Annotated in this window: 68 protein-coding genes, 1 tRNA gene, 4 pseudogenes and 1 riboswitch (1 of these 74 only partly in view); of the genes and pseudogenes, 19 read left to right on the top strand and 54 right to left on the bottom strand. The window is 31.4% G+C overall.

Features of this window, described 5'->3' with window-relative positions:
* Positions 1–746 precede the first annotated feature (746 nt).
* On the bottom strand, positions 747–1,001 hold the full coding sequence (locus CPG45_RS17635; protein WP_231968746.1) for a hypothetical protein: 255 nt from the start codon (positions 999–1,001) through the stop codon (positions 747–749).
* Positions 1,002–1,478: 477 nt separating this feature from the next.
* Between CPG45_RS17635 and CPG45_RS17940 the strand changes: the two genes are divergently transcribed.
* From CPG45_RS17940 to CPG45_RS12190, 3 genes are all read left to right on the top strand, one after another.
* Positions 1,479–1,604: a hypothetical protein gene (locus CPG45_RS17940; protein WP_255405060.1), complete on the top strand. Its 126-nt coding sequence runs from the start codon at positions 1,479–1,481 to the stop codon at positions 1,602–1,604.
* 229 nt (positions 1,605–1,833) lie between these two features.
* A complete protein-coding gene (locus CPG45_RS12195; RefSeq protein WP_096232188.1) occupies positions 1,834–2,538 on the top strand; it encodes a SurA N-terminal domain-containing protein in 705 nt (234 codons plus the stop codon).
* Between the two features lie 107 nt (positions 2,539–2,645).
* Entirely contained in the window at positions 2,646–2,960 is a 315-nt protein-coding gene (locus tag CPG45_RS12190) for a hypothetical protein (protein ID WP_096232187.1), read from the top strand.
* A 709-nt stretch (positions 2,961–3,669) separates the two neighbouring features.
* Here CPG45_RS12190 and CPG45_RS17165 read toward each other — a convergent pair.
* Positions 3,670–4,482: an ISNCY family transposase gene (locus CPG45_RS17165; protein WP_197702812.1), complete on the bottom strand. Its 813-nt coding sequence runs from the start codon at positions 4,480–4,482 to the stop codon at positions 3,670–3,672.
* 494 nt (positions 4,483–4,976) lie between these two features.
* Between CPG45_RS17165 and CPG45_RS12180 the strand changes: the two genes are divergently transcribed.
* Positions 4,977–5,062 (top strand) — tRNA-Leu (locus CPG45_RS12180).
* A gap of 459 nt (positions 5,063–5,521) precedes the next feature.
* Here the strand turns inward: CPG45_RS12180 and CPG45_RS17630 are convergent.
* The 3 genes from CPG45_RS17630 to CPG45_RS12160 all read right to left on the bottom strand — a co-directional run bounded on the left by CPG45_RS17630 (position 5,522) and on the right by CPG45_RS12160 (position 7,730).
* Positions 5,522–5,719, bottom strand: a complete 198-nt coding sequence (locus CPG45_RS17630; RefSeq protein ID WP_231968745.1) for a helix-turn-helix domain-containing protein — start codon at positions 5,717–5,719, stop codon at positions 5,522–5,524.
* 499 nt (positions 5,720–6,218) lie between these two features.
* On the bottom strand, positions 6,219–6,884 hold the full coding sequence (locus tag CPG45_RS12165; protein ID WP_096232186.1) for a TolB family protein: 666 nt from the start codon (positions 6,882–6,884) through the stop codon (positions 6,219–6,221).
* Positions 6,885–6,980: 96 nt separating this feature from the next.
* Positions 6,981–7,730, bottom strand: coding sequence for a hypothetical protein (locus tag CPG45_RS12160; protein ID WP_096232185.1), 750 nt, complete (start codon positions 7,728–7,730; stop codon positions 6,981–6,983).
* Between the two features lie 233 nt (positions 7,731–7,963).
* On the opposite strand from CPG45_RS12160, the gene CPG45_RS12155 reads away from it, so the two are divergent.
* Positions 7,964–8,503 carry a DUF1906 domain-containing protein gene (locus CPG45_RS12155; RefSeq protein ID WP_197702811.1) on the top strand — a complete coding sequence of 180 codons (540 nt, stop codon included), beginning with the start codon at positions 7,964–7,966 and terminating at the stop codon, positions 8,501–8,503.
* Between the two features lie 154 nt (positions 8,504–8,657).
* On the opposite strand, the gene CPG45_RS12150 is transcribed toward CPG45_RS12155, so the two are convergent.
* Positions 8,658–9,749 (bottom strand): VPS10 domain-containing protein, encoded by a 1,092-nt coding sequence (locus CPG45_RS12150; RefSeq protein ID WP_096232184.1) that lies wholly within the window; start codon positions 9,747–9,749, stop codon positions 8,658–8,660.
* 336 nt (positions 9,750–10,085) lie between these two features.
* Here CPG45_RS12150 and CPG45_RS12145 point away from each other — a divergent pair, with 336 nt between their 5' ends.
* The 4 genes from CPG45_RS12145 (at position 10,086) to CPG45_RS12130 (ending at position 11,630) form a co-directional block, all read left to right on the top strand.
* Positions 10,086–10,382, top strand: coding sequence for a hypothetical protein (locus tag CPG45_RS12145; RefSeq protein ID WP_096232183.1), 297 nt, complete (start codon positions 10,086–10,088; stop codon positions 10,380–10,382).
* Positions 10,375–10,557, top strand: coding sequence for a hypothetical protein (locus CPG45_RS12140; RefSeq protein WP_231968743.1), 183 nt, complete (start codon positions 10,375–10,377; stop codon positions 10,555–10,557). The genes CPG45_RS12145 and CPG45_RS12140 overlap by 8 nt, the downstream gene beginning before the upstream one ends.
* Entirely contained in the window at positions 10,544–10,915 is a 372-nt protein-coding gene (locus CPG45_RS18515; RefSeq protein WP_502695787.1) for a hypothetical protein, read from the top strand. The genes CPG45_RS12140 and CPG45_RS18515 overlap by 14 nt, the downstream gene beginning before the upstream one ends.
* Before the next feature lie 85 nt (positions 10,916–11,000).
* Positions 11,001–11,630 (top strand): DUF1906 domain-containing protein, encoded by a 630-nt coding sequence (locus CPG45_RS12130; RefSeq protein WP_096232181.1) that lies wholly within the window; start codon positions 11,001–11,003, stop codon positions 11,628–11,630.
* A gap of 55 nt (positions 11,631–11,685) precedes the next feature.
* Here the strand turns inward: CPG45_RS12130 and CPG45_RS12125 are convergent, their stop codons facing one another.
* Positions 11,686–12,516 (bottom strand): hypothetical protein, encoded by an 831-nt coding sequence (locus CPG45_RS12125; protein ID WP_085111588.1) that lies wholly within the window; start codon positions 12,514–12,516, stop codon positions 11,686–11,688.
* Positions 12,517–12,580: 64 nt separating this feature from the next.
* Positions 12,581–14,041 (bottom strand): hypothetical protein, encoded by a 1,461-nt coding sequence (locus CPG45_RS17620; RefSeq protein ID WP_231968741.1) that lies wholly within the window; start codon positions 14,039–14,041, stop codon positions 12,581–12,583.
* Between the two features lie 210 nt (positions 14,042–14,251).
* On the opposite strand from CPG45_RS17620, the gene CPG45_RS12115 reads away from it, so the two are divergent.
* Positions 14,252–14,566 carry a peptidoglycan-binding domain-containing protein gene (locus CPG45_RS12115; RefSeq protein WP_096232180.1) on the top strand — a complete coding sequence of 105 codons (315 nt, stop codon included), beginning with the start codon at positions 14,252–14,254 and terminating at the stop codon, positions 14,564–14,566.
* Here CPG45_RS12115 and CPG45_RS12110 read toward each other — a convergent pair.
* The gene (locus CPG45_RS12110) at positions 14,531–15,661 is read right to left on the bottom strand and encodes a LolA family protein (RefSeq protein ID WP_096232179.1); all 1,131 of its coding nucleotides are present in this window, start codon (positions 15,659–15,661) and stop codon (positions 14,531–14,533) included. The two genes, CPG45_RS12115 and CPG45_RS12110, sit on opposite strands and share 36 nt — an antisense overlap.
* Positions 15,662–15,672: 11 nt before the next feature.
* Complete coding sequence (locus CPG45_RS12105) at positions 15,673–16,176, bottom strand: RNA polymerase sigma factor (protein WP_096232178.1); 504 nt, start codon at positions 16,174–16,176, stop codon at positions 15,673–15,675.
* Between the two features lie 361 nt (positions 16,177–16,537).
* Between CPG45_RS12105 and CPG45_RS12100 the strand changes: the two are divergent.
* Positions 16,538–17,432, top strand: a pseudogene (locus CPG45_RS12100) (radical SAM protein).
* Here CPG45_RS12100 and CPG45_RS18250 read toward each other — a convergent pair.
* The 15 genes and pseudogenes from CPG45_RS18250 to CPG45_RS12045 form a co-directional block, all read right to left on the bottom strand.
* Positions 17,415–18,274: pseudogene (locus CPG45_RS18250) on the bottom strand (RluA family pseudouridine synthase). The pseudogenes CPG45_RS12100 and CPG45_RS18250 overlap by 18 nt on opposite strands.
* Positions 18,275–18,427: 153 nt before the next feature.
* Entirely contained in the window at positions 18,428–18,682 is a 255-nt protein-coding gene (locus tag CPG45_RS12090) for a hypothetical protein (RefSeq protein ID WP_096232177.1), read from the bottom strand.
* Positions 18,679–18,945 (bottom strand): hypothetical protein, encoded by a 267-nt coding sequence (locus CPG45_RS12085; RefSeq protein ID WP_096232176.1) that lies wholly within the window; start codon positions 18,943–18,945, stop codon positions 18,679–18,681. Before CPG45_RS12085 ends, CPG45_RS12090 begins: the two co-directional genes overlap by 4 nt.
* Positions 18,946–19,356: 411 nt before the next feature.
* Positions 19,357–19,848, bottom strand: coding sequence for a hypothetical protein (locus tag CPG45_RS12080; protein WP_172856564.1), 492 nt, complete (start codon positions 19,846–19,848; stop codon positions 19,357–19,359).
* Positions 19,849–20,241: 393 nt separating this feature from the next.
* Positions 20,242–20,649: a nuclease-related domain-containing protein gene (locus tag CPG45_RS18510; protein WP_096232174.1), complete on the bottom strand. Its 408-nt coding sequence runs from the start codon at positions 20,647–20,649 to the stop codon at positions 20,242–20,244.
* 35 nt (positions 20,650–20,684) lie between these two features.
* Entirely contained in the window at positions 20,685–20,981 is a 297-nt protein-coding gene (locus CPG45_RS12070; RefSeq protein ID WP_096232173.1) for a hypothetical protein, read from the bottom strand.
* 4 nt (positions 20,982–20,985) lie between these two features.
* Positions 20,986–22,038: an HRDC domain-containing protein gene (locus tag CPG45_RS12065; protein ID WP_096232172.1), complete on the bottom strand. Its 1,053-nt coding sequence runs from the start codon at positions 22,036–22,038 to the stop codon at positions 20,986–20,988.
* A 33-nt stretch (positions 22,039–22,071) separates the two neighbouring features.
* Entirely contained in the window at positions 22,072–22,347 is a 276-nt protein-coding gene (gene rmuC / locus CPG45_RS17935) for a DNA recombination protein RmuC (protein ID WP_197702859.1), read from the bottom strand.
* Between the two features lie 11 nt (positions 22,348–22,358).
* Entirely contained in the window at positions 22,359–22,880 is a 522-nt protein-coding gene (gene rmuC / locus CPG45_RS17930) for a DNA recombination protein RmuC (RefSeq protein WP_197702858.1), read from the bottom strand.
* A 9-nt stretch (positions 22,881–22,889) separates the two neighbouring features.
* Positions 22,890–23,210, bottom strand: coding sequence for a hypothetical protein (locus tag CPG45_RS17150; RefSeq protein ID WP_197702810.1), 321 nt, complete (start codon positions 23,208–23,210; stop codon positions 22,890–22,892).
* A gap of 400 nt (positions 23,211–23,610) precedes the next feature.
* Positions 23,611–24,191 (bottom strand): annotated as a pseudogene (locus tag CPG45_RS17595) (creatininase family protein).
* A complete protein-coding gene (locus tag CPG45_RS17135) occupies positions 24,163–24,372 on the bottom strand; it encodes a hypothetical protein (RefSeq protein WP_197702807.1) in 210 nt (69 codons plus the stop codon). The pseudogene CPG45_RS17595 and the gene CPG45_RS17135 overlap by 29 nt, the downstream one beginning before the upstream one ends.
* Before the next feature lie 488 nt (positions 24,373–24,860).
* Positions 24,861–25,250 carry an aminotransferase class IV gene (locus tag CPG45_RS17590; RefSeq protein ID WP_255405176.1) on the bottom strand — a complete coding sequence of 130 codons (390 nt, stop codon included), beginning with the start codon at positions 25,248–25,250 and terminating at the stop codon, positions 24,861–24,863.
* Between the two features lie 492 nt (positions 25,251–25,742).
* A complete protein-coding gene (locus CPG45_RS17585) occupies positions 25,743–25,937 on the bottom strand; it encodes a hypothetical protein (protein ID WP_231968735.1) in 195 nt (64 codons plus the stop codon).
* Positions 25,921–26,895: a ketopantoate reductase family protein gene (locus tag CPG45_RS12045; protein ID WP_096232171.1), complete on the bottom strand. Its 975-nt coding sequence runs from the start codon at positions 26,893–26,895 to the stop codon at positions 25,921–25,923. Before CPG45_RS12045 ends, CPG45_RS17585 begins: the two co-directional genes overlap by 17 nt.
* 579 nt (positions 26,896–27,474) lie before the next feature.
* On the opposite strand from CPG45_RS12045, the gene CPG45_RS12035 reads away from it, so the two are divergent.
* Positions 27,475–28,191 (top strand): transposase, encoded by a 717-nt coding sequence (locus CPG45_RS12035; RefSeq protein ID WP_157732396.1) that lies wholly within the window; start codon positions 27,475–27,477, stop codon positions 28,189–28,191.
* A 105-nt stretch (positions 28,192–28,296) separates the two neighbouring features.
* On the opposite strand, the gene CPG45_RS12030 is transcribed toward CPG45_RS12035, so the two are convergent.
* The 3 genes from CPG45_RS12030 to CPG45_RS12020 are packed head-to-tail and all read right to left on the bottom strand — an operon-like array spanning position 28,297 to position 29,990.
* Positions 28,297–29,031, bottom strand: a complete 735-nt coding sequence (locus tag CPG45_RS12030; RefSeq protein ID WP_096232169.1) for a cyclase family protein — start codon at positions 29,029–29,031, stop codon at positions 28,297–28,299.
* 28 nt (positions 29,032–29,059) lie between these two features.
* Positions 29,060–29,650 carry an APC family permease gene (locus tag CPG45_RS12025; RefSeq protein WP_231968731.1) on the bottom strand — a complete coding sequence of 197 codons (591 nt, stop codon included), beginning with the start codon at positions 29,648–29,650 and terminating at the stop codon, positions 29,060–29,062.
* Complete coding sequence (locus CPG45_RS12020) at positions 29,568–29,990, bottom strand: APC family permease (protein ID WP_096232167.1); 423 nt, start codon at positions 29,988–29,990, stop codon at positions 29,568–29,570. The genes CPG45_RS12025 and CPG45_RS12020 overlap by 83 nt, the downstream gene beginning before the upstream one ends.
* 273 nt (positions 29,991–30,263) lie before the next feature.
* Between CPG45_RS12020 and CPG45_RS12015 the strand changes: the two are divergent.
* Positions 30,264–31,082 (top strand): annotated as a pseudogene (locus CPG45_RS12015) (IS1634 family transposase); the annotation flags it as partial.
* 188 nt (positions 31,083–31,270) lie between these two features.
* Here the strand turns inward: CPG45_RS12015 and CPG45_RS12010 are convergent.
* The 20 genes from CPG45_RS12010 to CPG45_RS11920 all read right to left on the bottom strand — a co-directional run bounded on the left by CPG45_RS12010 (position 31,271) and on the right by CPG45_RS11920 (position 46,951).
* Positions 31,271–31,780, bottom strand: a complete 510-nt coding sequence (locus CPG45_RS12010) for a hypothetical protein (RefSeq protein ID WP_096233601.1) — start codon at positions 31,778–31,780, stop codon at positions 31,271–31,273.
* 45 nt (positions 31,781–31,825) lie between these two features.
* Positions 31,826–32,692, bottom strand: coding sequence for a hypothetical protein (locus tag CPG45_RS12005; protein WP_096232166.1), 867 nt, complete (start codon positions 32,690–32,692; stop codon positions 31,826–31,828).
* A gap of 154 nt (positions 32,693–32,846) precedes the next feature.
* The gene (locus CPG45_RS12000; RefSeq protein WP_096232165.1) at positions 32,847–33,656 is read right to left on the bottom strand and encodes an Lrp/AsnC family transcriptional regulator; all 810 of its coding nucleotides are present in this window, start codon (positions 33,654–33,656) and stop codon (positions 32,847–32,849) included.
* 185 nt (positions 33,657–33,841) lie between these two features.
* The gene (locus CPG45_RS11995) at positions 33,842–34,570 is read right to left on the bottom strand and encodes a phosphoadenylyl-sulfate reductase (RefSeq protein ID WP_172856560.1); all 729 of its coding nucleotides are present in this window, start codon (positions 34,568–34,570) and stop codon (positions 33,842–33,844) included.
* Between the two features lie 14 nt (positions 34,571–34,584).
* Positions 34,585–35,331 (bottom strand): ABC transporter permease, encoded by a 747-nt coding sequence (locus CPG45_RS11990; RefSeq protein WP_172856558.1) that lies wholly within the window; start codon positions 35,329–35,331, stop codon positions 34,585–34,587.
* Entirely contained in the window at positions 35,300–36,148 is an 849-nt protein-coding gene (locus CPG45_RS11985; protein WP_223814578.1) for an ABC transporter ATP-binding protein, read from the bottom strand. The genes CPG45_RS11990 and CPG45_RS11985 overlap by 32 nt, the downstream gene beginning before the upstream one ends.
* 11 nt (positions 36,149–36,159) lie before the next feature.
* On the bottom strand, positions 36,160–37,182 hold the full coding sequence (locus CPG45_RS11980) for an aliphatic sulfonate ABC transporter substrate-binding protein (protein ID WP_197702806.1): 1,023 nt from the start codon (positions 37,180–37,182) through the stop codon (positions 36,160–36,162).
* A 22-nt stretch (positions 37,183–37,204) separates the two neighbouring features.
* A complete protein-coding gene (locus CPG45_RS11975; protein ID WP_096232163.1) occupies positions 37,205–38,890 on the bottom strand; it encodes a sulfate adenylyltransferase subunit 1 in 1,686 nt (561 codons plus the stop codon).
* A 15-nt stretch (positions 38,891–38,905) separates the two neighbouring features.
* Positions 38,906–39,706 carry a sulfate adenylyltransferase subunit CysD gene (gene cysD / locus CPG45_RS11970; RefSeq protein ID WP_094046108.1) on the bottom strand — a complete coding sequence of 267 codons (801 nt, stop codon included), beginning with the start codon at positions 39,704–39,706 and terminating at the stop codon, positions 38,906–38,908.
* Between the two features lie 73 nt (positions 39,707–39,779).
* Positions 39,780–41,006, bottom strand: coding sequence for an O-acetylhomoserine aminocarboxypropyltransferase/cysteine synthase family protein (locus CPG45_RS11965; RefSeq protein WP_096232162.1), 1,227 nt, complete (start codon positions 41,004–41,006; stop codon positions 39,780–39,782).
* Positions 40,996–41,253 carry a sulfurtransferase TusA family protein gene (locus CPG45_RS11960; protein ID WP_013298066.1) on the bottom strand — a complete coding sequence of 86 codons (258 nt, stop codon included), beginning with the start codon at positions 41,251–41,253 and terminating at the stop codon, positions 40,996–40,998. Before CPG45_RS11960 ends, CPG45_RS11965 begins: the two co-directional genes overlap by 11 nt.
* A 24-nt stretch (positions 41,254–41,277) precedes the next feature.
* Positions 41,278–41,691, bottom strand: a complete 414-nt coding sequence (locus tag CPG45_RS11955; RefSeq protein WP_096232161.1) for a M67 family metallopeptidase — start codon at positions 41,689–41,691, stop codon at positions 41,278–41,280.
* Positions 41,688–42,509 carry a HesA/MoeB/ThiF family protein gene (locus tag CPG45_RS11950; protein WP_096232160.1) on the bottom strand — a complete coding sequence of 274 codons (822 nt, stop codon included), beginning with the start codon at positions 42,507–42,509 and terminating at the stop codon, positions 41,688–41,690. The genes CPG45_RS11955 and CPG45_RS11950 overlap by 4 nt, the downstream gene beginning before the upstream one ends.
* Positions 42,506–42,715 carry a sulfur carrier protein ThiS gene (gene thiS / locus CPG45_RS11945; RefSeq protein WP_013298069.1) on the bottom strand — a complete coding sequence of 70 codons (210 nt, stop codon included), beginning with the start codon at positions 42,713–42,715 and terminating at the stop codon, positions 42,506–42,508. Before thiS ends, CPG45_RS11950 begins: the two co-directional genes overlap by 4 nt.
* An 11-nt stretch (positions 42,716–42,726) precedes the next feature.
* Positions 42,727–43,599 (bottom strand): ferredoxin-like domain-containing protein, encoded by an 873-nt coding sequence (locus CPG45_RS11940; RefSeq protein ID WP_096232159.1) that lies wholly within the window; start codon positions 43,597–43,599, stop codon positions 42,727–42,729.
* A gap of 229 nt (positions 43,600–43,828) precedes the next feature.
* Positions 43,829–44,761 (bottom strand): cysteine synthase A, encoded by a 933-nt coding sequence (cysK, locus tag CPG45_RS11935; RefSeq protein WP_096232158.1) that lies wholly within the window; start codon positions 44,759–44,761, stop codon positions 43,829–43,831.
* A gap of 141 nt (positions 44,762–44,902) precedes the next feature.
* Entirely contained in the window at positions 44,903–45,019 is a 117-nt protein-coding gene (locus CPG45_RS17925; RefSeq protein WP_255405059.1) for an LDCC motif putative metal-binding protein, read from the bottom strand.
* 28 nt (positions 45,020–45,047) lie between these two features.
* Positions 45,048–45,272, bottom strand: a complete 225-nt coding sequence (gene copZ / locus CPG45_RS11930) for a copper chaperone CopZ (protein WP_096232157.1) — start codon at positions 45,270–45,272, stop codon at positions 45,048–45,050.
* A gap of 213 nt (positions 45,273–45,485) precedes the next feature.
* Positions 45,486–45,767, bottom strand: coding sequence for a hypothetical protein (locus tag CPG45_RS11925; RefSeq protein WP_096232156.1), 282 nt, complete (start codon positions 45,765–45,767; stop codon positions 45,486–45,488).
* Positions 45,764–46,951, bottom strand: coding sequence for a geranylgeranyl reductase family protein (locus CPG45_RS11920; RefSeq protein WP_096232155.1), 1,188 nt, complete (start codon positions 46,949–46,951; stop codon positions 45,764–45,766). The genes CPG45_RS11925 and CPG45_RS11920 overlap by 4 nt, the downstream gene beginning before the upstream one ends.
* A gap of 107 nt (positions 46,952–47,058) precedes the next feature.
* Between CPG45_RS11920 and CPG45_RS11915 the strand changes: the two genes are divergently transcribed.
* From CPG45_RS11915 to CPG45_RS11895, 5 genes are all read left to right on the top strand, one after another.
* Positions 47,059–47,385, top strand: a complete 327-nt coding sequence (locus tag CPG45_RS11915; protein ID WP_096232154.1) for a YtrH family sporulation protein — start codon at positions 47,059–47,061, stop codon at positions 47,383–47,385.
* Positions 47,382–47,825: a sporulation membrane protein YtrI gene (locus CPG45_RS11910; RefSeq protein ID WP_096232153.1), complete on the top strand. Its 444-nt coding sequence runs from the start codon at positions 47,382–47,384 to the stop codon at positions 47,823–47,825. Before CPG45_RS11915 ends, CPG45_RS11910 begins: the two co-directional genes overlap by 4 nt.
* A gap of 14 nt (positions 47,826–47,839) precedes the next feature.
* Positions 47,840–48,046, top strand: coding sequence for a YgaP family membrane protein (locus CPG45_RS11905; protein WP_096232152.1), 207 nt, complete (start codon positions 47,840–47,842; stop codon positions 48,044–48,046).
* Positions 48,047–48,118: 72 nt separating this feature from the next.
* Positions 48,119–48,227, top strand: a riboswitch (SAM riboswitch).
* Between the two features lie 65 nt (positions 48,228–48,292).
* A complete protein-coding gene (gene metA, locus CPG45_RS11900) occupies positions 48,293–49,210 on the top strand; it encodes a homoserine O-acetyltransferase MetA (protein WP_096232151.1) in 918 nt (305 codons plus the stop codon).
* A gap of 190 nt (positions 49,211–49,400) precedes the next feature.
* The gene (locus tag CPG45_RS11895; RefSeq protein WP_096232150.1) at positions 49,401–50,756 is read left to right on the top strand and encodes an APC family permease; all 1,356 of its coding nucleotides are present in this window, start codon (positions 49,401–49,403) and stop codon (positions 50,754–50,756) included.
* A 130-nt stretch (positions 50,757–50,886) separates the two neighbouring features.
* On the opposite strand, the gene CPG45_RS11890 is transcribed toward CPG45_RS11895, so the two are convergent.
* Complete coding sequence (locus tag CPG45_RS11890; RefSeq protein ID WP_096232149.1) at positions 50,887–52,830, bottom strand: acyltransferase family protein; 1,944 nt, start codon at positions 52,828–52,830, stop codon at positions 50,887–50,889.
* 212 nt (positions 52,831–53,042) lie between these two features.
* Here CPG45_RS11890 and CPG45_RS18240 point away from each other — a divergent pair, with 212 nt between their 5' ends.
* Positions 53,043–53,138 (top strand): transposase, encoded by a 96-nt coding sequence (locus tag CPG45_RS18240; RefSeq protein ID WP_157732446.1) that lies wholly within the window; start codon positions 53,043–53,045, stop codon positions 53,136–53,138.
* 244 nt (positions 53,139–53,382) lie between these two features.
* On the opposite strand, the gene CPG45_RS11885 is transcribed toward CPG45_RS18240, so the two are convergent.
* The 5 genes from CPG45_RS11885 to CPG45_RS11865 form a co-directional block, all read right to left on the bottom strand.
* Positions 53,383–54,399, bottom strand: coding sequence for a CehA/McbA family metallohydrolase (locus CPG45_RS11885; protein WP_157732394.1), 1,017 nt, complete (start codon positions 54,397–54,399; stop codon positions 53,383–53,385).
* The gene (locus CPG45_RS11880; protein WP_096232147.1) at positions 54,386–54,856 is read right to left on the bottom strand and encodes a hypothetical protein; all 471 of its coding nucleotides are present in this window, start codon (positions 54,854–54,856) and stop codon (positions 54,386–54,388) included. Before CPG45_RS11880 ends, CPG45_RS11885 begins: the two co-directional genes overlap by 14 nt.
* 51 nt (positions 54,857–54,907) lie before the next feature.
* Positions 54,908–55,804: a hypothetical protein gene (locus CPG45_RS11875; protein WP_096232146.1), complete on the bottom strand. Its 897-nt coding sequence runs from the start codon at positions 55,802–55,804 to the stop codon at positions 54,908–54,910.
* Between the two features lie 40 nt (positions 55,805–55,844).
* Positions 55,845–56,693, bottom strand: coding sequence for an ABC transporter permease (locus tag CPG45_RS11870; protein WP_197702805.1), 849 nt, complete (start codon positions 56,691–56,693; stop codon positions 55,845–55,847).
* A 74-nt stretch (positions 56,694–56,767) separates the two neighbouring features.
* Positions 56,768–57,671, bottom strand: the 3' portion of a protein-coding gene (locus CPG45_RS11865) for an extracellular solute-binding protein (RefSeq protein ID WP_096232144.1). 266 nt of this gene lie beyond the right edge of the window; the window shows 904 of its 1,170 coding nt (coding positions 267–1,170); its start codon lies off the right edge, out of view — the gene reads right to left on this strand; its stop codon occupies positions 56,768–56,770.

Below are 57,671 nucleotides of genomic sequence, written 5' to 3'. Positions count from 1 at the left end.
ATATTATACATATAGTGGGGATGGATATTCATTAACCTATTCAATTTTAGGGTATTATGATTATTATGGTATTTCTTGAACACCTTACTGGACAGGTGTTGGAGCTTCATCTGTTAGTGTAGATACAGACTCTTTTTTAATGGTATATAAAGTAACTCCTATAAGTATGCAAGGAACATATAATTCGGATTATATAACATTGAATGCAGAAGTTAGATTAGATATGTATGTAGGAGTAAGTAACATTGATCTTGTTAAAATAAATAGTAATACTATAACTTCAACTACTAATTGAGATATGTCATATATTTAATAAACAGATATTAATCCATGGTAATGTAACCTTGCTTTTAATATCTTTAAAATAATGTTGATATTGTACATTAATAATTAATAATGGAACCTCATACTGCAGGTTACATTATCAATTCTATGAAATCTATTTTTTCTTTTTTTGTAATTGTAATAAGTGCATGAAAAACTCTTCAAATCCTACCCTCTCACCGATATGATTTGCTATATTCATTAAAATTTTAATAATTACAATAAATAAAAATAGAACGTATAAGAATCGTAAAACGTACATAATACTATCCATAATTCTCCTCCAACAATAAGTATTATTGCATTTTTATATATTATACAATATAGTTTCTGTAAATTGCAATATTAAATGCAACACTTTAGAGATTTCGCACCAAAATTCAGTAGAAATTTTATTTTTACTTAAATTTTTTATATTTACTTTAAAATTTGGTAATGATACAGACCGATAGGTCGTAAAAATAGTTATACCTCCCTCTATTAATTCTCCTTGCTTTACGGCATTTAAATAATGCTAACGCATTTTTTACAATATGAAGTCTTTCATCTTTAACTCTTACTACTGCATCCATTCCTATGGAGAGTACCTCTTTAATCCAACTAGATTTGCAGTATAAAGCGTCAGCTACTATTATATCTGCAAAATGATGAAATTCTTTATATAGCCTATTAATCAAACGCTTTCCTCTTTCAAGCCAATGTTCTAATCTATTAAAGCTTCTAATTTGAAGCATAAATCCAAACAATACTACAAAGGTAATTGTTGAAATTTTTACTGAAGATTTTACACTTTTATCTTTTAGGGTATTGATTTTTCTCCAAGATGGTATATCTTAGAAAGGTAGGTAAGCATTTGTTTTAAATAACTTTTGTTCATTTCATCAGCATCCTTTTTATTGAGTTTGTGACAAAACCATTATAAAAAGGATGCTTTTATTTTGCAAATTTTTCTCTATAATTTCCAGTAAAAATCGGAAATTATCATATTCCCATTGACTATTCGTAAATCCTTATAAATCAACAGGCTATTGCCTCATAAACTTTTTTAAGTGCGAAATCTCTGACCCCCATAAAATGAAGGAGGAATTTCTAAGTTTTTGTAGAATATAAGCTTTAAGTATGTAATGGTTGAATTTAGGTGGTGTATGATAAATATGATAAGCAAAATTGTGATAAAAAAAGGATGCACAGAATTAACACTATCATATGGAGAATCATTGCAAATGAATATCAATCCGAATAAAAAAATTTTTAATAATGCAATTGATAAAGAAAGATGACATCTGTGTTAGTGGTGATAACTACGATCGTTTATCCTTCGATGTATTAGCTGATACATGGAGTGAAAATGGGCAGATAGAAGTTATAGCACCAGAAACGCTTAATATTTGGCATTTATTTAGTTGTAGCTTATAATTATTATAAAAGCGATACAATGAAATATATTAGCATGCTCTCAAGACAAAATAATGCAGTTATCCAAATTTGATTCATTTAAGAGGTAGAAAGATGATTAAAAAGAAAAATATTATAATTATACTGACAACAATTATGGCATTATTAGTTGCATCAATATTAGTAGCACAAAGTTCAAATTCATGGTTTTTGCTTGGCAACAATATTTCAAAATTGAAAAATGACAGCACTGTTGTAGTAGCAAAAGTTGGAGATATGGAAATAACAAAAAGAGATGTTGAAACACAAATGCTGTTCAAAAAATTTCAAAATGACATTTTAAATGAAAATGCATCTGAATTGCAAAGCAGCAATAATATTCTTTCAACTCAAAGTCTTACTAAAGAGGATGTGTTAAATGATTTAATCAATAACGATATTTTATATGAAGAAGCACAAAAAGAAGGTTTAAGTATTAGTTATGATGAAGCTAAAAAGTTTATGGAAAACACAAGAGATACTATGAATGCTATTATAAGCGGGAAATTAAAATGTGCCAATCAGAAAGAAGCTATTGATGATATCAATAATTTCAAAGAATATATTAAAGGATTAGGAATGTCTGAAGATGAATATTGGAATCAGTCAATAAAAGATTATCAACGAGTTTTAACAGTTGCAAAATTAAAAAATAAAATTATATCTACGTTGCCGGAAAATGATAGAAAGGATATTGATAAAATTAATAAATACTTTGATCAATACAAAAATACATTAAGAAATAGTTATAAAGTCGAGATATTAGACAATAACTTGTAATATGTTGATGCAATTCCAGTAAATACTGGAATTGCATTTTTTAAAGTTGTATAATAATTCTAAAGTTAGAATGTTTCAATACATTCCATGAATAGAGGTGTTTTTTTATGAAAAAAAGCAATGAGTCGAATAAAAACGATGAATTTGAGAAGCAATTAAATGACTTGAAAGAATGGGAAGAAAACCAGTACAATCCCGGCTATTATATCGGAACAGGACGGATTTCAAAGCCAATAAAAGGAATCAGCAAATATCCTATTATGCAATTGATTATTGGCTTGATAATAGTAATACCTACAATAATTGAGATAATTAATAATACTGATGTATTAAATATTATTTCATTTGCAGTACCAGCTATAATTGGATTTTCTCTCATTTATGGCGGAATTATAAAATTAATAAATATAAGAAAGAATTAGATTATCAAGAAGATGTGATAGCGTTCAAATACATCTAAAGTGTTCTTGACAAATTAGATACATTGAAGGAAAGATATGTCAATAGTCTGTGAAAATGTCACCTAAAAAAGAGCAAATTTATTCAGTAAAAATGTCCATGTTTAAATATGCTTTTATGTTTCAGTGATGGTAACAAATTTTTTCTTAAAACGAAGTAAAATTGTAGCAAAAGATTTTAAATTGATAATAATATAAAATTGTCGAAGAAGCCTTTTAAAGCACGCGTTAATTGTAGACATACTATGTATAGAATGTTATGTCTTGTAATCTATAGACATAAAAACATGCAATTTATTCTATACATATCTTTAAAAGAAAAGCCTTAAAAAGGCATAGGAAATTAAGCCTTGATAAATACCATCAAAGCGAGTATCATAATATATGACAATATTTTTCTATGCCCATGCACGCGTAGAATTGAAAAGCTGATTAAGCATTTCAACGATCTTACGATCGCTTTCTTCATACGCGCAATTGGGCTTCTTCTTTTGTGTTTGTCGCCATGGGGGATCAGCACTTGGCTTTACTATAGTCCGTTTTACAGCTTTCTCTTTAGATGATTTTAAAGATTCTTTTTTCGGACGTTCATCAAGAAGCAAAGTATCAATATAACATCAGCACACAAAGCTTTTTAAGCCTATTTTAGAACTGCTTACTTAAAACAGTAAGTTTAGCTTTGGGCATAGCTGGAGCCTTTTTTACCATTCTTGATAAGTTGATAATACTTACCCTTGTAAGAAAAAGCAGACCCTTCGATGATAGTACGTTCCTCCTTTACGCATAAAATATAATCAAGGTTAATATTAGAATCAAGTGGCCTAAAAGCAGACTCGGGATTTTCAGGTTCAACACCAAACTTTTCATCATAAGCAACAATAAATTGCGATAAAAAGGCATTAGCAGCTTCCATAGTGTCAATCCCATGAATCTTAAACTCGACAGGAAGCCTGTTTTGAAGCGTATCCCATAGCTTTTCAATGCGGCCTTTAACTTGTGGAGAATTGGCCTTAATAATATTGATTCCAAGCTCTCCCATGGCTCTTTCGAACTGAGTAAGATTAACTGTCTTTCCCTCTAATTGCACTTCTATAGATAGTTTACCACTATTAGGAGAGACAAAAATAGAGTGACGGTCACAATATATACTCATAGGGACAACATATTTGCTAACTATTTGCCTTATAATTTCAAAATACCCTTCCATACACTCGTTTGGAGCGAAGAAAAGAGCAAGAATTTCACCGGTAGCATCATCTATTGCCTCATGAAGAGTAAATGATTTACCTCCTATGATATACTCATGAGGAGAAGCATCAATCTGAACCAGCATTCCCTTTTGAGGTTTTCTCTTTCTTCGATGATGAGATTTACGCTTACGATGTTTTTTAGTGCTTTTAATACCCTCTTGAGTCAGGACCCTATATATTGTTGAATAACTCAGTTTAATATTTTCATGTTCCTCAAGCAGCTCAGAAAAATGCATGAAATTAGCCTCGATTGCTTTAATTCAACAATTCTAGTTCTGATTTCATCCAAAAGAGCGTGCTGAGGCTTCCTACCTCTATTTTTATGAATTATGAACGCAGGACCATCTTTTAAAACCCCTCCTTTTAACCTAATTACTTGGCGTTCACTGAAGCCCAGAAGCTCAGCAGCTTCTCTGATGATTATGACTTTATCAATAGTTTGATTGATAACTCTAAGACGAGTTATTTCTTTTTGAGTTATATTGAATATCTCCTTCTCTCATATATGACATTTTATCAGAATAAATTCAATATGACATTATCACAGAATAATTACAATTACAGTAAATTAGATATTGAAATTTCATTTTTAATATGTTAATATATTTTATGTGACGTGCCGAAGTGGTAAAACTGGCAGACGCGCTGGACTCAAAATCCACTAATTAATGGCATAATGTGGTTATACACATAATTTAATATTTATTAGGTCTTTTAAACTTCCTTATATGCCGCTGTGATGGAATTGGCAGACTTGCTTGACTCAAAATCAAGTGTCCTCTGGACGTGTCGGTTCGAATCCGACCAGCGGCACCAAAAATTATTTTTCTAAAATTGCATAAATATTTGTTATTTGTGTATAATGAAATAATCCATAAACGCCTCGAAAAATCGTTGATCCGATGCGGTTTTTTGGGGCTTTTCTCTTTTATAATCCGATGCACTTTTCTATTATAGCATCAAAATTTAGCAGTGAAAATAAAATACCAAATTAAAAATACTTTTCACTGTTTTTTTATTCCCAAATAATTTATTTTTTGTTAAATCTATGGATAAGACTACGGAGAAAAAGTATCGGTTAAGAAACTGTAAGTAAAAAAATAAGATGCTATATCAATTGCATCTTACCTATTTTACATACGTTACAAAAAGTTTTAAAACCTCTTCAGCAATTTTACGTTCTCTATCCGTACATTTATTAAGCAGCTCTATTAATACGTCCTCTTTTTACTCGCTATTTTCATTTTCCACTTCATCTTTCCGAATAAAAGATAATCAGCTGATACATGAAGGCTTTTTGCAATCCGCACAAATGTCTTTAAGCTCATCACACGTTGAGCACGCTCTTATGTGTCCAATATACATAGCAGAGACTCCAACCGCTTCTGCAAACTGCTCTCTTGTTAATCCTATTCGCTCTCTTTCTTCTCTTATACGCATTCCGACTTCTTTTAAATCAATATCACCATTCACTTTTCATTCACTCTACTTCCATAAAAATTAAACACATATAATTAAATACATATATATATATTATTCTGTATTGCAAGCTTTATAAATAAACTAAAACGCACATATTTTCTTTGCCACATAGTTTACTTTTTTTCTATAATTGCTTTATAATTTTTGTATATAATGTATAGAAAAGGTGATACAAGTGAATTTTATTGAATTTCTTTTAGTGTAACATAAACATATGGACCTAATCCTGTAATAGAATTAGATCCAGTTGGTGGTAATGCTCTGTTAGCTGCTAATAATGGTAGAAGTGGTTTTCTTATTCATGGTGGAGATCCAGATACAAATGCAAATGATATATGGTATCCTTTGAGGCCAACATATGGATGTATAAGACTATCAAATAATAATCAACAAGCATTAATTGCAAAAATAAAAAGTATATCTATAGAAGGATTAGGTGTTTTATACGTAAATAATAGTCTATAATTGCAAAAGGCAGGGCAACCTGCCTTTACTTCCATATAATAGATTTCTCGCTAAATGATTTTATATCTTCGGGATTTAATTTATTGAGAACTGAATATTTGCCATTTTTTAAATCAATAGTACATAGTTCAAAATCACTATTCTTTTCGCCTATAAAAGCAATGTGATCACCATCACTATTCCAAAAAATTTTCACAATATTAAAATAAGGAACATGAAAATTTTTATAAACTTTATTTTCAGCATCGTATAAATATACTCCACCTTTACCTATAGTACCGGATGTAAAAGCTAATTCATCATGGTTAGGAGACCAAACCCCATTAGTCGCGCCTCCATATCTGTCACCAAATTTAATAAACTTTCCATCATTAACCTGAATTATTATACTATCAGTATCTTCAGGTAAATTAAAATTAACATATATGAATTTGTTGTCATATGACAGAGATACAGATTTTACATCAGCAATCATTGTAATTTTGTAATCTTTCATTATTCCATAATCTGTTAAATCAAATTTTTTAGTCTTACCTTCTGAGTTCAATTTTACAAATATATGTTTATTTTCCTGAACTGTATATACATTTGAGATAGTGCTTATCGAATCTTTAATATTATTGCCTTTATTATTTTTACACCCGCTTAAAAGTAATAACGAAATTAATAAAATGAGTAAAAATTTTTTCATAAGCAATAACCCCTCCTAAAACTTTTAACAATATTATACAACTGACATTAACATTAGGAAAATATGTTGAGAGATATATTTGTCCTTTTTTAATTATTATTTATTATTATAAGTAAAATTAAATATTTTGTTTTTATCCAGTGAAATGACACTGATTGTGTTTTTTCCCCATTGTATCATTGAATTTTGCATTGATATATCTTTCTCTGAAATTTCACCTACTGTATTTATCTTATGAGTTTTTATTTCATAAAGTTTTAAAGAATGACTGCCATTAAGCCCATTTATTTCTGCTGACGGCAAAAAAGCAAACTCTTCATCATTATTGGGGTTAAATGAAATTCTCATCATGCTTTCTTTTTTTGACTCATCATACCACAGTATACTGCTTTTACTTGTATAAGTATCAACAATAATACTAATTGGAACGTCTGATGAAAACTCTAAAACAATATATTTACCTGATGCAGAAGCAGTTATATAGTCAATACCATTAAACAAATCGTACTTTAATGCGTATGAAGTTAAATCAATAGTTTTTATGGTATTATCTTTTACATAACTAAGTTTTATATAACTTTTATCATTATTATAGCTTTCTTTTAAGTCACCATTTTCAACAAATAAGAATTGATTCACCCAAGCAGATATATGATTTCCATTATATGTAATTAACTGTGGAACATATTGATTAATGTGTGGCGCGCCTATACTATCACTATTATTTTTTGCAGTATTTGAAGTTTGAATTGTTTGCAATTTACTACTGCTATCTTCACTCGTTTTGCTTCCGCATCCACTCAAGAATAATGTCAAAACCAATAAACCGACTAAAAATCTTTTCATGTGATCGATCATCCTCCCCGTAACCTTTTAACAATATTATACATCTAATCAATTTGTTAATTATTACATAAATATTAAAAATGATTAAAAAACAATTAAATTTCTAGCCAAATTGAATTAGAATTTTTTAGCAAAGGTTGTATTTTAAAAATAAAACACTCTTTTATAATATAGAAGGGTAAATCGGCCGATAAAATCCTTCTTAAAAAACTAACGAAAGTGAGGTAAAAAAAATGGGTAATGGAATTCATACAGCAACAAATGTATCAAACGTTTTAACATGTTTAAAAAATCAAGGTAAGACCTTTATAGGACGTTACTTTGCAGTTACAAATACATGGAAAGCTTTAACAGCAAATGAAGTACAAAAAATCTCTTCGGCAGGGTTATATATCGTATCTATATGGGAGGATGGTCCTGCCAATAGTCCTAGTTATTTTACGTATAATCAGGGAAAATTAGATGGAGATAATGCATTCAATTATGCCGCTGATTTAGAGCAAAGTGCTGATACTCCTATATACTTTGCAGTTGATTTTGATGCTACTACGACCCAAAAGCAAAGTATTTTGGATTATTTTAAAGGAATTAATGATGGATACCTTCAGTATATTTACGAACGCCAAAAGGCTGGCGAACAAGTTGTACATTATAAAATTGGTGTTTATGGAAGTTATGATGTACTAACATGGTGCAAAGATCAAGGAATTGCATCTTACTTTTTCCAAGCATATGCACCGGGTTGGAGTGGTGGCAGAAATGCAAATCCATAGTCAGGATATCATTTAAGACAGACAGCTTCAAATCAATCACTTTGTTCGATAAATGTAGATTTAGACACATCAAATAATGCAGCTGGTGGATGGAAATTATAATTACCAAAGAAGAGAAGGCTTTATAATAGACTTAGTGCCTTCTCTTCTTCTTTTAAAAAAGATTTTCCCATGAAAATCCACCATTTTTACTGTAATATAAATTTGTACCCAATTGTGATTTAACTAAAGCCCATCCATTTTTAGAATCTATAAATTGTATTTGTACTGTATTCTTAGGGAGATTAACTTTATTCCACGTTTTACCGTTGTTATTTGTGATAAATAATACATTATTTATTAAAACATTCCAATTAATTTTATTTACTAAATTTATCTCAATCGGTTTTTCTTTCGTTGAAAATGACGATACTTCTTTCCATGTTGAACCATTATCACTACTGTCCATAAAAATTATTCGGTAGTCGTTATGCTTAATATCGTAAATACAAACTGGTAAAATTACGATAGTTTCTTTTTCATAATCAAAAAATTTAGGAGAATAAAATAATATGCTATCATCTTTGAATTCCGAAAGTAATGGTATGTCTTTTTTATTCCATGTATAACCACTATCACTGCTTAGGTACAATCCATATTTCCCTGGTATACGATACTCTACTGTAATAAAACCAGTCTTAGCATCAGATAAAAAGATGAAAGATATCTTTTCTCCTTCAAATGAAATTGAATTATCATCTTTTAACGAATTATTTGGAATTTCCCCTTTGCTGATTAGAATCCATTTGCTATCTATTAATTTATACACGTCAACAGGACTATCTCCAGATGCCGGCCCATATTCTTTTAACATCCAACCACTTAATCCATCTTTCTTTTGAAGAAAAAATAATTTACCCATTGTAAAAGGAACTTTCGAACCAACCCAACTTTTACCTTTATTTCTGGTCTCATATAAAGTTCCATCTGAATAAAGCACCCAAGAATAATTTTCGTTTAAAAAGTACCATGAAAAAATGTTATTTTTATTGGCAGGTGATACATCAATCCATGTCTTACCCCTATCGCTAGTAATATAAATTTTATTTTTCCCTAAAGCCCAACCGTTGTATTGTGTCGTCATTTTAATATACTGAAAATCATATGTTTGCTTAGCAATTTTATTCTTTATAACATTACTTGTTTTACTTCCACACCCACTTAAAAATATTGTCAAAACCAACAAAACGATAAAAAATCTTTTCATGTAATCTTCCTCCCACTTAAAATTCTTAACAATATTATACAACTAATCGTTTCATTATTTATTACGCAAATATTACAAATGATTAAAAATTATTAAAATAAATTACATTAATTTAAAATTATGCTATAATATGCACAAAATAATAGATTTTGATTTTAAAATTATGGGGAACAGGGCAAATAAATTATTAAGCCCTGTTTTTACTTTCTTACTTATATGATTGTTTTTCCTAAAAACTACAATTAATGGGTTGTATTTTTTATATATAGGCACTCTTTAATAGATAAAAGGAAAATAGATAATTTTAAAATTTTTCCTTTAATGGAGGTGTTGAAGTTGCAAGAGTTTTTCAATTATACATCTCTTAGCACGTTGGCAGGTAATATTGCAGCAACAATCCTCATAGTCCAATTCATAAAAAAGTTAAAATTAATAAAGAAAATTCCAACACAGCTGCTTGTCCTTATTATCTCATTCTCCATCATTATATTTGTATCTGCTGTAACTGGTAAATTTTCTTTTAAGGATATTCCCCTGTATTTATTAAATTCTATATTGGCTGCATCATCGGCTATAGGTACTTATCATACTATTAATAGTGAAAATGGAAAAAAGTCTAAAAGAGTTGATTAACGATATAAATACAGGGGATAAAGATGCACTATTGGAACTAATTCAGAGATTTAAGCCTTTGATAAATAAATATAAAAGAAAATTGGGCTATGACGGTGCGGAAGAAGACATAATTTTATGGCTTGTAAAAACTGTTAAAAAGTATAAAAAAGGTGAGAAAAATGATAAATTTTGATGACAATAAAATTATAGCTTATATAGCTGAAGGCATGAAAAACGAATATATAAGACTTTCAAAAAAGAATGTAAAAATAAAAGAAAATGAATTTTTTATTCTTGATGATAAAGAAATTATAGTTGATAATTTTGAATATGAAAATATAGAGAATAAAATCTTTGTACAAGAGGCTTTGAATAAGCTTACACCATTACAAAAAAAAGATAATACTGGAGACAATCATATATGGAAAAAAAGAAACAGATATAGCAGCCAAATTGAATATATCACAGCAAGCGGTAAGCAAGACAAAAAAGAAAGCTTTAGAAAAAATGAGAAAGTTTTTAGAAAAAAATCATTGAGAATTGGTTGTTAAATTCAATATAAAGCACTCTTTCATATATAGAAGGGTAAATCGGCCGATAAAATCCTTCTTAAAAAACTAACGAAATGAGGTGAAAATGATGAGTGTAGAAGGTGTAGATTATATGTATGCAGTTCCAGCTAACACTGTTAGTTGCTTTGCACAAAATGGAATAAAATTTATATGCAGATATTATGCTACTAGCAATAATACAAAAAATTTGACACAAAGTGAAGCAAAAACAATATCTAGTAACGGGATTGATATAGTAACTGTTTATGAAACGAATCCGACATATGCAAGCTATTTTACTTATAACCAAGGCTATAATGATTGCCTTGATGCAGTTTCCAGAGCAGGAGAAGTAGGACAGCCATACAATAGTGCTATATATTTTGCTGTTGATTACGATGCAAGCAATGATTTACCCAACATAAATAATTATTTCCATGGTGTAGGTGATGCGATGCAACAATATGAAAAAATGAATGGCGGAAGCAAATGGTATATTGGTGTGTATGGAGGTTATGCAGTTGTTAACTATATAAAAGGTAAGTGGGGAGTTTCTTATGTTTGGCAAACATCTTCATGGAGCAATGGAAATATTTATCCAGGATATAATATTTATCAATACGAAATCAGTACGAAGTCAAATCCTGTTAAATTATGTAATGTAGAAGTAGATAAAGACCGTTCACCTGGCAATTACGGCGGATTTAGGATCTAATTAAAAAAATATTCAATAGATCTGAAAAATAAGTAAGATCTATTGAATATTTTCATTAAAATAAACTATTAAACATTTTGATCACGTCCATATTACTGGCATGTGGATATAACCAATAATTGTAACCTATTTTTGATGTCCATTTTATGTATTGGAAAGAGTTATTTTCAATAAAAATTTCTCCTTCTTTTATATCACTTTTAAATAATCGAAAATATGACAAATAACTTTTAACTTCTTTTATCATATCATTATTATCATAACCCCGTATATAAATATCCCAATTATTATATTTTGTATATGCTAACTGTCCAGGAAAATTTTCGCCTGTTAAAAATTCTACACCGTCAATTACTACCTTTTTAAATGATTTATTAGGTTTAATTATTGGATATTTAATCTCATCTTTAAATTTGTTTTCACCAGCCGAAAGCAAAAAAAATGTGAGAGGGTCTAAACCGACCGGAACATAAGTTAAACGTTCATCGTTAATAGGAATAATCGCATTTATAGTATCTATAGCGATAAAATAATAATCTTTATTAGCTTCATATTTAATGGCATAGTATTTATTATTTCTAACAGAAGAGCCAAGAAAATTAAGTGTTTCAATTGTTGGCACATAGGTTGGCAATATAACTGGCACATTCGTAACTTTCTGTATTTGAGGTTTAATTGTTTTTAAAACATCATAAATATTACTATTATCTATTTTAGACTTTTGCAAATCTGCTTCTTTCGAATTAATTTTTGAAGTTGAGTTAATTTCTGCTTTTGCTTTATTGTTTAAAGAGTTATCTTTTGAGTGAATATTTGTATTATTAATACTTCCACACCCACTTAAGAATATTGTTAAAACCAACAAAGCGATAAAAAATCTTTTCATGTAATCTTCCTCCCTCTTGAAACTTTTAACAATATTATATCGCGACGAGCAGGGCAACCTGCCTTTACTTCCATATAATAGATTTCTCGCTAAATGATTTTATATCTTCGGGTTTTAATTTATTGATAACTGAATATTTGCCGTTTTTTAAATCAATAGTACATAATTCAAAATCACTATTCTTTTCGCCTATAAAAGCAATGCGATCACCATCGCTATTCCAAAAAATTTTCGCAATATTAAGATAAGGAACATGAAAATTTTTATAAACATTATTTTCAGCATCGTACAAATATACTCCACCTTTACCTATAGTACCGGATGTAAAAGCTAATTCATCATGGTTAGGAGACCAAACCCCATTAGTCGCGCCTCCATATCTATCACCAAATTTAATAAACTTTCCATCATTAACCTGAATTATTATACTATCAGTATCTTCAGGCAAATTAAAATTAACATATATGAATTTGTTGTCATAAGACAGAGATACAGATTTTACATCAGCAATACTTGTAATCTTGTAATCTTTCATTATTACATAATCTGTCAAATCAAATTTTTTAATCTCACCTTTTGTGTTTAATTTTACAAATATATGTTTATTTTCATCACCCGCGTATACATTTGTTGACCAAGAATTTCCTCCATCATTTGTCACATAAGTTACAGTATGATTTTCAGATTTACCATTGTCTGTTCTATAAAAATCGATATTTAATGTTCCATTTTTATCGTCTTTAAATACAGGTACTGAAGCCGACACGATACAATACTTTTCATAGCCTTGTGGTGTAGGAACTGAAACTTTACTCCACGTATTGCCTCCATCACCTGTTTTGTACAAGATTACATCCGCTGATATCGGATTTGAAACACCTATCCATCCATTATCTTCACCATAAAATATCATATCAGTCGATGTTCCTATATCGGGTAAGCCTGAATAAGATCCTGTCGTTGTAACATTGACCTTTTCCCATGTCTTTCCACCGTCAATCGTTTTGAATAAATATTTTATTTGTTGCCCGGCTGCTGCATCAGATACAGCTAAAAGCCAGCCTATATTTGATGTTACAAATTGGATTTTCGAGATGCTTTGTGCTAACTGCGGAAGTTTATAACTTAATTTGCTCCACGTTTTACCTCCATCTGTTGTTTTAAGAATATACAATGCTGTATCATTATTATTTATCCATGAAATCCAACCATTATCAGAGTCTAAAAAATATGGGACAACATTTTCTACATAAACGTCACTATATGCATCTTTTGGAAAAGTGTTTATAGGTAAATTTACTTCAATCCATGAGTTACCTTTATCTGTTGACTTGAAAATCTGCAAATTCTCTAATGTATTTTGGTCATTTTTAAAAGACCATTTCCACCTAATATCAGATTTATTTGCTTTTGAAAAATTATTAGACATTGTATTTTGACTAATTGTATTGCTTTGTTTTGTACCAATTCCACAACCAGTTAAAAATAAAGCTAAAATCAAAAGGTAAACTAAAAATCTTTTCATATTCACATCCTCCCTAAAACTTTTAACATTATTATACATCTAATTGAACTGTAAAATATTACATAAACATTAAAAATGATTAAAAAAAATTAAATTTTAAAAACATATTTAGCAAAGGTTGTATTTTAAAAATAAAACACTCTTTTCTATATAGAAGGGTAAATCGGCCGATGAATTCCTTTTAAAAAATAATAAAAGCGAGGTGAAAAAATGACGTATCCTTTCACACGTATATTATCTCAAGGCGATGCTGGACTAGATGTGTACAGATTACAATATGCATTAAATGCCGTCGGCAGATACTATTTAATTTCAAGCTGTCATTGCGAAACAGATGGCATATTTGGACCAGAAACTAAAAGTGATTTAATGTCTTTTCAGACCTGGGACAATATAACTGCCGACGGGATTTTCGGAAATATAATTTCAGATCATCTTGTAAAAAGATATAATGCCGGTCCAGTTGCAATATGGGGTGATACCTATTATTTAATTCATATTAATAACAATATTTTTGTATTTTGATTTCAAATCATCCTTCAATCGTTTTAATACGTCGTCATTTAAATTTGACATAATATTTACAGTTGTCTTATCTTTATGGTATTCTTGTATAAATATAAATTTTGTAAAATCCTCGTTGTAGTAGTCAAGCTCAATAGCATTTTCATTTTTATATTTCCGTACCTCAAATAGCTTAAAACCTTTAGGAATCTTATCTGGTACAATTATATCAAAATTAACAGCCTTTTGTGCATCATTAATCGAATGAAAAATATCAAACTCGGTTAATCTATCAATTACAGGAACGTTTGAAGGAAAATTAGGTTTTAAACTTTCCTCGTCAATGTCAGAAGCAAAATCTGTCTTATACGTTATTACAGTTTTAATATCGTTATGGAGAGTTTCTTGTTTTAAAATGAAATTTGTCTTTTTATCTATCCAATAAGTGTCTACCCAGCTATCATTCTTAGAATTACCTGATCTCACTTCAATTACATTGGTATCAATTCCATCTATTTTTTCGCTGCCTACCAATTTATAACTATCATTTTTTGCTATATCATCTATTTTTGATTTAAGGGCTAAGAAAGGTGAGCCAGATGGATCTGAAGGAATTATTTCAATCCGATTCAAGTCTTTATAATAATTCCATGACTTATCACCATTTACGACTCTTATAAAATCAGGCGTTTCATATCGATAGTTTAATGGGCCAGCATATATTTCTTTCCAGGAATTATTAGATAAAACCACATTTGTCTTCATGTTTTTTGATATTTCTTTGCCCTCAATTACAATAGTTTTAATATTGTCATAAGTTTTTTGCATAGCATAGACAATATTATACGATGTACTTAAAGTAACCTTAGGAACTATTCCATTTTCCCTATTTGATCCCCAAAAATGTATATTAACAAATATTATTGACAAAGACATTAAAATAGCTGCTGCTATGAATGATGTCAATAAATAATTCCATACTGATCTTTTTTGACACTCTACGCTTGTATTTTCTGTATTTTCGTTTAAAGGTGCTTTCAATACCTTTTCTAATACATCAGGCGTATGCTCATTAGCATACTTGCGACACTCCTTATAAAGGTTATACAACTTCATGATATCATCTCCTAATATTTTTTTAATAATTTACGAAGTTTTTTCTTGATTATGGAATATTTCCACCGTACAGTACCTTGTGGAATATTCAAAATCTCACTGATTTCTCTATGTGTATAACATCCAAAGACATGTAGCGAAAATATTTCTCTCTCATCATTACTGAGATAATTCAGCACATCATTTATCATTATAGAATCCGTCACAAACTCATCAACATTTACAGCTTCTTCAACATTAGCGTTTATTTCTTCATAATTTAATAATTCAAACTTTCTATCCCGCAAACAATTTAAAGCAAGATTCCGAGCAATTTTCATTATCCATGTTCGTAAATTATTAATAGAGCCATATTTATAGACGTTTGTTCTCACTCTTATGAATGTTTCTTGCATGATGTCTTCTGAAAGTCCAGCATCTTTCAGGATAGATAAAAGATAAAAATACACAGGTGTTTTGTACTTCATATATATTTTTATAAATTCATCATCATGTTTTTGTTTTTCGTCATACAATTTTGTACCTCCTTAATCTGAACTAATACAATCTATAGACACATTATCAATTCATTTTGTTGGTAAAATATATGTATAATAGATAATAGCCTATCAACACTAGTTTCTCTAGATATCTGTCTTTGAAATTTACCATCATTAATATATGTAATATGATTTCTTGTTTATTTACCCATTGATTAAACTCTACCATTCCTTCATGATCTTATCTCATGAGAGAAATTCTATCTTAAAGGGAGATTTTTCAACTGAAATACTTGGGTACTTTTAGACTTTTAGTGTAACATAAACAGATAATTCGATAAATCAAAATTACTTATCTCCTGATTAATGTGTTAAAATACTTATTGAGGTGTTTTATATGATATCACAAAATTGCAACATATGTCCACGAAATTGTAATGTAGACCGCAGTACAGAGAAGGGCTTCTGCGGAATGTCAAACGATATAAAAGTAGCAAAAGCATATCTTCACAAATGGGAAGAGCCTTGCATAAGCGGTACTAGAGGGTCTGGAACAGTATTTTTTACAGGTTGTAATTTAAAATGCGTTTTCTGCCAAAATTATAAAATCAGCCAAAAAAATTTTGGAATAAATGTTTTACCTGAAAAGCTTGCTGATATTTTTATGAATTTAGAAAAATCAGGTGCTCACAACATCAATCTTGTATCGCCTACAATATTTATTCCAAAAATAAAAGAGTCTATAATCATAGCTAGAAATAAAGGACTCAATATACCTATAGTCTACAATTCAAATGCGTATGAAAACATAGAGTCTCTAAAAACCTTAGATGGCCTTATAGATATATACTTACCTGATCTAAAATATTACAGTAATGAAACGGCTTTAAAATACTCAAGAGCACCATATTATTTCAAATATGCTACAAAGGCGATTTTAGAAATGTATCGTCAGGTAGGTAACCCTGTCTTTGATAACGAAGGCATAATGAAAAAAGGAATGATTATACGTCATCTAATATTGCCGGGGAAATTAAATGAAACAAAAGAAATTTTAAAATGGATAAGTGATAATCTCCCTAAAGAAATATATGTAAGCCTTATGGGACAATATATCCCATATTTTGAAGCATATAAATATCCCGAAATAAACAAAAAAAATAAGCAAAAAAGAATACGAAGAGGCAATAGAATATTTCTTTGAAATAGGTTTAGAAAACGGATATGTACAGGATGATAAGAGCGCATCGACAAATTATATACCTGATTTTGATTTAAAAGGCATAGTCTAAAACGCTTTTCATATCCTCAGGCATAGGTGCATATATGAAATACACTTATTCAGAAATGGATGATTGAATGTGATTCTATATGCATGTAGTGCCTGCCTTTTTATATAAAAAGCATCTGAGCCATATAGTGTATCACCAATGATAGGATGTCCTATATGGCTTAAATGAACTCTTATCTGATGGGTTCTACCTATTTTTATCTCCAATTTAACAAGACTTAATTTCTCACTTCTTCTTAATACGCAAAAATCTGTTACTGCCTTATCTCCATCATCTCTAACCATTCTTTCAATGGTGCTTCCCGGTTTTCTACATATCGGCAAATCAATTGTCCCTTTTTCTTCTAGATTTCCATGGACTATAGCAACATATAATTTCTTAATAGGACATACTATTTGCAGATAGTTTTGCATAAATGGATTTTTTGCAAAAATGACTAAACCAGATGTATCTTTGTCAAGCCTATTAACCGGCCTTATTGAGGTTTTTATCTTATTTTCGGCATAATACCATGCTTACCCCATTAGCTAAAGTATTTTCGGGATATCCTGTTGTAGGATGAACTACAACGCCAGCCTCTTTATTTACAACAAGAATATCATCATCTTCATAGCAAATATTTAATTCAATTTTCTCTGGCTTTATAGATGTATTTTCATCATTTAAGCAAAGCTCAATAATATCCCCTTTTTTGATTATCCTATTTACCATTGATATTTGATTGTTTACTAAAATTTTCCGCTATGTTTATAGCTTCTAATGCGAGTCGACGAAAAACCCCTTTTTAATAAGATATCCTTAAGCAATAAATTTTTATCTTCTTCATTTGCAATTATCTTCATCTGCACGCACCAATTTTTTGATTTCTAATAGACTCTATTTAACCTATATGACTTATGTTTTTCATTGTTTAGTTATTGTGTTTATATTTATATATTAATGTCAGCATCACAAAAAGTATTTCTTAAATAGGACTTTTTATCAAACAATATTAATTAGCTATTTATAAATTTCTTTAGATAATTTTTAATTTCTTCGTCTGGCCATTCTGTGGTCTCCTTTAGACCTTTTTTGATAATTTCAATATATCTTGAAGAAGGTAAATCAATTTCATTTAGCCAGTCACCAGTTATTGTTAATATTTTAAATCCATCTTTTTCGCCTAAATCTACTATTATATTATACCAAGCTTTTCCTTCTTGCTCTTGAATTTCTTTAAATTGTTCTTCAGTTACCTTCCATAATCTCACGATGGTATGGAAATTAGTATTTTCTTCTTTTTTTTGGGAGTTATAAAAGCTACTCCTTTGTTATCCCATCTTGACGAATTTTTAGCAAAATATAATCTGTGGGGAATATACATCCAACCTAAATCTATTGGTTCTTTTTTATTAGTACAGCCTTTATATTCTTTTCCTTCATAGAAGCCACCTTTAATATAAGCTAAAAATCTTTCTTCTAATAAGTTAGATCCGTAAACAGCGTAAATAACTTTTTTCACCAGATTCAGCACAAAAGCCTCATCTTTTAAAAATTAGAGAGGTATGTGCCTTTTACCCCCTTTCATATTTGTATCTATTTATTTATAATCACATTTTAGCTTTCTTTTTCCTTAAACATATATTTTAAAATCTGTTTTCTATTTGTTGCGTTTAATTATAATATAATTGACCAGTTACTTTGATTTATTTAAAAATAATCATTTTCTTTGCAATTTTCTCATCTAGTTTTTCTATACTGCTTGCTTGGAGATTCCACTCATACAATTTATAAAATGGCGATGAATATATTTCACGTCCTGATACAACCTTAATATCTTCCAGTAATCTCCAGTTGCGTTTATAATCGCTTAAATTTATATTAAGTGAATCGCAAACAACTAGTGCTGGTATAATTTTATTTTTTCTCTTATAATCATTAAAATCTACAATATATACACAGATCCTATACTATCTATCACTTGATGATACTTTTCAGGCAACGGAAACCCTTTTGCGGGATATCCATGACTCATTCCAATTACTTTTACTGGCATCTTCCAATCACGAGGATAAATAACCGACAATACTCGTTCTCCGCGAAGATTGATTGCTTCATGGTTTCTGTATCGGAATGCACCAACCCTGATATTTATTCCTGGTGTATATTCTTTTATCTTTCTTGTAAGTACGCCACGATTACTATAGAAATTTAAATTTGAGTACAAATAAGAGTCATATGATACAAAAATATAAAAAGTAAATATCCCATTCCAATCCACATTAAGTGCTTCATTTATAAAGGCTTTCTTTTTATCTAGAGTCCAATTATCTATTGGAATCTTTACTTCTTCTACTGTCCAATCCATAAATTGGCTATCTAATAAATCTTTTTGTTCGGGCAGTATCTTTTTTGGTTCTTTGATAATAACTTTCACTTTCTTTTTTCCCTTCATCAAATTAGGTACAGGATACTTCATCTCTTAATAGCGCAAAAAGGAATGTACCTTTTCCTCCTTCCGTATTTGTAAAATTGAATACATCAGCTAAATCTGTATGCAATATGTTTTTTCAACATCACAAAGGAACTAGTAATGATGCTATATAGCAGTCTATCTTCGCCAATATTATTTCTTCTTTTTGCACCCGTCATACTAGACCTACACTCATTAACAATTAATTATAATTATGATATTACCTGAATAAGTTTGAGAAAGCACTATAAAAGAAAGTATAAAAAGAACTGTTAAAAAGACTGACAGAATCTTTTTATACACCTTTCACCATCGCTTACCATATTTTACATAAGCACATTATAGCATATTAATAGGTCATATTGCGTCATTTTTAGAAAGGACATCTGTTTTGTCTTCCCTATATAACAATAGAATTTTATTCTTTAAATACTCTATTGTATCACTATCCATATATTGTTTTTCATTTGTTATTTTGCTAATCAAATATTTTTTATTTATTATCATTATATTTTTAATTTCGGAATCCATTGGGACAAAGGCATTAGTAAATACTACGATGCCTTTCACAAAATCTACTCCTAAGAAATTTTTCAACCAAAATACATTTGAAAACATTCTGCCGAGAAATTTATATTTATATCCATTAATCAAAATATTATTATTTTTTATCTCCACTTTTCCACGGCTGCTTGTAGTTTCGATTATATAAACTCCCGTAGGACCAATTACAATATGATCTATCTTTTTGTTATCATAAAAGATATTATTAAAAACAACATATTCATCAGGTAAAGTCTCTAATAATTCTGTACTTCTTGTTCTCCTTTTGCACCATTAAAAGCATTTTTAATTTTTATGTCTAATTTATCATCAAATAATGGTATGAACATTGATAACAATGATCCAATAGAAAAAGCACCAAAAACATTTTTGACAACTTTTAAGTAAAAGTTTACTGAAGGGATTATTATATAAATTTCGTAAAAAATGTATGATAGTATAATTGAAATTAAAATGAATATGTACTTTATATAAACTTGTTTCTTTCCTATATTTTTGACATACTTTCCAGCTTTTCCATAACTTTGAGCCATAGCTTTATCCCCTTTTATTTAAAATTGATAAAATTTCATCCCCATATTTTTCTACTTTCTTTTGGCCAAACCCTTTTATCTGCAATAATTCTTCTTTAGTTTTTGGCATTTTTTCTATCAAAGAATTTAATTCTTCATTTGTAAACACCCAATATGCCTTTATATTTTCTTTTTTAGCCGTTTCTAGCCTATATTTTTTTAACATTTCATATATTTGGGCTTTATCATTACTTTTATCAGAACCTAAATTGTTATTTTTCTGTTCTTTTTTAGGTTCTTCTTTAATTTTAACATCTTCATTGTCAAGAGAATATTTTGCAGCGTAATTATACGTTATTGGTTTATTATTACTTATTAAATAATCTGCTATGTTATATAAAAATTTTTCAAGTAAATCTCTTTCATTTGATTTGTCTTCCAACTCTTTTTTAATTAGATTGACAATTTGGTCGTACTTATATATATTGTTTTTAATACTTTTAGGACATTTTGATTTATCAATGATAGTTTTAGGATTAGCTATGACGATTGCTGATTTTATTGGAAAATTTTTAATCAGTTTTTCTTTCGCTAATACTTCTTTTAATATTTTTACATGTCTTTCATTCTGTGATATTGGACTATACATGCCTTCTCTTTTAATTATTTTGCCGTTATCAGATTTTATAATGCGAATAAAATCTCCATCTTTAGTTATTTCTATATCTCCGCTTAATTTTTTAGTTTCTAAAACATACATAAATTTTCTCGTTATTATAATAAAATCGTATTGAGCAATATAATCATCATACTCAAGTCTTATATCATAAAGACAAAGCATTGGTAAAAATGAATTTTTCAGCTCATAATAAACATTTTTTTCGCCTTCCAATCCTTGTTTTAATAATTTTATGTCTTTTTCTATCAACCTTCTCTTTTCTGGTGAAACATTTTTTGATATTTCTATCAGGTCATTTAATTGCTTATTATCTGCGTCAAAATCTTTAATGAATATGGGCTTAGTTATTGTTCTTTTGCCATTTAGCATTGTATATATAGCATTATCAATAATTGACATTTTAGTTCCCCTCTCCTTAATACTGTCAATTTTCTATACTTTCCGATACAAGATATCTGATTCCATAATATCTTCTGGTTCCTCTAAATATTGAACTTCTGCATCTGGCAATTGTTCTACATCTTTAAGTTTACATTCCATTTTTTCTGTAGATTTTGTTGCTTTATCAATCGTATCATTAACTTCTTGTATTTTCTTTTGCGTTTTTATTAAGATACTCTTAAATTTTCCGAATTCTGTTTTAACAAAACGCAGTATATCCCATACTTCGCTTGTCCTTTTTTGAATTGCCAGTGTTTTAAAGCTCATTTGCAGACTGTTTAATATAGCTGATAATGTAGTCGGTCCAGTAATTGCAAAGTTTCAAGCAATCCTAGTATTCTCAAAACTTCAGCAAACAAACTTTCTGTTGGAAGAAAAATTATACCAAAATCAGTTGTATTCGGCGGACCAAGGTATTTATTATATAAATCGGCAGCCTCAGATTTAATTCTTTTTTCTAGTTGTTTTATGCTTTCATCGATCTTTTCTTTATTGCCTTCTTCCTCTGCATCCAATAATCTTTGATAATCTTCTTGAGGAAACTTTGCATCAATAGGAAGATAAACTATTTTATTATTGTCTTCACGCCCAGGTAATTTGATAGCGAATTCAACTCTATCTTTACTTCCCTTCTTAGTAATTATATTTTCAGCATATTGCTCTGGACTTAACATGTCTTCTATTATATTGCCAAGTGCAATTTCTCCCCATGTTCCCCTTGTCTTGATATTTGTAAGAGACTTTTTTAAATCATTTACGCCTGTAGAAAGACTTTGTACCTCTCCTAATTCTTTATACAGTGATTCAAGTCATTCATTCATTTTATTAAATGATTCACCGAGTCGTGTTTCTAGTGTATTATGTAATTTTTCATCAACAGTTGCACGCATTTGTTCAAGTTTTTCATTATTATCCTTTTGTATTGATGTAAGCTTATTTTCTATTGTTTCTCTCATTTGTTTTAGTTCTTGACTGTTAGTGGTGTTTAATTTATATATTTGATCAGCTATTTGCTGCAATTGATCTTTTTGAATTTTTGCCGATAATTCTAGATTTTGCTGTGTAGTGTCTTTAAGTGAAATTATTTGATTGGAAAATGTATCTAATTGGTTTTTATTTACATTGTTCATTGCTTACAATTGCTTGATTGTAATTGAATTAGTTCTGCCTAAAGTATCATTTATTTCTTTTCTGCTTTGGCTTAGATTATCCATAAGTTCTTTTCTATTTTGTGCTATTTCCGCTTTTAACACTTTTTCAAAATTACCTTTTGTAGATGATATCATTAAAATTATTGAAAAACAACATTTGTAACAAGTAATAAAATGATAAAAAACGTCATAATATTAAATCCTTTCTTTTGCTAAATTGTAAATTTGATATTTTATTCTATAATTTCATAATTCGTCATAATACCTTAATATCCTTCTTTCTTATATTAAATTTTTATAAATTTTCCCGCCAAAATCATAACCACCCATTAAACGGATGGTCATGATTTTGGAGTTGGTTTTAGCAGTAAAATCAAAATTAAATTAGTGATTTTTCCGATTTATAATTCCATTCATTTTCATCCATCTTTTTTATAAAATCTACTATAACGTTTATCAATACTTCTTCCATCCTCTTCCCTTTTTCTGGAGTAGCTTTTGTAGGATCCCCTGTAGCACCACAATTAGTAAGTTCAGCAAAATCCCACTTTATATCTATATAAGGTGGAAGACTTGGAACAACTCCTTTTGCATACTCCATTTCTACTAATTCTCCAAACATCCAAAGGGCAATAGATGTCTCTCCTTCCCCCCGCATGTCCAAGACCTCCCCATACTTCAAAGTCTCTTTGGTAAGTAACTGTCCTGCTGTGACCCACCATGCATCTAATGAAGCTATTTTAACTTCAGGATATTGCATTTTTACAGAACGTGTCGCAACCTCTATAGAAGCAATATTACCATCATACCCATTTACAATATAATTTTTGTAATACCATTTTTTATTACAGAAATCAAAATATCTTTCAATACTTCTATAAGTGTCTCTGCCCGTAAGGAAAGGGTAAATGGAAATCTACTATAATATTCACTATAACCTATTGATATTGGAGGAAGCACAAGAAGTCCTTCTACTCTTTCTGCGATTTTCAATACAAGATTTTATGATACCAGAGTATCTGTTCCCAATGGCAAGTGCTTCCCCATGTTTTTCACAAGACCCCACCGCTAAAATAGCCTTATCAAAATTGCTATTTTTATATGCATTTGCAGTCATCTTTAAGGCTTCCTTTGTGAACATACTTATTAGACCTCCTTCTTCTATTAAGTAAGTTTATTTTTCTTTAATAATCCCTCATTTTCTTAGTTTTACACATTTTAATTAGAAAATCTCGTATCTTAAATATAACATTAGAACACAAAATCTGCTTTTTGTTATATATAAAACCCCTGGCAACAGGGGTTTATAAATTAAGAGCTAATTGCAAAGTTGCTATATAATCTGATTGATAGAATTATCATAAATTAACTTCTTCTTACTGCATTACCTTTGAAAAGAGGTGCAATGGTTTTAAATGAGCTTTTGTAGGTATGGATGTAACTTCGAAGTATGTCAAGGTTTATATCTTTCATATCATCGATTGAGGAGGTAAATAATGTTTGTACTCATTTTTCTGTAAAAAATAACCATCATGGCTGCTATATTTATAATATCTCATGTTTTGGAGTGTTGTTGTAAATACAATATCCAAAAGGTTTTGATCAATATAGATAATTAAAATCATTTTATTAGATTTTACCGGCAACATCAAACCAGCCGAAGACATCTTTCTCTATACCATATTGAATACCAACCAGTCTTTTATAAAGATCTCTCGTGACCTTGCCAACTTTGTTGTCATTGATTATATTTTTTTCGCCTTTGTAGAAAAGCTCCCCAACTGGAGCTAACACGGCAGCTGTGCCGGTTCCACATGACTCTGTAAGAGTTCCGCTCTTAATATCACTTAACACTTCATCGATCGAAATATCTTTTTCTTCGACCTCGTAACCAAGTTGAGGAGCCAGAGCTAGCACGGAATCACGGGTTATACCCGGAAGAATGGAATCAGTCAGCCGTGGCGTTACAAGTTTATTGGCATAAACAAAGAAGATATTCATGGAGCCTGCTTCCTCAATATTTTTTTAAACATTCCATCAAGCCAGAAAACCTGAGAATAGCCTTTCTTTTCAGCTTTTGCTCCCGCTAGCAGGCTTGCAGCATAGTTCCGCCTGTTTTTACATTGCCCACACCGCCTGCACACGCTCGAATATAGTTTTCTTCAACATAAAGGCCGATCGGATTGAATCCACTTACAAAATACGGTCCAACCGCCGTCATAACAATGAAGAAGAGATATTTATCTGAAAATGGACACCCAGCTTTACGCCATTTCCGATCAGCGTTGGTCTGATATATAGGGATGTGCCACCACCTTTCGGAAGCCATCATTTGTCGATGTTCACGAGAGCTTTTACAGCTTCCTGTAATAAAACCACCGGCACAGGTGTCATGCAGAGGCGTTGAGCCGAACGATACATGCGTTTTGCGTTTTCTCCCGGCCTGAACAGCAGAATTCTGCCGTCACCCGCACAATACGCCTTCATTCCTTCAAAAAATTGCTGGGCATATTATATGATGACCGAGGCCGGATCATACGGCAAATCCTTGTACTTGGAAAGTTTCGCATTTGTCCATCCTGTGCTTTCAGTCCACTCCATGGTAAACATATAGTCGGTATAGACTTGCCCAAATCCAAGCTTACTATTGTCTGTGACAAGGGGTTTAAGCTCTAAATTGCTGATTTTCTCAATTTTTATATTCATCAATGCACCTCCCATGTAAAGATTTATTGTACATAAACATACCCTCTGAGGCTTTGATAATATCATATAACATTTTATTCACAGGTGTTTGGATGTTATACCTTTTGCCTAATTCAATGACAGTACCTGCAAAGATGTTCACTTCAGTCTGCCGCCCGGCTTCCATATCCTGAAGCATCGAAGTTTTTCCAATAGGGGAAAGTTTGTATAACATTTTAACTGCTTCATCAATATCTGACTCATTGAGATTGATTTTAGCCATCTTTGAGATGTTGACAACCTCCTTCATAGATGCAATCATAATATCCCTTGCTTCTTTAACATTTTGAAACACGCCATATGGTGCCCTGAGCACCGCCGAAACTTGGTTTACGCCAACATTGATCATGAATTTATACCATAACATCCTCATCATATCCTCTGGTATAGTATAGTTTATCCTTGTTCTTTCGAAAAATTCCTTTAATCTTAAAACTTTTGGCGTATAATGACCTGGAATATTTGTCTTTTCTCCAAATGAAATAATACCTAAGTTTTTAAAGGTAGTGGAGTTACCAACCCGTACAGCATCAATGCCGAGAGAAACAGAATAAAGCACCTTTTCAATTCCATAAGCTCTACCAATAATATCTTCACTTGTTATACCATTTAACAATGAAATAATAATAGTATCAGAGCCTACATGATTTTTAACTTGTTCAATAGCCTCATAAAGCTGATTGAATTTAACTGAAAAAATTAACAGATGAGCAGGTTCACATTTTTCTGAAGGATCTATCACTTTAAATCTGTAATTAATACCATTAACATTAATACCATTTGCCTTGTATTTTTCTGCACGCGCACCATCTGCGATTACACTGATGTTTTCATTGGAAATAAATTTTGACATTTGGCTCAAATAAGTGCTGCCAATTGCTCCCAAGCCAATAACCGAAACCTTTTCAATTTTATTCATTCTATAAATATTCACCCTCTTATTGATTTTAAATTAGACTTATGCATATCTCAAAAGCCTTGATTTAAGCTATTTCTGAGATATGCTTTTTTCTTATCACCCTAAAAATTTTTATCTGATATGTAAGGTTTCCTACCTTTTTTGTTAAATTATAGTATTATAAGCATCATTAAGCATTAAAGGAGGAAAACCTACATGTACCAGCTTCAACAAGTTTTAAACCTTACAGACCTTTTTACTTCTCAACCTAAAATTGATTTTTATTCTTCTTTATTTAGTAATCTTGATTTATCTCCCATTCCTAATTCCCGCCTTCTAAATTTGGCCCTATAGGCTATTCTCGCCATGCTCTCTTTAGCTTAATTGTTATGAAAGCTGAGAAATTCGGTGAGATTTCTGATCTCATTGATTATCTTCGCAATAATTTTATTATTGCTCACCTCTGCGGATTTGATATTACTAAAAAGCTGCCTTCTTATTGGACTTTTGAGCGTTTCCTTAAGAATTTTGACCATAAATATTTGTCTTATGTTATGCAGAATTAAGTAAATATTCTTAAGGATTTTGGCCTTATTTCTGGTGAATCTATTTCTTTGGATTCTACCCCTATTAAGGCTAATACTAAGTTTAACAATCCTAAGTATTTTTCTAAAAATAAATTCAGATAATCAGCCTAAGTCTGACAAGGATTGTAAACTTGGTGTTCATACTGCTTCTAATGATTCTTCTAATAAAAATTATGAGTTTTATTGGGGATATAAAAACCACATTATTATTGATTGTTTGTCTGGTCTTCCTATTGCTGAAGTAACCACTCCTGCTAATATCCCCGATTTTGATGCTGCAATTCCTCTTTTATCTGAAACTAACAATTGGTTTAATCTTGAAGGTGTCAATTTCATTGCTGACAAAGGCTATGATGTTAAGAAAGTCTATAATTTTGCAAGAAACACCCTCCGTGGCCATTGTTTTATCCCTCTTAATAAGAGAGGTTCTAAAAAGCATAATTTGACTAATGATGGTCATGTTGTTTGTGATGCAGGTATTCCAATGATTAAAGATGGCAAAGAGTATTTTGATGGTTTTATTAAGCAAAAACATCGTTGTAAATACTATAAATCAAAAGATGATTCTCTTTGCCCATGCCATCATCCTAAATACTTCAATGGCAAAAAGTACAGAGGTTGCATTAAATATACTTCTATATCTACTGATTACAGGTCTTCAATCGATAGTATATTTTTTAGCCTTTATCATTTATATAACCTGCCTATTCTGGTTTTTATTTTGGATTGATTTTTTGATTATGCTCATATCTAATTTTAAATAATTTATATTGTGTGAAAAAGTAAGTTAAACCACAACAACGTATAGACTACTATAAGTCTGTCACTTAATTGTTTATGGCAAGATTGCAAAAGCACGAACTGGAAAACCTGGCGCTTTTTCCGCCTTTGGTACAATGCAGAAGATAATCGCTCCAATTGGAGGACACTGATCAAGATTGGTCATTACCTCAAGCTGGAAATGATTTGTTCTCAAAATGTAATCTTCACAAACAAAGCCTGTTTTACGCTGATTGATCGGTGCATCTGTATCAAAAGGCTCATGCCCGCTTGCTGCAATTTTACGTTCTTCGTACAGGAATTTCAACGCTTCCAGATCCCATCCAGGATAATGAGCATTGCCTTTTTCATCTGTATTGGTATATTGATCTTGATTAGGCCACCTTTTGCTCCAATCCGTTCTCATTGCAACAAAGCAACCTTCAGGAATTATTCCATATTGTTTTTCCCACTCAAGAATACGCTCTTTGGTCAGAACATAATCCGCATTGCTCGCCGTTTCTTTCGAACAATCTATTACAACAAGCGGAAGTACCATTTCCTTGAGACTTATTTCATCAACATAGCGCAATCCGGGGGCAAAGTGCACCGGGGCATCCATGTGAGTGCCATATTGGCCAGGAAAAGTGAATTGTTTGACGAAAAACCCATCTTTATGAGTGAAAATTGTCTCAAACTTAGCAGGATTGAATCCCGGAAAATGTGGAGTATCGGGACCAAATCCTTGGGTTAAATCGACCCATTTGTGATTTTTCAGTTTTACTAGTAAATCCCATAGTTCAGTACTCATTTTCAAAACTCCTTTATATTATATTTTTTTAGATTTCTACTGATTTTCTTGATTGCTGTTGATGCTTGTTTCTTCCAATTGGCTCCTGCTGAAAGTGGTAATAATGACACCTATAAGAATCCATACAATTACAACATAAGGAGGAAGGTCCATCGGGCAAGTTGGAACCGGATAGATGCTGGAATAGAATGAGAAAATAAATACCATACATGCAATGACTGGAAAAATCAGCTGCCATGTCCAAATCTTTCTCTTGCCAAAATATCGGATTTTTGCTTTCCTCCCCGAAATTTGAGGCAGCTTCAAAACCGCCAAAACAGAGAATTGCATAGACAATGCCAGTACCATAATTTAAAAAATTTTTCCCATTTTCGCTGACGCTGAAAGGAATAAAATTCAAGCTTTTTGTAAAACTTATCTCACGTAGAATAACGAGTGAAATTCCAATCACTAAGATAATAGAGATACCTTCTACGAGCAGCATAATATTTGAACTGAGCTTTATATCTGTAAATGCAATGAACCAAATGATCAGTTCACATAGAATTGCAAAAATCAGCCATGGAACTTTTGCACCTGAAATGTTGAATAAAGTTACTGCATAGTGAGCCAAACGCACAAGAACAGCCACATGCGAAACAAAGATATGCAAGAGATAGAATCCATCCAGAGACAGATGCAGCATTTTTGCCCCATGATTTTTTAATAAATGTGTAAACAGACCCTGCGGAAGAAAAATATTGATTGAATTTAATAAATGAAAGAGTAACAAAACCTACCAATATGGCAGAGATAAAAAATACGGTACTAACCGAAAAGGATACTTGTTGTGCCATTAGCCCAACATTCATTGACATAGCAAAAGTTGGTGCAATAATTGCAACTGACAATGCAACAACTTCTAAAAAGTTTAATGCATCTTCTTTAAGTGTGTTAAATGTACTTTCTTTAATACTCATTTATATATCACCCTTTCTAAAATTATATAGGGTGTCCACTCATAAAAGAACAAGCACCCTTACCCAGTTTTGTATTTAAAAATAAAAGCTTATAAATGCATAATGCACTCATAAGCTTCATTGCCTTATTTTTATATAGATATTTAATTTATCACTTTGTCTTTTTTTTAATTTTATCATAAAAAAACATGAAATGTCAACCCTAATTTTACAGCAAAACTTAAAGTGATGTAACCCGAAACCATTTATTCTACTAATGATTTCGGGTAAATTTCTGTTCGTGGTGCAGATAAAGATTTTCAGGATTATGTTCTTGATGAAAATGGATATATTAACAAAGGTAATGGTTTTAAAATTAAATCAAGACTTTATCCTAGGGAAATTCAAGTGACTGCAACGAATGGTAAAAAGATAAAAAAGGTAGTACATGAAAAACAGGTTATTTTCTATAGTCCTGAATATGCAGCAAAGGCCAAGCAAGATCGTGCTGCTGTACTAGCTAAAGCAATGGACCTGATTAAAAATCCTGGAAAGTATAATAAATCTATATCTTATGGTGCAGCCAAATATGTGAAAAACCTTACATTTGATGCTGATACAGGTGAAATATCTGAGAACGTACATCAAAGCTTGACTTTTGACGAAGAAAAATTACGTGAAGAAGAAAAATTCGACGGTTATTATGCTATTGTTACAAGTGAATACAAAGAGACACCTGAGAAAATCATTGAGATGTACCGTGGACTTTGGAAGATAGAAGAGTCCTTCAAGGTAACAAAAAGTGATTTTGAGAGTAGGCCAGTTTATTTATCGTTGAAGGAGCATATTGATGCTCATTTTCTGACATGTTTTATAGCTCTTGTAATTGTAAGGATACTGGAACACAGATCGAAGGGCAAATATTCAGTAACAGAAATGCTTGAAAGCTTAAGTAAAGCATCTTGTAGTCATGTTAAGGAGAACTATTATCTTTTTGATTTTTATAATGATGTACTTGAAGATATCGGAAAAGAGTTAAACATTGATTTTAGTAAAAAGTTTATGACACTTGGAGAGATTAAAAAAATTTTAGGAGAAACGAAAAAAAGTTAATTTTCACTACATCTTTGGGACAAATTTAAAAAGCCCGAAACCCTTTATTTTAAAGAGGTTTAAGGCTTTTTTTATCTCTTTTTGCTGCAAAAGTCAGGTAATATAATTAGGAAATTTAAAGATTGCTGTTTTAGCATCATAAGAGAGCAGGATGTAGGGATCCTGCTCTCTTTAGTTCTAAAATATTTTTATTTTCCAGGCTTTTTAATAAGTTCAAGATTAGCTGTTCCATTATATTTAGTATCAAATACATATATATCAAGGATATATTTTTCTTTTGATATATCCTTTTTAATTACTTTGGGTTCGGTAGTAGTGCTGGAAACCTCAAGATAATATGAAAGATAATTTGAATCAGGATTATATCCATAGACAACAACAAGAGTTTCATATTGCTGAAATTGATAAACCCATACCAAATCTCTTTGCTTTATTGATGCTACTGATCCTCCAAAGTATTTCCCATCTCTAAACAAATCTAAATAAACATTTTCTCCATCTTGTCCGAGGAAACCTGAAAAATACTCGTTTGCCTTTTGTAACTTGATATCATAACTAGGTTTATTTGAGTATTTGTCTCTCAAAATTTCTTCTGGGTTCATTGTCTTTGTAAAAAAATATTTGCCGACAACGATTAAAAACATGGCAGCAATTACTAATAGACCAATTAGTCTAACAATATTCTTATTCCTTTTCAAAGCATCACCTCTATTATTTCCTACACATCTAAGCAATATATACCATCAATATATTAGAGAACTAGCAATCTGCCAAGATGCGCTGGAATTAGTTAATGTGATACCAACATCAGTTAGTGAGAAGTTAAACGAAGGAACAGTCTCTGCCCATGTATGAACATACTTGCTAACCCACTTACGTGTACCAGAACTGCTATCATTACGACCATTGCTCGCCAGTATAATTTCTCCTGATTCCTCACCAAAACCCCAAACAACACTGGAATAAGCTTCGTCTTTCTTGTAAGGTCCAGAACAATCACCAAAAATGGTTGAAGACGTCAATACATATCCATTCGGCCATGTAATAGTCATAAAGTCATCATTATCATTTGCAGGACCATTGCTGCCATACTGCCCACCATTCCATTTCCCTATTGATTCAGCATATAATGCTGTAGGATCATAGTTATCATATCCAACAAGAGTATATAACGTAAAATTTCCTTTCACTGTTGGTGTTCCAGATGCAGCATTTGGATTTGCAATATTACCTGAAAGTCTCTCAACATCTTCTATTGTCATAGGCACAACACCGGTTTTATTGTTAGGATCTTTTGAATCTTTTAAGTAAACTTTTGTCCAACCTATAGCAACTGGTGTTTTACCTTCACCCATATATTTAGAGAGAATGTCTTGTATATCTGGATCATCTAGTTTCTGTGATAGTTTCTGTGATTGCTCGATATTAGTGCTTTTCTGGATTTCGATTCGACCATTTTCATTTGTTAATTTAACAGAGTCAAAAATAACCTGGCCTTTTTCCTCATAAAAAGGCGAGGAATCTGTTTGAACTTCTGATGCATATATACAATTAAATGTAGAAACTGATAGAAGCATAACAAGAAGTAGTAAAACTAATTTTTTCAACATTTTAAAATATCACCCCTTTATAACATTTTTAACAGCTTGTAACGTTACTAACTGTTAATTAGTATTATAAAGTTTAATTCAAAATATGGAAAGTCTCTTTGTAACCTTTTTTCAGTCATCGATTAAATATAATATTTTAAGAATTATATTAATTTTATAATATATCCCCATAACAGTTTATAATCCTTAAATACACAGCATTTATAATTAATCGAATATCATTATTTACATTTAACAAATTATAAAGTTTATTAATCCGTCTTCTTAGTGTTCTCTCCGAAATGCCCATTTCTTCAAGCACTGCTTTTCTCACACCATTACGTAATAATGATGATAGAATTAATGCATCAATATCATCAAGACCCACATATATTTGCGAGATCTTCTCGCTTTTAATGGATATTTTTTCTTCAAGAAAAGAAACTATATTTTTAAGAAGTGTATTTTGATGAACAATGTTGTTAATTCCAATTCGTGAAACATCAAGATATCCAATTACTCTACCATAGTAACCATCCCTAATTGGCATTGCCGTACAATACCAATCCTTTAACAGGTAACAATAATGATCATTACCGCATAATTCAGTTAAGTTATTATATTTCATAGAAAGATTTACTGCATTAATCCCACAATCTTCAATTCGTAAACTATTACCTTCTTTAAAATTCAGCTCTTTAAAATAATTAGTCAACTCATTATTATTGATAATTTTTATTATATATCCATTTTTATTACACAAAATAAAAAAGTACCCTCTTTTGAGAAGAGACTCATATCCAACAAATCTTGCAATAGCATTATAAAGCATTGATATCAAAAAATTGTTTTTCTTTTTTTCATATTTCAATTCTTCATCATTAATCGAATTATCAAAAATATGTTTGTTTGGATCAATATTTATATTATATGTTTTCCTTTTTGTGTCAAAAAAATCCTTTTCATATTTTGATTCATTATACATTGATATCAACTCCTCTATCACTTACACTTATATTATATATATTTTCTATAAAAGTATAGAAATTCCTTCTAAAATTTTTATCAAATTTATAAAGTTTTGTACGTTTATGCATCAAAAATCAAAAAAACTCGTTTAAATTTATGCATCTAAACTGCATAGCTTAAACGAGTTTTTATGGTTTTTGCTTATTCAACAGTTTTATTTTGAATATGAAGTCCACATTCTTTTTTATCAGGGTCCTCCCACCACCATCTTCCGCTTCTAACATCTTCTCCAGGCTTTACAGCCCTTGTACAAGGCTGACATCCAATGCTTCTGAAGCCTTTATCATAAAGGCTGTTGTAAGGGATATTTTCTTTTTTTATATAATCCCAGACCATATCTTCAGTCCAAAATGCAATGGGATTTATCTTGTATATAGAATGAACGTAGTCCCACTCAAATATATTTATATTCTCACGAGTTACAGATTGTTCTCTTCTTAAGCCACATATCCATCCATCAACCGTAGCAAGAACTCTTTTTAGGGGTTTTACTTTTCTAATTTCACAGCATTTTTTCCTAAGATCAACGCTTTGGTAAAAAAGATTTGGACCATATTCTCTAATTAGTGGTTCTAAGTCCTGGCTTTCAGGAGTATACACTTCGTATTTAAAATGATATCTCCTCATTGTTCGTTCCATCAGATCATATGTGGATTGAAAGTGTCTTCCAGTATCGATAAAAAATATCCTTGCCTTATTATCAATCTTCAATAGTATATCTGTTAAAAGCTGATCTTCTATTGAAAGACTTGAAGCTAATGCCACACGTGATGCACCAATTTTATCATAAACATACTTTATAATTTCAAATGGGCTTTTATTTTTATATTCATTGTTTAATAATTCAAGATCTAATTTGTCTATGTTCATTATTTTCACCTCTTCTATAAAACTTTGCGCATATTCAATCCCCATCTATATCTTATTGAGCCTTCTATTCTTCCAAATACAAATTTATCTATGACTAAACCTAAAATTAAAATTACAAGCATAACAGCAACAACTTGGCTTATGTCAGATAACTCTCTTCCAACCATAAGAATCTGTCCAAGTCCTGTTGTAGCTACCAACATTTCGCCAGAAATCAAGCTTCTCCAAGCAAATGACCAACCCTCTTTAAGCCCTGATACAATATTTGGAAGCGCTGCAGGAACAATCACATTTGAATATAATTTATATCCTTTAGCACCCATTGTCTTCGCTGCTTTTAAATAAATCGGATTTATATTTTTAATGCCTGAATCTACAGCAAGGCTAATGGAAAATATAGATCCAACAGCTATGACAAAAATAATTGAACTTTCATTGAGGCCAAACCAGAGAATTGCAAAAGGCAGCCATGCAATGCTAGGTAAAGTTTGGAGCCCGAGAATTAATGAACGGAAATTATCATCTATATATTTAAAGCGAACCATCAACAATCCTATTGTAGAACCAATTACAACCGATATGAAATACCCTATGATAAGTCTTTTCAGGCTGGCTAAAATTGCAATTAACAGTGTATTATCCTTTAATAAGCCTGTTATGGATGTAAAAACTGAAATTGGAGAAGGAAACATGTAAGGCTTCCAAACATTTAAAATATCTGCGCCTATTTTATAGACCAATTCCCATATTGCTATCAACATTAGATAGAAACAAATCCTTTTCAACACTCCAGCCGCCGTCATATTCAGATTTTGCAACTTTCTCTACCTCCTCCCTTAACTCATCCATTATTTCCCTTACATAGTAATTTACGTCCGGACTTTCTGGTTTTCTTGGCCTAGAAAGTTCTATCTTAAATTCTTTTTTAACTCTTCCTGGATTTGTAGACATTACGACAACGCGATCCGCTAATACCACCGCTTCTTCTATATTATGTGTAACAAAGACAATTGTCTTTTTTGTGTCCATCCAAATCCGCTGTAATTCCAACTGTAAAATATCCCTAGTTTGACTGTCAAGGGCTGAAAATGGTTCATCCATTAAGAGCACCTCAGAATCAATGGCTAATGCTCTTGCAAGTGCAACACGTTGCATCATACCACCAGACAATTGATGAATATATGAGTCTTTAAATTTTGTAAGATGAACCATTTTCAAATATTTCATAGCTCTTCTTTTTCTTTCCTCTTTTTTTATGCCCGCCATCTTCATCCCAAATTCTACATTATCTATCACTGTGAGCCAAGGAAAAAGGGCAGGTTCTTGAAACATAACTGCTCTATCAATACCTGCATCCTTTACTACACTACCATTTAAAATAATTCTACCGCATGACGCACTTTCGAGGCCGGCAATTATATTAAGTAGTGTAGACTTACCGCAGCCAGAAGGACCTATGATGCATATAAATTCTCCTTTATTTATTAAAAGATTCACATTGTCCAACACTATATTTGTTTTTAAATCTAGCATAAAACTCTTCGATATATTCTCTATGACAAGGCTCAAATTAAACACCTCTTAAATATCTATTTGATATTCCCTAAAATTTTATTTAGCAAACTAGTATCTATCATTTTATTGACATCTACATCATTTTTAAGAAAACCTGCTTCTTTTGATAGATTAATGTAATCATTAATTGAACTTTTTTCTGGATCAACTGTTACTTTCAATCTGTTGAAAGACGTATTAAGTATATCATTTGGCAATGGCTTCTTTGTCAATTCATAGATTTCTTTATTGATACTTGTATAGGCTTCACTCTTGTTCTTATTTATATAATCTGTCAGTTGAACATGTGCCTTTAAGAACTCTTCAACAATATCTGGATGCTCTTTTAAAAATTGTGTTCTGACCACAACTACTGTAGTTGAATAATCACCACCTCTTAAAATTTTATCGTAATCAAGCACTACATTTGCATTTATCTCTTTTATGAGTATAGATCCCCATGGCTCAGGCACCAACGCTGCATCTATATCTCCTTTCCCCATTAATGTCTCAATATCAGGGTTCTCTGCCTGCCTTATTTCGACAGTACCTCCTTTAGTTGTATCCTTTAATCCATATTCATTAAGAAGATGACGAAGAGTTAAATCTTGTGTATTTCCAAACTGTGGAACAGCTACTTTTTTGCCGCTTAATCCTTTTACATCATCGATTTTCAGATCTTTTCTTGATACAAGCACTTCACCGCCATTTGCAGCACCAGAAATTATCTTAATAGCACCATTTGATTTTGCAAAACCGTTTATGGCAGGTCCCGGGCCTATATATCCTATATCAATTTCATCAGCTAACAACGCTTCTATTTCAGATGGCCCTGCATTAAATATTTTCCAATCAATCTTTGTCTCTCCAAGTGCCTTTTGAAACGCTCCATTTTCTTTACCAAGCAATCCTTGCGCATGTGTTATATTTGGAAACAATCCTATCCTAACCGTTGATACCTCACCATTTCCCGATTTATTTGAACAACCGGTAGCTAAAATTAAAATTCCTATAATAGTAAATAAAGTTAAAATTTTAAATTTCATATGTTTATTCAATGTACCAACCTCCTACATATATTTAAACTGCTTTATATACAATCCGCTTATTAGCCATGGGATCATACCACTTGTTTGCAAAATCAACTAAATCGTATTTTGACTCCTTAAAATCATTTTTAAAATTAATAAAATCATCTTGATTTTTTACCTTTGCCAAAAATCCATCACTGCTATATACAGGATAACCTTCATACTTATACTCATTTAAATTGATTAAATCAATCAACTTACCATTCCTTATTAATGCAGATAGCTCAATATTTAAGTCAATGACATCAAAATTATCAGGGTAATAATATGTGTCTCCATTTACAGGCAAATCATCACCTATTTTATAGGATTTTCTTTCAACAGCTACTTTCTTTATCTCGTTGTATGGTATTAAATAATAATATTCATCAAAGCAGGTTATTGGAAGTTCCACATTTCCTTTTACAAATTTATTTGCTGCATCTAAAATCTCTAGGCCATTTATAATTCCCCCACCACTTATATCATAACCATCTACAATAACAAATCTCCCTGTTACATGATTATTTCTAAATTCATCAAAACAAATTTTATCTTTAGTCTTTATCACAACTTCAGCGACTTCATTAGTATTTACTTCTTTTGCGTTGTCATTGGAAAAAAGCGTAGAAGCATCTATAACTTTGTTAATTGCGGCTATTTCACATTCTGTCTCTTGTGTAACTAATTTAAGTTTATATCTTTTATTCATTGTCAGCCTTTTTTCACCCATCCAGAATATATTCGCCTTAAACGTATCTCCTACCAGCGGAGCTTCATCGTCCTTGCGGGTTATAAATTCTCCCCTTTTATAAAAAAACTCATCAAAAAGCGTAATTCCGACTGACATTCCCGCTTCAACTTTTGTCGTCTTGTCTTTTTCTTGCCAGTATTCGATGGTTTTTATTTTAGACGTTCTTTTACTTGGATATATTACTATTTCATCTCCCACATTAAGTACGCCAGATTCTATCCTGCCAGCAATAATCCTTCTATTGTCAAATTTATAAACGTCTTGTATAGGTAACCTCAGTGGTTTATCGATTATCTCTTTATCCTTTTCAAAAACATCTAAAGCATCTAAGACTGTATCACCTTTATACCACGGCATTTTTTTTGACCTTAAAGCTATATTCTCACCATAAAAAGCGGATACGGGTATATATTTTTGTGGAAAGACATTAATGCTTTTTAAAAAGGTATCCATATCGCTTTTTACATCTAAAAATTTTTCTTCCGAATAATCTATTAAGTCCATTTTATTAACTAGAACATAAACTTTTTTTATGCCCAGCAATGAAAGAATGTATCCATGCCTTTTTGACTGTTCTCTTACACCTTCATTGGCGTCGATAACAAGTAACGCAGCTTCTGCATTAGCTGCACCAGATATCATATTTTTTAAAAATTCTACATGTCCCGGTGCATCTATTATTACGTAATCTCTTTTTTTTGTATGAAATTGAATTTGCGTTGTATCGATGGTTATACCTTGTTTTTGTTCCTCTTCAAAAGCATCTAATAAATACGCATATTCAAATGGCTTACCAGTTTCTTTTGATATTCTTTTTACTTTTTCAATTGCCCCCTCCGGCAATGACTTTGTATCGTATAAAAGCCTTCCGATAACTGTCGACTTTCCGTGATCAACGTGACCTACAACAACAATCTTAAGAGTCTCCCTAAACTTAAGCATGTATTTTTCCTCCTTTTACATATAACCATCTTTCCTCAGTTTTTGCATAGCATATGCGTCTTCTTTGTCCTGTGCTCTGCCAGCACGTTCATTTATATTTGTGTGCTTTAATTCCTCTATAATTTCATCAACTGTTGAGGCATTTGAATCTATTTGTCCTGTACATTGTGCACATCCAAGACTTCTATACCTTTTACCATTCTTTGCAAAATACAAATCCACAACCGGTATATTTTCCCTCTTTATATATTCCCAAATATCTAACTCAGTCCAGTTTAATATAGGATGTACCCTGATATGGTTACCTTTTGGAAAATCTGTCTTAAACTGATCCCAAAGCTCTGGAGGCTGGTTTGTGTAATTCCACTCAGACTCTTTATTTCGTTCACTAAAAATCCTTTCTTTTGATCTTGAACCTTCTTCATCCCTTCTCACACCTACAATCAATCCTTCAAATTTATATTTATCTATCACATGCTGCAATGCATCTGTTTTTAGTGCCTTACAGCAAACTAATCTGCCTTTTTCTGGACCCATGCCATTATTTATAGCATCCCAGTTTGTGTAGACGATAAGGTCGAGATTATACTCCTTTGCAATCTTATCTCTAAATCTTATCATTTCGGGTATTTTATATGTCGTATCTATATGAATAAAAGGAAACGGGCAATGTCCAAAAAAAGCTTTTTTCGCAAGCCACAACATTACTGTAGAATCTTTCCCAATCGACCACAACATACCGAGTTTACCAAAGCTTTTATAAGCTTCTCTTAATATGTATATACTTTGAGCTTCCAACATATCTAAATGATCCATATTAACACCTCACCGTAGCAATTTAATTATAAGTATGCATATCAAATTACTTATAATTTGCATAAAAATAAAATTATAGTCTATCAATAGCCTGCTTAAAATCTTCTTTTAAATCTTCTATATCTTCCAGCCCAACACAGATTCTTATTAAATCGTCAAACACTCCCATGAACTTTTTTTCCTCATCACTGCTTTCAGCTAAAATCGTAGATGATGGATGAATTATAAGCGTACGTGTATCACCTATATTCGTGATATTTGTTGCATACTTTAAAGAGTTAATCATTTTATAAGCTTTTTCTTTAGAACCTACACGAATTGTCAATATCGCACCAAATTTATCACCAAACTGTCTTTTTGCAATATCATGAAATGGGCTTTCTTTAAGCCCCGGATAGTTAACTGATAGTACTTTATCAAATTCCTTCAAAAAAACAGCTAATTCATAAGCATTCTGGCATAGCCTCTCCATCCTTATTCCAAGCGTTTCTAAATCCAAATTGTTAAGATATGCATTAAATGGAGACATACACGCACCAATATTTCTAAATAGGCCTTTTCTAAGCTTTGCTAGATAAGCAAATTGCCCATATTTTTCAAACTTTTTCAACATTGAATACTTATTAAAATCCCAATTAAATTTACCAGAATCGACTATAATTCCACCAATAGAATTCCCATGTCCATTTATAAATTTTGATGTTGAATGTATAACGATGTCTGCTCCCATTTCTATCGGTCGAATTAAATATGGAGTAGTTACAGTATTATCCACAATTAAAGGAATTTTATTTTCGTGTGCCAGAACTGAAAGACTTTTTATATCAGGAACATCTAATTTAGGATTTCCAATCGTTTCGATATAAATCAATTTTGTATTATTAGTTATAGATTCTTTAAAAGCGTCTATCGAATTATCTTTTGCAAATTTTACAGTAATGCCAAAGTTTTCGAAATCTTTAAATAGTTCATACGTCCCACCGAATATTCCTGAACTAGATAGTATTTCATCACCAGTCTTCAAGATATTTAAAATGGCTAAAGTTATAGCAGCCATTCCTGAGGAGCATGCAACTGCCCCTATTCCACTTTCCAGTGATGCAATCCTTCTTTCAAAAGCTTCAATAGTTGGGTTATTTATTCTCGTATATGTAAAGCCATATTCACTGCCTTTAAATATATTCTCCAGTTCCTCTGCTGAATGGCTAAACGATGTAGATTGATATATAGGCGTCAATGAGGCTCCAGTCTTTTCATCAGGTCCATAATTCAGATGTAATAGCTTTGTATTAAACCTCATTGACAAGGCCTCCCTTTTTAACAAATATCGTATAAGTTCCATCTCGGTTATTTATAACATTTAATATTTTATGTCCTTCATCTTTAAAGCTGGATGGTACATTCTTAATCGGCTCTCCTTCATTCATTCTTACTTCAAGGATTTGCCCATCTTCTAATTCTTCTATAGCCACCTTTGCTTTGACAAAAGTAATAGGGCATACTACATCAGTTATATCTATAAAACTGTCAGCTTTTATATCTTTCATGACTATACTTCCTTTCCAAAATTTTTAATCTTCAATTAAAATATCTTCTTCATAGCTATTCCCATCCTCAATTATGAAACTCTTTAAGACAGGGTTTTCTTTGTCCATCAGTGACAATATTAAATAGCTGAGTTTACTATCAAATGCCAATCTTTTGTCTTCTTCAGAAGGTCTTGCAGGTGATTGAGGATGACTGTGGAAATTCCCGATAAGCGTAAATTTGTTTTGTCTGAAATGCTTCAAAGCCTCAAATTGTTCTTTCGGATCCATTGAAAAGTGTTCAGGACTTCTATCTATATTAGTCAGTAAACGAACTTCCTTAACAAATTTCTTTTCACCATCTACTATTCCTGCAAGTAAGCCACATGCTTCAATAGGACTTTCTTTCTTTGCATGATTTAATATTTTTTCATAATCATTCCTTGACAGTATTATCATTTATGATCCTCCTTAAGATCGCACTGCGGCCCTGCATAATCTATCAACTCTTTTATTGAAGGATGGACACCACAAACTTGACAGCTCTTTCTCTTTGATATTTTTATTTTCCTGAATTCCATTTTTAACGCATCAAATGTCAATAAATAGCCTTTTAAAAGTTCACCAACTCCAAGTATATATTTTAATGCTTCTGTTGCCTGAATCGTACCAATTATCCCACCCATGACTCCAAGCACTCCTGCCTGTTTACATGTAGGAACGGCATCCTTCGGCGGCGGATCTTGAAAAACACATCTATAGCACGGTCCTTCACCAGGTACATATGTCATTGTTTGACCTTCAAATCTTATTATTCCGGCATGTGAGAAAGGTTTCTTTATAAGCACACAAGCATCATTTATTAAAAATTTTGCCGGGAAATTATCCGTACCATCAATTATAAAGTCGTAATCTTTATCATTTATGATATCAATTATGTTTTTAGAGCTTATCCATTCATGATATGTTATTACATTTACATCAGGATTCATCTCGTTGATTGTCTCTTTACCAGATATAACTTTATCTTTGCCAATGTCCTTTGTTCTATGAATTATTTGTCTTTGAAGGTTTGATAAATCCACCTTATCATAATCTACTAATCCTATAGTTCCAACACCTGCTGCCGCAAGGTACATAGCTGCTGGCGCTCCAAGGCCACCTGTCCCTACTATCAAAACCTTTGAATTTAATATTTTTTGCTGCCCATTTGCACCAACTTCTTTTAATATAATATGACGTGAATACCTTTCTAACTGTTCATTAGAAAAATTCATCTACTTCCTCCTCCCATGTAATAAAGGAATTCAACTGTATCTCCGTCTTTTACAATTATTTTATCAAAATCATCTCTTGACAATATTTCATCGTTAAGCTGAACCGTTACATATTCTTTCATTTTAACATTTAATACATCTAACAATTCCTTTACAGTATACTCTCTGTCAATTTTTTGATCATTGCCATTTACTTTGATATTCATAGTTACACTCCTCACTTTATATTTTCATCTTCTAAAATTTCTTTTTTGAAATTTTCAAGTCCAATTCTATTTATTGTGTCATAAAGCCTTTCTTTGCTGATCCCATTGCTTTTGTAAAAATTCATTGTTTTCTCAATAATGTTTGGTATTTTTTCTACATCAACAAGGTCTGCAATATGGTACCCAAAGTTGTACTTTTTGCCAAACTTGCCGCCCACAAAAACTGCTACGCCGTTTCTTTTTCTCTTCCATGCATCCATTGGGCACACTCTAATGCATGAACCGCAATAAATACATTTATCATCATCTCTTCTGGCTAAATTGTCTTTAATCATAATTGCTTTCACGTCACAGACATCTGCGCATAGTCCGCAACCTGTGCATAAATCCTCATTAAGTTCAGGCTCTACCTGCCCTTGAAATCCGATATCATTAAATTGAGGCTTCGTACAATTATTAGGGCAACCTGAAATTCCCATCTTAAATTTATGAGGGAAACCAGGTGTTGGAAAGAACTCGTCATCGAGTTTTTTTGCTAAACCTTGCGTATCAATTAATCCATATGGGCAAATAGTACCTTTGCAGGCTACAATCGGTCTTACTCTCGGTCCACAACCAGCCATTGCAAGTCCAATTCTCTCAACTTCTTCTTTTACCTCTTGTAATTTGGAATAGTGAACCCATGGAATCTCTATTCCGAGCCTTACTGTAAAGGTAACATATCCCCTACCGTATTTTTCAGCAAGTTCAGATACTTTTCTCATCTGTTCAGCGGTAATATTGCCGGCGACCACTCTTATTCTTATTGAGTAGTAATCTTTTTGCTTTTGTTTAATGAATCCACCATCTTTTAATGTCTTTACTAAATCATCACTTGAAATCATATTATCCCTTCCTTAAATTCATAGTAAACTGATATGAATTTGTGAATTTCTTTTGTATAATTTAACACATTGTTTAAGTAGTGTCAATCTTAATATTTTGTAATGCTTATAAAAATATTTTAACTCTTTGATTGAGTACAAGATATAATAATTAATATATAAAAAATTAGGGGCTTGAAATACAAAGCCCCTATAAATTACAAAACAAATTACGTTAAAGTTTTTTACACTAATCTTGGAATAATGTCGTTGATAGATACCTTTCACCTGTATCTGGTAACAGAGCTATTATTGTTTTGCCTTTGTTCTCTGGTCTTTTAGCGATTTGTGTTGCTGCAAATACAGCCGCACCTGACGAAATACCTACTAAAAGCCCTTCAGTCTTTGCAAGTGTCCTTGATGTCTCAAAAGCTTCATCATTTTTTACTTGAAAAACTTCATCAATTATATCTCTATTTAATACATCCGGTACAAAGCCTGCGCCGATACCCTGTATCTTATGGGGTCCTGGCTTCCCACCTGATAATACAGGTGAACCAAATGGCTCTACTGCAATAATCTTTACATCAGGTTTCCTCTGTTTTAAAACTTCACCTATACCTGTGATCGTACCACCGGTACCAACACCTGCGACAAATATATCAACTTCTCCATCTGTATCTCTCCATATTTCCTCAGCAGTAGTCTTCCTATGTATCTCCGGGTTTACCGGGTTTTTAAATTGCTGTGGTATAAATGAGTTTCCATACTCTTTTGCCAATTCTTCAGCTTTCTTTACAGCACCTGACATTCCTTCAGGACCTGGTGTTAATACAATTTCTGCCCCAAGTGCTTTAAGTAAATTTCTTCTTTCTACACTCATTGTTTCAGGCATTGTCAAGATTAACCTATATCTCTTTGCTGCTGCAACAAATGCCAAAGCAATACCTGTGTTACCACTGGTAGGTTCAATAATGACAGTATCTTTATTTATCAATCCTTTTTCTTCTGCATCTTTAATCATTGCATATCCTATTCTATCCTTTACACTGCTTAATGGATTGAAGTACTCTAATTTAGCAATTAGCTTAGCCTCCAGATTATTCTCTTTATTGTAGTTTGTTAATTCAAGTAATGGTGTATTTCCAATTAGATCTGTAAGGCTTTTTGCTATCTTTGACATTATATCCTCTCCTTTTTATATTCTAGTATTCCGCTATGAATTTATGTATTTATATTATATAGCAATTTAACATATTTGTAAATAATATTTTATCATTTTTATTATATATTTTATGTAAAAAAATAACCGCATCAGCGGCCACTATTTTTTAATTTTCTTATCATTATTTAATTTGCAGCAGTCGGGTACTTCACCTTTAAATGTTTCTTTATTTGCCTTTTCGAGCTTCTTTAAGAACTTTTCTACCCAATTAAACATATAGGATACGCCCCTTTAAAATTTATTGCTATACTTCATAGCCTACATCAACAATTGCTTTTTTCATATCATCTATAGTAACTTTTTTTGGATCATATGTCACAGTGACATTAGCCTTTTCAAGGTCGACCGTCGCTTTTGATACGCCGTCAAGCTCTTTTAATGCTTTTTCAACAGACATTTTACAATGGTTGCATGACATGCCTTTTACGTCTATTGTAGTTGTTTCACCTTTTGGTCCAAATAAACTCATAGCATAATCTCCTTTCATATACTTATTAGGGGTATCCCCTATACTAAGTTTAGTTTAATTATCTCCAAATGTCAATATATTATATCATCGACATTTGAATTATTATCTCCTACAAAAGACACAACTATTTTGTTAGGAAGACAGACTATATCCAACCTGTTTTGGAACATAAATATTTCGTCATAATTTTTATAACCCAAACCTCACCAGATTTTATCTCGGAATATACAAAATATGTTCCTTACCACCAAGAAACCTCTTTGTAAGATTTATTAATCTATTTGCCGCTTCTTCCAAATATTCTTTGCTTGTAGCCCTATTACCTTGAAGTATATAAAAGCAATTCTTTGTATCTAATGTAACTTTAGTTTTTTCCACCTGCCTTATTTCAAGCCTGCATATTATATCATTTGCATCGTCGACATAGGCATATTCACCAGCTTTTACTGGCTTTGGCTCATCTTGACCAATAGGGATATAATTTTCATCTTTCATATGTCTTCATATTGCATAGATGATTTAATCATACTTTTCGCTATCACCTTAGTTTTTGTCTTAGATTGCTTAAGATGGACAGCGTATAAAGGCACTTTTGTTTTAAAATTAATATAATTATCATCCCCCATTATTATATCTATAAAGTATGATAATACATTTGGAAAGAATCTAATTGCTTTTTGTATGAATGGCATATTGTTATAGGCAAATAATGATAATCTGTATGCCCATTTAATATCTGGTATAACTTCCTTTTTTATTCTTTCAGTATATTCGTCAAGTTCGCATTTTTTATTTAAATATTTATTAATAACATCATATGATATATTAGCCGTAAGTATTGCATTATATATACCTTCACCCGTAAATGGATCTGCAAGTCCTGTAGCATCACCTATTAAGATTATTTTGTCGCTATTATAGATTCCTTCATTACCATCTGGAAAAGATAATTGATGTCCATATACTTTAATTTCAGCGTTATTACCTATCATATTCTTTGTAAGTAAATTATTAAGCTTTTCCTTTATATCAGCTGATTTATTCAAAAAAGTTCCTACGCCAATAGATAGTCTGTCGCTTTTAGGAAATATCCAACCGTAGCCACATTTAATTACACTGAAATCAACTATTACTTCTCCCTTTTTTTCTTCAATATTTTCCTTTTCTGTGTATACCTCGGCTTCAAGTGCTATGCCCTTATTCCCATTTTTTAAATTAGCTTTATATGCAACATTGCTATTAATCCCATCCGCGCCTACCAAAACTTTTGCTTCATATTCACTTTTGTCGGTTTTTACAACAATGCCTTTATCAGTTTTATAAAAATCCAAAAATCTTTCATCATCATGTACTTTGCATCCACATTCAACGGCTTTATCGACAAGGTATTTGTCAAATTTAATTCTATCGATCTGATATATAATTGGTTTATCTGTCTTTAAACAAATAGATTTATTGTTATCAAATATAAATAAAATCTTATAAGTAATATCTTCAATATAATTTCTTATATCTAAATCTAACAATTTATAACATCTTGATGTTATGCCACCACCACAAGCCTTATACCTCGGCAAACTGTGCTTTTCTATTAATAATACTTTATAGCCATCTTTTGATAATTTTCTAGCCAGTGTTGAACCGGAAGGGCCACTGCCAATTATTATCGTATCATACATTTAATTCACCTCTATAATTATTATAATTGCAAAGTTGAGTAATTCAAATATGAATCATAATAGATATTTAAATATTTTTAATGCATATAAATATATGAGGTGGTTTTATGTTAATAAAAATAATAAGGGTCTTTTGCATCCCGTATTTCACATCACTTGGCGTTGTAATCGGTGGTACAATAATAGGATCTCTCTCATCTATATTTATATTTGAATCACCTGTTAAAATAATAAATTCTATATTAAAAGATATAAGGCTTTGGGGTATACTTGTCGGTCTTGGCGGTTCTTTTACAACAATAAGAGGTCTTGAAATAGGATTAAGCGGTGAATTTACACAACTTGCAAAACAAGGGTTAATACTCTTAGGTGCCTTTTTAGGGTCATTTACTGGGTTTAAAATCATATCTTTTTTAATAGGTGAAATCAAATGAAAAAATATGCTAAATCTTTTAGTGTTTTACTTATTGGTATAATCATTGGTGGTGCAATCGTTAATTTTATAAATGGTATATTAATAGAAAAAATCACTTTTGAAAAAGAATCATATAAAATGAATAATTTAATGTTACATGAAAAAATCGATAAATTAAATGAATCTTTAAAAAGTCAATCATATAAAGTAGTAACAGATATTACACCGCGTGTTAATAGCAGTAATAATAAAATTAAAATAGAAGTGGAAAAATACATAAAAAGCAAGCTTAAAGATGTATATGGAAAGCAAATCGATAAAGTCGATCCTGATTTAATTTTTAATATATTTGAAGGTCGTATTTTGTCGATAGAGAATAAAAAAATTATTCTAAAAGTAAAGTACATTATAATTAACACAAATATTGAGATATATGTAAATACACAAATTAAAGAGTAATTGGAGGGTTACAAATGTTACTTAAACAAAATGTTGGACCATATGATAGGGCAATAAGAATAGCAGCTGGCAGCGCTATTGCTGCATTAGGGCTTTTTAAGAGAAAAACACAGACAGGTAAACTCATGGGCATAATGGGCCTTTGTTGGGCAATGGAAGGTTTTTTAGGCCATTGCTTTTTCTACGATCTCGTTGGTATATCTACAAAAGATGAGACGTAGGCTTATATTTTTATTGACATAAAAGCATAACAAATATATAATTAATTTAATATTTTAAATTGATAATGAAATATCTCATCCAGAGTGGTGGAGGGACTGGCCCGATGAAACCCGGCAACCGTCAGCTTTTTCTGAAAATGGTGCTAATTCCAGCAAAGCAATTTGCTTTGGAAGATGAGAAGATGTGAATTTTCGCGCCTCTTCTCAAAGAGGCATTTTTAATGTATAAAACCGGAGGTGATAAAATTGCCAATAAAAATACCTGATAAACTACCTGCAATAAAAATTCTCGCAGACGAAAACATATTTGTTATGGGTGAAGAAAGAGCAATTCATCAGGACATACGCCCGCTTAAAATTGCAATACTTAATTTAATGCCAACAAAAAGTGTTACAGAAACGCAATTATTAAGATTATTGAGCAATAATCCACTGCAAATTGATATAGTATTGCTATATACGGCGTCACATAAATCAAAAAATACCTCACCAGAATACCTTAAAACATTTTATAAGACATTTGACGATGTCAACTGTGAAAAATTTGACGGCCTCATAATAACAGGTGCACCTGTCGAAACATTGGAATTTGAAGATGTCGATTATTGGCAAGAATTAAAAGAAATAATGGAGTGGAGTAAACATAATGTTTATTCGACATTTCATATATGTTGGGGTGCACAAGCAGGTTTGTATTACCATTACGGAATTCCCAAATACCCCTTAAAAGAGAAAATGTTTGGTGTTTTCTTACATCGGATTGTCAAAAAAAATGTCGATTTGCTTAGGGGTTTTGATGACGAATTCTATGCACCACATTCAAGGTACACCGAAGTACGAAAAGAAGATGTCGAATTGGTCAATGACCTCGATATACTTGCGGAATCAGATGAAGCAGGACTATATATAATAGGGTCAAAAGGTGGTAGACAAATATTTGTTACAGGCCATTCAGAATATGATCCATTGACACTTAAAGCAGAATATGAAAGAGATATAAAAAAGGGAATAGCTATCAATATACCCAAGCATTATTTCCCGGGAGATAACCCCGAGAGAGAACCTTTAGTTAAATGGAGAAGCCATGCAAATCTGCTTTTTTCTAATTGGCTTAATTATTATGTATATCAGGAAACTCCATATGACATCAATAGAATTAAATAAAAACTTACTGTTTTGTATTTTTATACATTATATAAATATGCTTTTTTATTTAAACTTACTTTGTAATGAAGGATTTACAACTTCATTCTTTGTTTGTAAGTACTAGTAAACGTTAATTTATTCATTGACTTTTTTAATCTAGTATGTTAATTTTATAATGTTAATATGTCAAAGAAAGGAATCATACATAATGGATAAATCGCAAAAGCTGAAAAAAGATATTGGTTTATTTATCGCAACAGCATTAGTTACGGGCAATATGATGGGTTCCGGTATATTTATGCTTCCGGCAACATTGGCATCAAAGTCCGGACCAGGATCAACAATACTCGCATGGTTAATTACAGGTATCGGTTCAATTTTTCTTGCACTTTCTTTCGCAAATCTCGGTTCAAGGATTCCAAAGGCAGGAGGGCCCTATGAGTATTCAAAGTTAGCCTTTGGGGATTTTATCGGTTTTATCAATGCATGGCTTTACTGGAATGGTTCATGGATAGGTAATGCCGCTGTCGTCATAGCTGTTGCTAGCTATTCGAGTGCATTATTCCCGATTTTATCGCAAAGTCATCTGGCAGCATTTTTATACACAAGTGCAATTTTATGGATTTTTACAATTATAAACATAATAGGTGTAAAAAGAGCAGGTTCGACACAAACAACAATTACAATATTTGAGATTTGCTTGTTCTTATTTTTTATTGTTGTTTCTGCTGTTCATTTTAAGCCAGGAAATATAATGCCTTTATTCCCGGCAGGAAAAGGTATTGGTACACTTTCGGCTGCTGCTACATCGACATTATGGGCATTTGTAGGACTTGAATCAGCTTCAATAACAGCAGAGGAAATTAAAAATCCTGAAAGAAATGTCAAATTAAGCACTATATTTGGCATATTGATAGCAGTAATAATGTACCTTGCAATTAACTTCTTTGCAATGGGTGCAATGCCACAATCAGAACTTGCCAAAAGTGCATCACCGATTGCGGACATATTGAAGCAATTTTTAGGCCGAAGTATAACAAATATTGTCATTATAGGTTCTGTCATAAGCGTACTTGGGACAACAGTAGGTTGGCTTCTTTCGACGGCTCGTGTTGCATATGCTGCAGGCAAAGACGGATTATTTCCGGAAATCTTTGCAGGAATACATCCTAAATATAAAACCCCACATATATCATTAATTGTCGGGTCTATTTTAGTTAACATATTGCTGTTCATGAATTATACAAAGTCGTTAGTATCTGCATTTACATTCATAATATTGCTTGCTACACTTTCTTTCTTACCAGTATATGCATTTACGGCTGCGGCCGAGATTATGCTTCTTATAAAAAGAGAAGAGAAAATAAATGTATTTAACTTCATAAAAAATTCTTTCGTACCGCTTCTTGGGTTTGTTTATGCAATCTGGACAATATATGGATCTGGTGCAGAGACGGTAATGTATGGATTTATAATGCTTATGTGTGGCATACCATTTTATATCTATATGAAACATAAAGATTCAGTTAAATTAAATGAGATTAGAAAAGTTTTAGAAAACTAAAGTTAAAGCCGCTTTTAATAGCGGCTTTTTCAAATGGTTATATTTTTTCTATATTTTTTACAGCTGTAAAAATAAGCTATATTTCTCTTCGTCTTATTATTACATATATCCTATATTTTGTCCCAATTGCCTATTTATTTTCATTTATGGTCTTTACTATAAGTGAAGCAAAATATCTTGCTCCAGATGGCTGTAGATGGACAGCATCCTTTGAGAAAAATGAATCATGTCCTGCACTAGCACTATACCAATCAACTATTGCTGTATGTGGATATTTTGAAGCTACTTTTGATAATGTAGCATTTACTATGCTTTCCCATGGTCGAGGAACACGTACATTCACTAATATTATCTGTTTAACTGGTTCCGCCGATTTAAGCAAAGATAGCAGCTGATCTTCTGTAAATGGGCCATTTGTACCAAGTTCGATTATCAATGTATTGCCTAATTCTCCCTTTGCTTTCAAGTTCTTTACGACATCCACTGCTTGGTACAGTTGCCGTCCAACTTTGCCATCAATAACAATACCTGGCAGTAATTCTTTTAAATATGGTTCGGTATCAATCAAAATAGAATCGCCAATAACTGTTATGCCTTTGCCATCTTGTGCTTTAACTTCTTGCTTACCTTCAATTACATTTATAGACTCATTATTTCCTCCATTATTGTTCTGTGAATCTGTTTTCCCACCATTATATGGATTAACTTTAACATCTCTTTTATTATCAGGTAGACTTGGCACAGTATGTGCTGTATTTTCATCAATATTTTTGCTTGCAACACTGGAAGTATTGCTCTGATTAATATGTATGGTTTTTCCTTTACCTAAAGCTGATGTAGTTGCAGCGGTAGGTGCTATTCCGGTCATTCCTATTATAAATACTCCAATAGTAAATACCGCTGTTAACATTATTACCCATGTTTTTATTGGTAATAAAGTCCACCTTTTCTTATTTTGTTTAAGTGACATAAGCTGGTGCCATATATTTTTAAGTGCACCGTGTCTTATAGGATCTTCTATATATTTCCATGATATGGCAGCTATTAGTATAATAAATACTACCTGAATTATAGCATGGACAACATTTATTCCATTGGTATTTACCAATGGGCTTGTCAAAATCAGTATGGGGAAGTACCAAAGATAAACACCATATGACCTTGCACCAAGCCATCTCAGTGGCAAACAACCTAATACTTTACCAAGTCGGCTTGCCGGATGTGCAACTGCTGCAATAGTTATTGCTGCAGCTATTGATAATATAAACATACCACCCCTATATAAGAATGTATCATATTGGTTTATAACAACAAACATTATAAAAATGGATAATAGTGAAATAGATCCAATCACATCAATAGCAAGTATAGCATGCTTTGATATATTGTTTGAAAGCTTCCCGCTTGGCCAAATTAATGCAAGTGTAGAACCTATTAATAATCCAAATGCACGGGTATCTGTACCGTAATAAACGCGGCTTGGGTCTAATCCAGGTTGGTATATCAAAGCCATTTCAATAGCAGATGCTATAGCGAGAAATATTGTTGTCCACAAAATAGTTGTTTTTTTCTTAATATATCTAAATCCGATTATAAATAAAAATGGCCAAACTACGTAAAATTGCCCTTCAACAGCCAGCGACCACAAATTGCCGAATGTAGAAGGCGGGCCAAACTTTGCGAAGTACGATACCTTGTGGAAAATAAGCCACCAATTGTTGATATATAAAATGCTTGTTAATGCATCGCCTTTTATTGAGGAAAGTCTTTCACTGTCAAACAGTGTCACCCAGCTAACAACTAATACTATCATTATAAAAAGAGCTGGAAATAAACGACGAGCTCTTCTTATCCAGAAATTCTTCAAATCTATCTTATTACTTTTTTCCCATTCAACTGTCAATAAATTTGTAATTAAATAACCTGATAACACGAAAAATATACTGACTCCAAGAAATCCACCTTGCATAAAGCTTAGATTCAAATGATATCCAATAACAGCAAGTACCGCTATTGCACGAAGCCCATCAAGCCCTGCCATATATCTACTGTTGCTATTTAGTGGCTTTGGCATCGAGATCCCCTCTTTCTCGAATATAAAATATATATAATTCCATTATTTACTTTCTACATAAGTATAGCTTTCCTTCATCGACTAACCACATAAAAACACTATACATTATTTACTGATTAATACAATATCCCACGCTAGCTCTTATATTTCTTAGGCATGTTCAATTATATTCTATCAATATTACAGAATAATTACAATAACATAGTGTAGTAATATACGTTGCCATTGGGATTGATGAAAAAGGCTATCGTGAGATTATAGGTTTTTATGTTAGAGGTAAAGAAAGTGCAATTACAAGATTAATATAATCGTGTAAATTCATAAACCGGCTTCATATAGCATATAGTAATCATGCCGGTTATGAATATAAATATGTCATAATATTTTGATATCTTAAATTTACTATCAATATTATCAATTAATTACTTTTTTAGACAATAATTTGGTTACTAAAAAAAGTTACACAAAACTCTTATACTATTACTATTGTTTCATCTAAACGCCCATATAGCTTATTTTTATTATATCTGATATTTTTGGCTAAATTCATCTTTAAATTTTAAATTTAAAATATATTGGATTAGTAAATGCAATCATAACATGCGTTCCATACATAATACCAAATAATTCTGCTCGCATCCATAATAACTTTCTAGGTATATCTAATTCATAAATAAGTTCTCCACTTCTATTTTTAATTTTATTTTCATTTAAATAACCTAAATTACTATTTAATTTAACTTTTAATGAATCATATTCAATTTCCCAGTGATTTGTCTTAACAGACAGATCAATATTGATTTTAATCCCAAGTCTCTCGCTATCATTTAATAAATATACTATATCACCAATACACCATTCCATATTTTGATTAATCGAAAAAATATTAAATGTCAGTAAAGGTCCCATTGACACAATTACAGAACCATTCCGTAAAGATTCTATTATTTTTTCTCCATTTCTTAGTTCGTTTCCCGAATTCTTAATATATGTTGACGCAATCGGATCATTTTTTGATTCATAATAATGTAAATCTAAACCAGATACAGCAGTAATTTTATATCCTTGGTTAAGTAAATCTGTCCATAATCTAAAAGCCCTCAAATTATCTCTTTTATTAGAAGGGAAAGTCCTCGACCAGACCTCTAAATAATCAATCTCGGACCAATTATCAATTACATATTTCCAATAGCACCCCGTACACATTGGAAAACCAGGACGGAATGGATGTGCAATTCCTACGATACCATCTTCACTATGTATTTCCTTTATTCTACTTATAAGATTTGATGCGGTTAAATCTCTCCAGTCAACATAATGATTAATTCCAAGTACAAGCATATGACCAAAAAATGTCGTTAATTCTATACCACGAATTATTGAAATACCACTTTTAGATTCAGTTTCTTTAATTTCTTTAAACCCAGAATTAGTGTTATGATCAGTTAGTGCAAATCCATTTAACCCTAATCTTTTTATATACTCAGCAAGCTCTATAAGACTTAGTTTACCATCGCTATGAATTGTATGTGTATGTAATTCAAAAGGAACCCATTCATTCAAATTCATCATTACCTTCCCAAATAAACAATTTATATTTGCAAAAATCCGTAACTATAGCATGTAAACTCAGCGTTATAAAAAAATATCCAGCCGGTATTGAGCCTTGAATTAATCCCGGTGACGCACTTTTATTAGATATAAATAATTTCTGTACATTATCTTGCCGATGTGCACATCCTCTAAATCCATTTTTATCATCAAATGACAGGGTAATCAAATTTTTTAATGGTAGATAATTTCCTAGATTCTCTTTATAATAAACCATATCTTCTTCATTCACATAATTCTTTAATGCTTTTTTAATAATTTTCATACTTTCTTCCGCGTTATCCAACTCTTTTGGATTATAAGAAAATTCAATAATCAATTTCTTACACACCATAGGTAAATACAATTTATAGGTTATATGAGTTTTAATACATAAAGGTGTCACAATTGATTCAGTTTTATAAATTAAATTCATCGTTATATCACCTAACATAGTTTTGTTTTTAAACATATTTAATTTATAAATTTAAAATGGCCAATCATATTTTGGCGCAAAATTGTATGGAAGAAAATATTGTTGAATTATTGGATTAGACCACCTATATTTAATATACATTTTTTTATTCTTTAAATAATCGTAAGTATATATTGGCTTATTAAAAGTTGTATAATCTTCAAAACTGCCTTTAAAACATTCCGGCCATCTTTGTTTTATCGGATGTTTTTTCATTCTTCCACCATTTGATAAATCGCGATATGTATTTTTAAGAAAATCGGATAATTTGATGCCCATATCATTTATAATGATGTTTTCCCATCCATCAATTATTGAACCATGTATCCCCCATTCAATATAAATACTTGGATGTCCTTCATCTCTATTTGCTTTATCAATAGCTTCTTGTGATGATAGTATATGACTATGATAAAAAGTCCAAACTCCATCAACAAGCTTTGTCTTAACATCATATGATACCCAAATTTCTTCATGGTCACATGGTTCATAATCATCCGGGTAATTATAGTCATCATCCCAGAATAAATGATATGCTATTAAAGGTTTTTCTGGATGGTGTATAGCAATTATATCTTTAAGATTAAAATATTCATTTTTTGTTGTATAAAGAATAGGAGCATATTTAAGCATCATGTTAATATCATACTCATTTGGCACTTTTGCCGGTTCCATCTCTAATACTTTTTTATAATACAAACCAGCCTTGAGTAAATCCTTTTTTATATGAAATGCTTCTCCTATTCTCACCAACGGAGCGGGATCATTAGGATATGATAACGCTAATAAATTATTTATCAATATACTCAAATCGCAAATATCCATATCTTCCAATTTATCCCACGTTTCACTTTTTACAAGTTTTTTTATTAGATCTGGATATTCGTGTTTCATCATCTCTTTTAACATAATCATCATCCTTATATTTAATAAGATTTTAAACTGTAAATTACTCTTGGATATTCCATTTATCTTCTTTCATTATTGAATATATATAAAAAGCACCAACTATCGAGCAAATAATAAACATGAAGACAGATATCGCTGCTGCTTTTTGTAAATTATAAAATGCACCAAATTCCTGATATAGTGATACACCTAGCATAATAGGTGAATTTGATCCCATCAAAAATGGTGTTGTAAATGATCCTACATTGCTCATAAATACAAATGTGATTGCGACTAAAGCAGATTTCGCGGTTAAAGGTAATATTATTCTTCTAAATATTTCTACTTTACTTGCGCCAACATCTCTGGCACTTTCAATTATAGAATTTGGAATGCTAGATAGTGCTGCACTGATTATTATTGTAGCAAATGGAATATTAAACCATAAATTCATTAGTATAATTCCTTGTGGAGTATACATTAAACTTGGTTTAAAATGAATACCGAATATAAGTAAAAGCCTGTTAATAGCACCCGCATCATTAATAACTCCCATCATAGCATATACTGCGACAATTCCGGGAATAAACTTTGGAATTAAGTAAAGTTTACCTATTGCATTTGAAAACCAACTTTTACAAAATCTTAAATACATAGCCATCAGATATGCGAAGATTATTGTAAAAATAACTGTAATTATGACAATATTCAAAGTATATATTATATTATTTACTGAACTTCTATCAGAGAATAAATGAACATAATTTTCTAAAGAATATTTTCCATCTTTTGACTGAAAACTTAGCAATACTGATTGAATAATGGGTATTGTAATTACAACGATTATGATAAAAATTGATGGTAAAACGAGTCCTATTCCAATAAATTTATTAACAATATTCTTTTTCAAATTAAACCACCTTCTTTTTACAAAACATCGAGTCGACATTAAATGCCGACACGATGTTTTTAATAAATGGATTCTTAATTAAGTGTAGCAATCTCGCTTTGCCATTTCTTCTGTGCTTCACCATCGAGCGCACCTATGGTATATGTCCTCAATTTTTTAATATCAAGACCAGAAAGCATATCAAGTGTATCTTTAGAGAGTAATGACGTTTTTATTACTGGAATGGCTTTCATCTTTTCTACGAAAATCTTTTGCCCTTCAGGTGATGCTACAAAATTGAGTAATTTGTATGCAGCTTCTTTATTTTTAGACATGCTTGGAATAACAAGTGTTTGAATTCCACCTGTAAAAGGAGGGTCAATTTGTGCTAATTTTATTGATTTAGGTAGCAATCCGCGTGATTTTTGATCAAGAGTCATATCTGCCCATGCTGGAATCATATCTACTTCCCCATTGGCAAGCAAATCAAGTGTCCCCTGATTCTTCTTCGGATACTGTACTTTTCCGGATGCTTTATACATAAATGGATGTAATTCTTTTAGAAGATCAAATCCCGGTTTCCATTGGTCTTCCCACTTTTTATCATCTGAAGTCAATGCTTCTTCAGGAAGTTTATTATATATGGCAGTTATTAAAAATGAATCACCTGCACCGCCTGTTGTAGGATCATTGTATGCAAATCTTCCCGGATGTTTTTTTATCCAATCATACAATTCATCGGCAGTTTTTGGGGGGTTTTGTACTTTATCTGAATTATATGCTAGTAATACCGTAGTACCACGAAAAGCCATAGCCTTGTCTCCGCTAATAGTCGACTTTTGTACAATATTCTTCATATTTGGAATCTTATCAGTTGAAAGAGTAGTTAATGCGTCTTTTCTAGTTTCATTGAATATCCTTATTAAATCATTATCACTTGTTTCTAATATATCAATATCTGTTTCTTTTTGTCCTGCTTTTATTGCAGATATCAGCTTG

This window comes from Thermoanaerobacterium sp. RBIITD (assembly GCF_900205865.1).
Taxonomy (GTDB): domain Bacteria; phylum Bacillota; class Thermoanaerobacteria; order Thermoanaerobacterales; family Thermoanaerobacteraceae; genus Thermoanaerobacterium.
This window is presented reverse-complemented; position numbering and strand designations above follow the sequence as displayed.

Bases quoted from the DNA above. Each gene is read 5' to 3' on its own strand.
- CPG45_RS17940 (WP_255405060.1), top strand. From the start codon at position 1,479: ATGATAAGCAAAATTGTGATAAAAAAAGGATGCACAGAATTAACACTA.
- CPG45_RS12195 (WP_096232188.1), top strand. From the start codon at position 1,834: ATGATTAAAAAGAAAAATATTATAATTATACTGACAACAATTATGGCA.
- CPG45_RS12190 (WP_096232187.1), top strand. From the start codon at position 2,646: ATGAAAAAAAGCAATGAGTCGAATAAAAACGATGAATTTGAGAAGCAA.
- CPG45_RS17165 (WP_197702812.1), bottom strand. From the start codon at position 4,482: ATGCATTTTTCTGAGCTGCTTGAGGAACATGAAAATATTAAACTGAGT.
- CPG45_RS12165 (WP_096232186.1), bottom strand. From the start codon at position 6,884: ATGAAAAAATTTTTACTCATTTTATTAATTTCGTTATTACTTTTAAGC.
- CPG45_RS12160 (WP_096232185.1), bottom strand. From the start codon at position 7,730: ATGAAAAGATTTTTAGTCGGTTTATTGGTTTTGACATTATTCTTGAGT.
- CPG45_RS12155 (WP_197702811.1), top strand. From the start codon at position 7,964: ATGGGTAATGGAATTCATACAGCAACAAATGTATCAAACGTTTTAACA.
- CPG45_RS12150 (WP_096232184.1), bottom strand. From the start codon at position 9,749: ATGAAAAGATTTTTTATCGTTTTGTTGGTTTTGACAATATTTTTAAGT.
- CPG45_RS18515 (WP_502695787.1), top strand. From the start codon at position 10,544: ATGATAAATTTTGATGACAATAAAATTATAGCTTATATAGCTGAAGGC.
- CPG45_RS12130 (WP_096232181.1), top strand. From the start codon at position 11,001: ATGATGAGTGTAGAAGGTGTAGATTATATGTATGCAGTTCCAGCTAAC.
- CPG45_RS12125 (WP_085111588.1), bottom strand. From the start codon at position 12,516: ATGAAAAGATTTTTTATCGCTTTGTTGGTTTTAACAATATTCTTAAGT.
- CPG45_RS17620 (WP_231968741.1), bottom strand. From the start codon at position 14,041: ATGAAAAGATTTTTAGTTTACCTTTTGATTTTAGCTTTATTTTTAACT.
- CPG45_RS12115 (WP_096232180.1), top strand. From the start codon at position 14,252: ATGACGTATCCTTTCACACGTATATTATCTCAAGGCGATGCTGGACTA.
- CPG45_RS12110 (WP_096232179.1), bottom strand. From the start codon at position 15,661: ATGAAGTTGTATAACCTTTATAAGGAGTGTCGCAAGTATGCTAATGAG.
- CPG45_RS12070 (WP_096232173.1), bottom strand. From the start codon at position 20,981: ATGGCTCAAAGTTATGGAAAAGCTGGAAAGTATGTCAAAAATATAGGA.
- CPG45_RS12065 (WP_096232172.1), bottom strand. From the start codon at position 22,038: ATGTCAATTATTGATAATGCTATATATACAATGCTAAATGGCAAAAGA.
- rmuC (WP_197702859.1), bottom strand. From the start codon at position 22,347: ATGAGCTTTAAAACACTGGCAATTCAAAAAAGGACAAGCGAAGTATGG.
- CPG45_RS17150 (WP_197702810.1), bottom strand. From the start codon at position 23,210: ATGAACAATGTAAATAAAAACCAATTAGATACATTTTCCAATCAAATA.
- CPG45_RS17135 (WP_197702807.1), bottom strand. From the start codon at position 24,372: ATGTTCACAAAGGAAGCCTTAAAGATGACTGCAAATGCATATAAAAAT.
- CPG45_RS17585 (WP_231968735.1), bottom strand. From the start codon at position 25,937: ATGAATATAAAAATTGAGAAAATCAGCAATTTAGAGCTTAAACCCCTT.
- CPG45_RS12045 (WP_096232171.1), bottom strand. From the start codon at position 26,895: ATGAATAAAATTGAAAAGGTTTCGGTTATTGGCTTGGGAGCAATTGGC.
- CPG45_RS12030 (WP_096232169.1), bottom strand. From the start codon at position 29,031: ATGAGTACTGAACTATGGGATTTACTAGTAAAACTGAAAAATCACAAA.
- CPG45_RS12020 (WP_096232167.1), bottom strand. From the start codon at position 29,990: ATGAGTATTAAAGAAAGTACATTTAACACACTTAAAGAAGATGCATTA.
- CPG45_RS12005 (WP_096232166.1), bottom strand. From the start codon at position 32,692: ATGTTGAAAAAATTAGTTTTACTACTTCTTGTTATGCTTCTATCAGTT.
- CPG45_RS12000 (WP_096232165.1), bottom strand. From the start codon at position 33,656: ATGTATAATGAATCAAAATATGAAAAGGATTTTTTTGACACAAAAAGG.
- CPG45_RS11995 (WP_172856560.1), bottom strand. From the start codon at position 34,570: ATGAACATAGACAAATTAGATCTTGAATTATTAAACAATGAATATAAA.
- CPG45_RS11990 (WP_172856558.1), bottom strand. From the start codon at position 35,331: ATGTTGATAGCAATATGGGAATTGGTCTATAAAATAGGCGCAGATATT.
- CPG45_RS11975 (WP_096232163.1), bottom strand. From the start codon at position 38,890: ATGCTTAAGTTTAGGGAGACTCTTAAGATTGTTGTTGTAGGTCACGTT.
- cysD (WP_094046108.1), bottom strand. From the start codon at position 39,706: ATGGATCATTTAGATATGTTGGAAGCTCAAAGTATATACATATTAAGA.
- CPG45_RS11965 (WP_096232162.1), bottom strand. From the start codon at position 41,006: ATGAGGTTTAATACAAAGCTATTACATCTGAATTATGGACCTGATGAA.
- CPG45_RS11960 (WP_013298066.1), bottom strand. From the start codon at position 41,253: ATGAAAGATATAAAAGCTGACAGTTTTATAGATATAACTGATGTAGTA.
- CPG45_RS11955 (WP_096232161.1), bottom strand. From the start codon at position 41,691: ATGATAATACTGTCAAGGAATGATTATGAAAAAATATTAAATCATGCA.
- CPG45_RS11950 (WP_096232160.1), bottom strand. From the start codon at position 42,509: ATGAATTTTTCTAATGAACAGTTAGAAAGGTATTCACGTCATATTATA.
- thiS (WP_013298069.1), bottom strand. From the start codon at position 42,715: ATGAATATCAAAGTAAATGGCAATGATCAAAAAATTGACAGAGAGTAT.
- CPG45_RS11940 (WP_096232159.1), bottom strand. From the start codon at position 43,599: ATGATTTCAAGTGATGATTTAGTAAAGACATTAAAAGATGGTGGATTC.
- cysK (WP_096232158.1), bottom strand. From the start codon at position 44,761: ATGTCAAAGATAGCAAAAAGCCTTACAGATCTAATTGGAAATACACCA.
- CPG45_RS17925 (WP_255405059.1), bottom strand. From the start codon at position 45,019: ATGTTTAATTGGGTAGAAAAGTTCTTAAAGAAGCTCGAAAAGGCAAAT.
- copZ (WP_096232157.1), bottom strand. From the start codon at position 45,272: ATGAGTTTATTTGGACCAAAAGGTGAAACAACTACAATAGACGTAAAA.
- CPG45_RS11925 (WP_096232156.1), bottom strand. From the start codon at position 45,767: ATGAAAGATGAAAATTATATCCCTATTGGTCAAGATGAGCCAAAGCCA.
- CPG45_RS11920 (WP_096232155.1), bottom strand. From the start codon at position 46,951: ATGTATGATACGATAATAATTGGCAGTGGCCCTTCCGGTTCAACACTG.
- CPG45_RS11915 (WP_096232154.1), top strand. From the start codon at position 47,059: ATGTTAATAAAAATAATAAGGGTCTTTTGCATCCCGTATTTCACATCA.
- CPG45_RS11910 (WP_096232153.1), top strand. From the start codon at position 47,382: ATGAAAAAATATGCTAAATCTTTTAGTGTTTTACTTATTGGTATAATC.
- CPG45_RS11905 (WP_096232152.1), top strand. From the start codon at position 47,840: ATGTTACTTAAACAAAATGTTGGACCATATGATAGGGCAATAAGAATA.
- CPG45_RS11895 (WP_096232150.1), top strand. From the start codon at position 49,401: ATGGATAAATCGCAAAAGCTGAAAAAAGATATTGGTTTATTTATCGCA.
- CPG45_RS11890 (WP_096232149.1), bottom strand. From the start codon at position 52,830: ATGCCAAAGCCACTAAATAGCAACAGTAGATATATGGCAGGGCTTGAT.
- CPG45_RS11885 (WP_157732394.1), bottom strand. From the start codon at position 54,399: ATGAATTTGAATGAATGGGTTCCTTTTGAATTACATACACATACAATT.
- CPG45_RS11880 (WP_096232147.1), bottom strand. From the start codon at position 54,856: ATGAATTTAATTTATAAAACTGAATCAATTGTGACACCTTTATGTATT.
- CPG45_RS11875 (WP_096232146.1), bottom strand. From the start codon at position 55,804: ATGTTAAAAGAGATGATGAAACACGAATATCCAGATCTAATAAAAAAA.